Here is a 52,462-nt window from a genome sequence, read left to right as displayed (position 1 = left end):
TGCGCTGACTGCGCAGGCCCAGCGCGGCGAGCAGGATCGGACCGAAGAACTCGATCGCGCCGACGGTCGCTAGCGGCAGCCGCGCGATCGCGAGATAGAAACAGCCATTCATCGCCGCCAGCGTCGCCGCCATGGCGACGATCAGCCAGCGCTCTCGCGCGGTCGCCTTGCGCAGGTAGCGAACGGGCCGACGCCAGAACGCGAACACGATCGCCGCACTCGCAATGCGCAGCCATGCCACGCCGAGCGGCTCAATCGCCGCGAACAGCAGCACGGCGAAGGAGGGCCCGAGATAATGGAACACCGCGCTCACCACGAAATAGGCGTGCGGCGGGATGCGGTGGGTGATCGCTGCAGGCGTTGCTGGTGTCGCTGTCATGCCCAACCTGCTCTCCTTCCGTCACCCCCGGCCTTGAGCCAGTCTTGAGCCGGGTTCCATGGTTCAGCCGCGCGTGTGACGGCGGAATGGATCCCGGCTCAAGACCGGGATGACAGATGAGAGTGTGGCAAAGGGGGCGCATCGCCTCTATGATGGATGGAAAGCTTCTTGGGCTCGACACCTTCAAATTCAATGTCAGTGACGCATCACATGACCATTTCGAAGCTATTACTCGATTCCCGCAATCAAAAGCTCCTGGCGGCGTTGCTGAAGACTCCGCGCGCGTCCGTCACCGACCTCGCGCGGCGGGTGGGGCTGTCAGCGCCAGCGACACGGGAGCGGCTGGTGCGGCTGGAGGAAGCGGGCGTGATCAAAGGCTGGCGGGTGGAACTGGATCCCAAGGCGCTGGGCTACCCGATCTCCATCCTGGTGCGCGTGCGGCCGATGCCCGGGCAATTGCCGAAGATCATCAAGCTGGCGCAGTCGATCCCGCAGGTGACGGAGTGCCACCGCATCACCGGCGAGGATTGCTTCCTGATGCGCCTGCACCTGCGCTCGCTCGACGAGCTCGACGGCCTGCTCGACAAGTTTCTGGTCTATGGACAGACCACGACCTCGATCCTGCAATCCTCGCCGGTGCCGCCGCGCGCCCTGCCGCTGCCGAACCAATCCACGGGATAGCCAGCGCGCTCGACTGCGGGGCCGCGATTTCGTTGGCGCCGGCGCCGGAATTCCGCCTTTTCCAAGGCGTAGAACCGGAGGCGGCGATGCGCTACTCTTGCAGCGGAGGGAGATTTGGCATGGAGCGTCGCCTTGCCGCCATCCTCGCCGCCGACGTTGTCGGCTACACCCGGCTCATGGAGATCGACGAAGCCGGCACGCTGGATGTGCTGACCGCCCGGTGGCGAAATATCCTGTCGCCGCTTCTGGCCGAGCATCACGGGCGCATCGTCAAGCTCATGGGCGACGGGGTGCTCGTGGAATTCGCGAGTGCCGTGAATGCCGTGCGCTGCGCCGTCGATCTGCAGAAGCGGATGGAGGAGGCCAATGCGGGGTTGGCCGAAGACCGCAAAATCCTGCTGCGGGTCGGCATCAATCTGGGCGATGTGATCGTCGAAGGCGACGATCTCTACGGCGAGTGCGTCAATATCGCGGCACGACTGGAATCGATCGCCAGCGCGGGGGGTATCTGGCTCTCCGAAACGGTGGTCGATCACGTGCGCAACAAGATCGAGGTCGAATTCGAGGATCTCGGCCGGCAAAGCGTGAAGAACATTGCGCAGCCGATTCGGATTTGTCGCGTATCGGGCATAGGGGCGCACGAAGGCAACCCAGTCATGGCGATGGCGGGCAGCGACGAATTCCACGCCAAGCCATCGATCGCCGTGCTCCCCTTCGTCAATCTGAGCGGCGATTCCGAGCAGCGCTACTTCAGCGATGGCATAGCCGTGGATATCGTTGCGGGTTTGTCGCGCTTCCGGCAGCTGCTCGTCATCGCCCATCACTCCTCCTTCCAGTTTCGTGACAAGGAGGTGGACCTGCGCCGCGTGGGACACGATCTCGGCGTGCGATACGTCGTCGTCGGCAGCGTTCGAACGGCCGGCACGCGCCTGCGGGTCGCGGTGCAGCTAATCGAGGCAGCCACCGGCAATCACATCTGGGTCGAGCGGTACGACCGCGAGCTGGAGGATGTGTTCGCCGTACAGGATGAGATCACGCGGGCCGTCGTCGCCAGCATCGCGGGCAGGATCGAAGACTCCGACCGGCGCCGCGCCTTGCGCAAGAGTGTCGCAAGCCTGACGGCCTATGATCTTGTCCTGAGGGGCAAGGATCGACTCGAGCAGGGGGCGCAGGAGGACGTGCTCGAGGCGCGCGCTCTGTTCCGGCGCTGCCGGGAGATGGAGCCGGATTGCGCGGAGGCCTATATCTGCCTTGCCGAGACATACTTCTACGAAGCCATATCCAATTGGACGGCAGATTCGGCAGCGGCAGCGGCGCAATTGTTCGAGCTCACGCAGGAGGCGGCGCGGCTCGATGACCAGGACAGCCGGGTTCACCTGGGCCTTGCCTGGGCGCACTGGTGGATCAACGGCAACTACGAGATAGCGGAGGCACAGATCGACGAGGCGATCGCCCTCAATCCGAATGCGCTGGACAACTACTGCTTCAAGGGCTGGCTTTCGACTTGCGCCGGCAAGCTCGAACAGGGCATCTGGTGCTCGAGTGAAGCCGTCCGCCGCGCTCCCAACCTGCCCGACCATTGCCTCACAACCCGCGTCATAGCCGAATATCTGCTGGGGCGATACGATCAAGCGATCGCGACATTCGGGCGGATGCTGCATCCACCTGCGCCGATGTTCGCCTGGGTGGCCGCTTCCTATGCCAACCTCGATCGCGCTATCGACGCGCACGCGGCACTCGCGGCATTTCGCGCGCGCCTGCAGGCCGAGGAGGCCGGCCCGCCAGCCGACGATGCAGAAGGCTGGCGACTCTATTGGTCGAAGTGCTTCCCTGCGAAGGAGCCTGCAAGCCTGGAACGCCTGTACACCGGCTTGCGCAAAGCAGGTCTGCCGATCTGATGATGCTGGTGTTCGACGTCGGGGAGACGCATCGTCGCTGAAGCCGGCTGTCTGCCCGCGCAGATCACCTATATCGGCGACCGCATCGACAATGATGTGCTGCCGGCTTTGAAAGCCGGCATGCAAGCCATCCACATCGCGCGCGGCCCGTGGGGCGTGGTGCAGGTACGCCGGCCGGAAGCGCAAGGGTTGCGCCGCATCCGCTCGCTCGCGGAATTGCCGGCGGTGCTTGGCGAGCCGTGAAAGCCCTTGTCTATGCCTTTTGGCCGATATGGACGGGCGCCCGAAAGCGGCAAAATGATGGCACCATCCATTCACCATTTCGCCATGATCGTGCGGTAGTCTCGCTCATCATCGAGCTTCGTATTGCCATTGACATGTTCGTATCGATATTGATCGGCTCTGCCGTCTTGATTGCGGTTTTGGTCTCTTCCGCTCTCTTCCTGTTCGCGCACCTCACCGGCCGCGTCCGGCGCTCCACCGCGCTGGGTGTGGCGGTGGTCGCCCTCGCAACCGGGGCCGCGCTCGCAGGCGCCGGCGCGATGGAGGAGCCCGTTCTCGGGCCGATGGCGGTGCCGTTCGGTGTCTTCCTGATGCTGGCCGCCGGCATCAACGGGTTCGTGGCGTTCCAGGCGCCGAGGCTGAGCCGATAGCTTTATCCACCGACGATCTGCGGCGGCCGGTGATTGGCCGCGCGCACGGCATAGAAAACCGGTTCGTTGTGCAAGACGTGGATGGCGCCGCCCGCGACGATGTGGTCGTCATAGATGGTGGCGCCAAGCATGGTGTCGGTGAGGCCGCTGCGCCCCAGCATCGGCAGGGCCAGCCGCTCGCCCTGGGAGAAGCGGCCCGCCGCGGCATAGACGGCGCCGACGGCGCACACGATGCAAGGTTCGCCAAGAGCGCGGGTGTAGCGGGCAACCATCAGGTCGACTTCCGTGCGCTCGAACACATCGTTGAAATATTGCCCGCCGATATTGCGCCGATAGATGAGGTTGATGCTCTCGCCGGCGAGGCGCATGCGGAAGCGGCGCGTGTCGGGCTCGACCTCCATGATCCAGAGATTCGGGATCAGCTTGGGCAGATGCAGCGGATCGAAGGCCTGGAGAGAGGGCAATCCGCGGGCTTCTACCGCGAGCGCGTGCCAATATTCATAGAGCGACCGCAGGCGTTCATCCGCCACGATCGGCGGCGTCTCGATCCGAAAGTCCGATGACTCCATGCAGCGCCACCCCGGCGGCCCCACTGGTGTAACAATAGCGCCATTTGCTACCGCAAGTCACGGCTGATCGCACAGGACGGAGCGGTCTGGGTTTTTCAAGATGCATGGGCGTCGGGCACGCGACGTCGCGCCGGCTTGACCGGCGCGATGATCCGGGCGCTGTATGCCTGATCGCTTGCCGCAGTTGGAGGATCTTTCATGACGCAACGCATCGCGGTGATCGGGCTTGGATCGATGGGACTGGGCATGGCGCAGTCGCTGCAGCGCGCCGGCTTCGCGGTGACGGGCTGCGACGTCAGCCAGGCCGCCGTCTCGCGCTTCGTGGCCGCGGGCGGGCAGGGCGCCGCAACGCCGGCGGACGCGGCGCGCGATGCGGAGATCGTCGTCTCGGTGGTGGTCAATGCGGCGCAAACGGAGTCCATTCTGTTCGGCGAGAGTGGCGCCGCGGAGACGCTTGCGAAGGGCGGCGCCTTCATCTCCTCCGCCACCATGGATCCGGAGGCAGCCCGCGCGCTTGCAGCGCGGCTGGAAGCGACCGGGCGGCACTATCTCGACGCGCCGATCAGCGGCGGCGCCGTGCGCGCGGCGGAAGGCGCGCTCACCATTCTCGCTTCGGGCAGCGCAGCGGCGTTCACAAAGGCGCGCGGCGCGCTCGAGGCCATGGCGGCCAACATCTACGCGCTCGGCGACAAGCCGGGGACCGGCGCCGCCTTCAAGATGATCAACCAGCTGCTGGCGGGCGTGCATATCGCGGTGGCGAGCGAAGCCATGGCGTTCGCCGCCAAACAGGGCCTCGACCTTCACAAGGTATACGAGGTGATCACCAAATCGGCAGGCAACTCCTGGTGCTTCGAGAACCGCATGCAGCACGTGCTCGACAACGACTACGCGCCGCGCAGCGCCATCGACATTTTCGTCAAGGACCTCGGCATCGTGCAGGACATGGCGCGTGCCGCGAAGTTCCCGGTGCCCATCGCCTCCGCCGCCTTGCAGATGTTCCTGATGAGCGCCGCCGCCGGAATGGGCCGCGACGACGATTCTTCCGTCGCGCGCCTCTACGCGCAGATCGCGGGGATCGACTTGGCGAGCGCACGGCGCTGAGAGGCCGTGCGTGCCTTATGCGTCCACCGGCAACGGCGATTGGGCCTGCTGACGGCGGCGTTCGCGGGCGATCACGGTTTCGCGGTGCACGATGTAGATGCCGCTCGCGACCACGGTCGCGCCGCCGATGATGAGGTAGGCGTCGGGCACCTCGGCGAAGAACATGAAGCCGAGGATGAAGCCATAGACCAGCGCCATGTAGTCGAACGGCGCGATCACCGAGACCGGCGCGCAGCGGAAGGCGATGGTGATCAGGATCTGGCCGCAGCCGCCCATCAGCCCGATCGCCAGCACGATCAGCCACTCCTTGGGCGATGGCCAGACCCAGGCGAGCTCGGGGTCCATCGCGCCGAGCGGGGCGGTCGCGAGCCCGGCGAGCGTCGCGAATAGCGTGAAATAGAACACGATGGTGCCGCTGCGCTCGGTCGCGGTCAGCCTGCGGATCGAGATCATGGCCAGCGCGTAGAACACAGCGGCGAGCAGCGGCACCAAAGCTTCGGGCTGCCACACGCCGGCGCCAGGGCGGGTCATGATCAGCACGCCGATGAAGCCGACGATGCAGGCCGACCAGCGCCGGATGCCGACGCGTTCGCCGAGGAAGGGAATCGACAGGATGGTGAGGAAGATCGGTCCCGACAGGCCAAGTGCGATCGCGTCCGACAGCGGCAGCAGCTTGTAAGACAGGAAGTAGCAATACATCGCCCCCACGCCGAACAGGCCGCGCAGCAAGTGCCCGGCAGCATGGCGCGTGCGCAGGGTCACGTCGCCTTGCCACATCATGAAAGCAAGGATCGGACCAAACGCGAACAGGTTGCGGAAAAACACAAGCTCGCCGGTCGGGAAGGTTTCCGACACGCCCTTGATCACCGCGTCCATGCTCGTGAAGACGATGACCGCGAGATTGATCAGCGCGATGCCGAAGATCGGCCGGTCCTGGCGCAGAACGGGCGCGGTGGCGGACTTTATGAAAGCGGGGGCGTTCAAGGGAAAATTTCTGGAAAGACGATAGCGCGCACCAAAGACCGGCCTCAATACCGGCCGGGTCGGCATCCTAGTCGGGCCCTCGGCGCGGGGCCACCCCGCGAACCTGCATGCCAGCCATGCAGGTTGGCGCCCGGGCCTTGCAACCATTTTACGCCGGCTGCGTTATCGAGGCGCAACCAATGCGCTCCAACCATGGAGAGAGGGAAGAATGTCCAATACGGCCAAGTGGGTTGTCGGCATCGTCGTGGTAGTTGTCGTGGTCGTGGTGCTCTGGTTCGCCTTCGGCCAGCAGGCGATGACGCCGGAAGTGCCGGCTACGGGCGGCACCGGCACGGAAACGGCACCGCCGGCAGAGGGTGGAACGACCGGGGGCGGCACCACCACAACCCAGTAAGCCGCGCGGAGTCCCAAGCGCGGGTCGGCGCTGTCACTGCGCCGACTGGGCTTCCTTTCGGCACTCGCGGGAGCAGGGCAGCCGGCATGCGCCGGCCGTCGACAGTGGATTGCACCCTGGCGGTTGCCGGGATCGGTGAGCGTCATCCTCATGCAACGGCGGGACACGCGCCCGGTTGACGATGGTGGGCCACGCCGATGGAGGTCCTGCCGATGCCTGATGATGCACGCCGGAGCGCCGACCGCAACAACGAGATGCCGACGGTCAGGGCCAACAAGGCCAGCGCCATGCGCTGGGCGGTCGGCATTGCCGTTCTCTTTATCGTGGGCGTGATCGTATGGTGGGTTTCGGGCATTCCGCGCGGCGAGTCCCCTGAAATCGTCCCGCAGAATCAGCAGCAGCAGAGCCAGCCGCAGGACGGCAACCAGCCTCCGGCGGTGATCCCGCGCGACGATACCACACCAGACGAGCCGATCCCGGTTCAGCCAAGCCAGAATCCGTACTGACCCTCCGGCCTCTTCGCGTGGACCTTTGACCGATGGCATCGGGTTGGGCAAGGTGGTGTCTGTCGGGGCAAGAAGGGCGCAGCACATGCATACGGTGTACAGCGAGGAACACCGCCACCAGGACGGCAATGTCGAGCTGTTCGAAGGCAAGGTGGTGAAGCCGCATGAATGTCCGCGACGCGCGGAGATCGTGCTCGATCGCGTGAAGGCCGAGAAGCTGGGCGAGGTGATCGGGCTGCGGGATTTCGGCCTCGATCCGATTCTCGCCGTGCACGACCGCGGGCTGGTGGAATTCCTGCGCGATGGCTGGGACGAGTGGGTGAAGTCAGGCCGCACCTTCGACGCGCTGCCCCATGTGTGGCCGGTGCCCGGCCTGCTGCCGCCGGGCAAGCAGCGGCAGGCGCCGCATTCCATCGACGGCAAGCTCGGCTACTACGCCATCGATGCCGGCACGCCAATCGTCGCGGGCACTTGGCGCGCGGTCTATGCCTCGGCGCAAGTCGCGGTGACCGGGCAGCGTCTGGTGGCGACGGGCGAGCGCGCGGCGTTCGCCCTGTGCCGGCCGCCGGGCCACCATGCGGGCAGCGATTTCTATGGCGGCTATTGCTTCCTCAACAATGCGGCGATCGCGGCCCAGGCTTTTCGCGATGCCGGCGCCAAGCGCGTCGCCATCCTCGATGTCGATTATCACCACGGCAACGGCACGCAACAGATCTTCTATGAGCGCAGCGACGTGCTGACCATCTCGCTGCACGCCGATCCGAAGCAGGAGTTTCCGTATTTCCTCGGCCACGCGGGTGAGCGTGGGTTTGGCGCCGGCGAAGGCTACCATCTCAACCTGCCGCTGCCCTGGGGCACCGAATGGCCGGAATACGAGGTCGCGATGGATGAAGCCGTGAAGGGCATCATCGCCCACGGCGCGGAAGTGCTGGTGGTCTCGCTCGGCCTCGACACGTTCGAGCAGGACCCGATCTCGCGCTTCAAGCTGCAGCACGAGGACTACCTGCGCATGGGCGAAAAGATCGCAAGCTGCGACCTCCCGACTCTGTTCGTGATGGAAGGCGGCTACGCCGTGGACGCGCTGGGGGTTAACACGGTGAATGTGCTGAAGGGGTTCGAGGCGGGGTGATAGATTTCAGATGACAGATGTCAGAACGGACGCACGCTGACGCCTACCCCCCGCTGTCACCCCGGCCTTGAGCCGGGGTCGTTTCATCCGCCGCACGATCGTTGGCATTACGCCCAGCGCGCGAGTCCTTCATACAGGTCGTCCCAGTTCGGATTTGCGCGCTCGATCAAAGCAATGTTCCACGCGCGCGGCCAGCGCTTGAGCGTCTTCTCGCGCGCGATCGCTTCCCCGGGCGTCGCATACTCCTCGAAGTATACCAGCCGCGTGATGCCATAGCGCTTGGTGAAGCCTTCAATGAGTCCTTCGCGATGCTGATGCACACGCGCAATGATGTGATTGGTCATCCCGACGTATAGCGTGCCATGAGGCTTGTTGCAGAGGATGTACCTCCAATAGCTCACGACGGCCCGAGCGGCGGATGGATGGACCCCGGCTCAAGGCCGGGGTGACAGTTTGAGCAGTGGCGACATTGTGCCTTCTGCCCGACGTTCTACCTCTTGCTTCCCGTGGGCACGTTCTTCTTCGGGTCGATGGGGGTGCGAGTGGGGGTTTCGGCGATGGAGCCGAGGGAGTTCAGATCGGCGCGCGCGATGTCGAACTCGAGATACTCCCGCATGCGGCTGTCATAGACCGACTTGAGGCGCTGCATCGCTGCGGCCTGGTCACCGGCGAGCAGCGCCCATTGCCCGATATAGAAGTCGGCATCGAAGCGCTGGCCCGCCACATCCTTGCTGTGCGCGGCAACCTTCGCAGCCCGCTCCACCGCTTCCGTCGAGCCGCGGCCAAGAAAGAGATCGACAATCGGGCGCGGCCAATCCTGATCCGGATGCTGGGCCGCGAATTTCTCGAGGCTGGTCTTGGCTCTCTCCATCTCGCCGGCGCGCGCCTGGGCGATGTAATAGAGCAGGTTCACGAACGGCTCGTCCGGATCGAGCTGAACGGCGCGGCGGAAATCCTCGATCGCGCGCTTCTCCTCGCCGTCGATCATGCGCGCCGTTGCGCGGTTGGCATAATAGGCGGCGGATTGCGGCATCAGCTCGAGCGCGCGGTTGAAGTCGCTGACCGCCTCGGAGATGCGCCCTTCGGACAGAGAGACCAGGGCGCGGCCGTTCCAAGCCTCGGCATCGCGCGCATTCAGCTTGATGGCGCGGTTGAAGTCACCGCGCGCCTCCTCGGAACGCGCCAGCAGGTGATAGAGATAGCCGCGGTCGCGGTAGGCTTCCGGCCAGTCCGAAGCGAAGGTGATGGCCTTGCTGTAGTCGGCCAGCGCGCGCTCATAGTTGCGCAGGCCGCGCCAGGCATCGCCGCGTTCGTTGACGGCGACAGCGCTCTTCGGCTGGCGCTTCAGGACCCGGTCGAGGTCCGCGATCGCGGCATCGTAAGACGAGGCGCGATTCTGTGCGATGGCGCGATAGAGCAGCACATCGGGTGAGTCTGCATGCTTGTTGGCGAGCACGGTGAAATCGCCGCTGGCGAGCTTCAGGCTGTCGGCGTCGCCGTCTTCCAGCTCCATCCGGGCGCGCAGGTAGCGCGCCGGCGCGAAATTCTCATCGAGCGCCAGAACCGCGTCCAGGTCGCGCCGCGCATCCTCATCGCGTCCGGCATAGCGGTTCCAGATCGCGCGCAGCAGGTGGAGCTCCGGATTCTTCGCGTTCGCCGTGATGGCTGCGCCGAGATCCTCGATCGCATCGCTCGACCGCTCGGAGCTATAGTGATCGTCGATCCTGTGCTTGGCGAGGAAGCGCTCGACCCGCGCGTCATCGGTCAGATAGGGCTGGATGCGCTCGATCAGGCCGGCGATCGGCACGGCGATCGCGAGGTAATCGTAGTAGTTCGGATCATCGCGCCCCAGCACCAGCGCGTCCGAAGCGGCAACAGAAAGCCCCTCGACCGCGATGTGTGAGACTGTGATCGCCGCGACGCGCTGCTCGCCCGTGACCGGGTCCTTGATGAGGAGCGGCCCGCCCGAATTGCCCGGGATGGTGATGCAATCATGCTGCCAGCCGGACGCGTAGATCTGGCCGATCAGCCGGCAGGTCGGATCTTCCCACAGGCTCTTCACGCTCTTGTCGCCCGGCAGCCCGACCGAGCGCGCGGCGATCGAAGCACCGCCCCGCATGATCTCGCGCGTGGTGACTGGAGACAGCTTCAGATAGCCGTAGGAATAAGGCTTAGCGCCGAAGCACTTGTCGAGCTCCAGCAGCGCCCAGTCCTCCCAGCCGTTGCGCTCGACCGACTGGGCGCGCACCAGGAGGTTGTTGTTCTCACCCAAGCGCACATAGCGGCCCCACACCACCGGACGGGCGATCGACGATTCGGCGAAGCGGTTGAGATCGGGGAAATCCGGGCCGATCTTGCCGTCGCCGACATAGAAGGTGCTGGTGGTAGTCTCGTCCACTTTGTAGCCGCCGGCTGCCACGTGATAGGCGGTGAGGACGTGGCAGGGCGAGACCAGGAAGCCGGTGCCGGCCGCGAACTGGCCATTGGCCGCCTGGTAGAAGACCAGGCCGATCGCAGCGCCCTCGGTGCCCTTGGTGCGCTGGACGGGATGCCGGTCATCCTTGCCGAACGCCACGGCCGCGGCGGGCTTGACGTGCAATTGAGTCGCCAGGATTGAGAGCGTTCCCAGCGCCATCAGGGCCGCTAGAAACCACCGGATAGTCCGCCGCATCCGCCGCGTCCCCCCAAAACTTGAAGGTCACCGGCACCCGGCCGTCTGCGTGCGCCACCAGCCCATAGTCGGCCGAATACCTAAAATGCAGGATAACGGCGCGAAAAATCCTGTCCAGCGCGCAAGCGGCATAGGCCGCTACACGTCAGTATGTGTAACGAACGATTAACCATAATCTATATCGAAAGGACTAGGTCGCCGTTGCCACGACGATACTCATGGACGAGCGCGTCGACGCAACGCGCTGCAGCTTCAAGCCGGATCGCGCAGAAGCTCGCGCGCATGCTGGCCGGTGTGCGGTTGTGAGGCACGGACGTGGTTCATGGGCCCTTTCACCGTTTGAGACCGAGGCAGAATGCTTCGATGGCGAGGCGCTCGCCGTTGGGATCATGATCGGGCAGGTCGCCGACATTGAGGTCGTATTGCGGGCAGCGCCGGAATCCCATCTGCAGATAGAGCTTGCGTGCCACGCTCTGGAATTCGGCATTGTGCACGGAGAGGACCTGGCGGCCGATGCGCCAGGCGCGCAGCATGCAAGCCTCCGCCAGCTGCCGCCCAATGCCGCGGCCGCGCACCTCGGGATTGACGGCGAGCGCGCGCAGGCTCGCCCATTCCGACGGCAGCGTCCACCCCAGGTTCCAATTCTGGCGCGATGCATCGCGATAGAAGGCGACGGCGCCGAGCATCCGGCCGTCCGATTCCGCGATCAGGAAATCCTTGTCCGCCCAGCTTGCGGTGAGCGCGCCGAGGTCGCGCATATGGGCGTCATAGACCCGCAGCGGCAGGACCTTGCGATACTCATGGTTGGCACGGAACAGCAGGTCCGTGATGGTGGCCATCTCATGGAACCCGGCCAGGCGCACGACCGCCGCCGGCTGGGACAGCGGGTGCCGGCTCACGATGGCAAAGTGCGGCATGGGACTTAATCCTTCTACATGAAACGCCGATCACGACGCACATCGCGCCGCATCGCGATTGTTGCAGAGGGCGAGGAGAGACACGTGTGAAGGGCATCACAGGCGATCTGAGATCCCCCCAGTTGGGGGAGGGGATGAGCAACGTCGTCTGATGGAATGCACAGTGAAGGACGAGTCTACTCCCGCGCCTCGTCCTGCTCCGGACCGGCGAGGCCGGCGAATTTCTCGCGGGCTTGCAGCTTGCGCCAGACTTCCTCAGGCTTGACGCCGCAATCGGCCCACAGCGCCAGCAGCAGGTAGAGCAGCTTCGCGCTTTCATCCACCACGCTGTCGGCGTCCTTGGCCATCGCGGCGATGGCGGTCTCGAACACGTTCTCGCCCAGCTTGCGCGCGATCTTCGGCCGGCCGCGCTGCAGCAGGCTCGCCGCCTTGTTGTGTTTCGGATCCTCGGTGCGCCGCGCCATCATGGCGGCGTACATCCGGTCCAGAATCCGGCCGCTTTCCTCGTCCAGCATGGAGCCCCCTTCCCGTCCCGGAGTCCTTATGAATCGCGGGAAGGGAGAGCGCAAGCCTCGTAACGGGCTACTCCGCTTCGGCGGGCGCGGGCGCTCCAGCCGCTTCGGGCTGTGGCCGCGCCGGACGCAGCAGTAGCGCCAGCGCGCCGGCGATCGCGGCACACACCGCGCCGACCAGGAAGGCGATCTGGTATCCGGCATTGAGCGCGACGGGCATGCTGGCGCCAAGCGCCGTCAGGTTGGCGGTGCGCGCCGCCGCCAGGCTGGCCAGGATCGCGAGACCGAGCGCGCCGCCCATCATGAAGGAGGTGTTGACGATGCCGGATGCCAGTCCCGATTCATGCGGGCCGACATCGTTCATGGCGGCGAGCAGGATGGGATTGAACGCTATGCCGGCGCCGAGTCCGAGCAAGGTCATGCCCGGCATCACGTCGATCCAGAACGTGCCATCGACCGGCGCGCGCGCGAACAAGGCAAGGCCGGCTGCAGCCAGCAGCAACCCGACCGCCAGCGGCGCACGGATGCCGAAGCGGTTCACCAGCTTCGCCGACAGGCCGAGCGAGAACGCGCCCATGATGAGATTGCCCGGCAGGAAGGCGAGGCCGACCTCCATCGGGCTGTAGCCCAGCACGATCTGCATGTAGAGCGCGGACAGGAAGAACCAGGCGAACATCGCCGCCGCCCACAGCACGCTCGCGACATTCGCGACGGAGAGGTTGCGCAGGCGAAACAGGCCGAGCGGCATCAACGGCGCCGACACCTTGAGCTCGATGACGAGGAATGCCGCCATGAGGATGGCAGCGAGCGCGAGCAATCCGATGGTCTGCAGCGAGCCCCAGCCAGCCTCGTTGCCGTCGACGATGGCATAGACCGCGAGCAGCAGCGACAGGGTGACCGTGATGGCGCCGCCGAAATCCAGGCGCTCGTTCTTCTCGCCCGCATGATCGTCCGGCACCAGCGCGAGTGTTAGCGCATAGACGATGGCGCCGAGCGGGATATTGACCAGGAACACCCAGTGCCAATTGAGCAGATCGGTCAGCAATCCGCCGAGCAGCACGCCGACCGAGCCGCCGCCGGCGATCACGAAGCCGAACACGCCCATCGCCTTTGCGCGCTCCTCCGCCTCGGTGAAGATGATCATGATGAGCGAGAGCGCCACGGCGGAGACGATGGCGCCGCCGAGGCCCTGGATGGCGCGCGCCGCGATCAGCAGTCCTTGCGAGTTGGCGAGGCCGCAGGCGAGCGAGGCAAGGGTGAAGAATACGATGCCGATCAGGAACAGCTTGCGATGCCCATAGAGATCGCCCAGCCGCCCGCCCAGCAGCAGGAAGCCGCCGTAGGTCAGCAGATACGCATTCACCACCCAGACCAAGGTGGTTTCCAAGAAGCCGAGATCGGTGCGGATCGACGGCAGCGCGACGTTCACGACCGTCGAATCGAGCACGATCATCAGATCGCCCAGACAGAGAATGATGAGCGCGAGCCAGCGGCTCTTGCCTTGAATATGCGCGGTCACTATGACTGCTCCTAGATCTCTTTACCCACTCAAACAAATCCCCTTCCCCCCGCGAGGGGGGAAGGGGAGCTTAATTAGGCGGACAGTACTAGCTGGCCTTCCTCTTCTTGTCTTCCTCGTACTCGTCATGCCGCTTGATCCAGTTCATCGGGCTTGATTCGTTGCGGCCTTTGGGCATGAGGTCGAGGATCATGTAGGTGCCGAGCACTTCGCCGCTGCCGTCGCCGTAATCGGCATAGGTCAGGTAGATCGCGCCGTCGGCGTCCTTGTAGAAGATGCTGCCGCCGGGCAGATCCTCCATCGTGGAATTGTCGATCAGCTCGAAATTGTGGAAGACCTTGCCCTTTGCCAGCTGTTCCTTGGTGAAGGAGACGTGGAAGTCGTAGTTGAAATCGCTTCCCAGCGACGACACCCAGTTGACATCCCAGCCCATCCGCTTCCTGTAGGCCTGCAGCTTTGCGAGCGGCGCGCGCGACACGATCACGAAGGTGACGTCATGGTGCCGCAGGTGCCTGTACGCTGCATCGATGTGATCGGTCGCGAAGGAGCAGCCCGGGCAACCTGCCTCCCACTCCGGCGCGAACATGAAGTGCTGGACGAACAGCCGGCTGCGTCCGTCGAACAGGTCGGACAAAGTCTTCCTGCCGTCGACCGTGTCGAACGCGTAGTCCTTCTCGATCTTGAGCCAGGGCAGGTCGCGGCGCGCGGCGGCGACTCGTTCGCGCGCCGTAGCTAGCTTCTTCTCCTCGGCGAGCATGGTCTTGCGGGCTTCGATCCACTCCGCTTCAGAGGCGATCTTTTGGTCTTGCATGGTGGTCTCCTATTTCTTCTCCAGCGCCGAGTTCAGCATCCATTCATGGCCAAACGGGTCGAGCATCGCGGCGTAGCGGGCGCCCCAGAACATGTCGGCCGGCTCCTGCGTGCTCTTGGCGCCGGCGGCGACGGCCTGGGCATAGACGGCATCCACGTCCTTCGGCGTGGAGAGCTGGATGACAATCCCGACGGGGCTCTTGCGCTCGGCATTCGGATGCTTGGCGCTGCCATATTCCGGAAACTCGTCCATCACGAAGATGGTGCCGCCATGGATGGTGAGATCGGCATGCATGATGCGCTTGCCGTTCTCCTCCGGCATGCGGGAATTCTCCTTGGCGTCGAACGCCTTCTTGTAGAAATCGATCGCTTCGGACGCGTTGCTGACTGTGAGATAGGGGACAATCGCTTGCATGGCTGAAATCTCCTCCGGCTGAATTGTCTCGTTACATATCGACGATCACTTTGAACCCGCCATAGGACATGCGCTTCATGTCGAACGGCATGGACTTGGGGTCCATCGCCAGGCGCTTATCTTGCATGATCTTGGGCAAGATCTTGTCACGATGGGCGCGCGACTTGTAGACGATCCACGAGAACACGATGACTTCGCCCTTCTTCGGCTTCACGCGCTTCGGAAACGGCAGGCCCCACTTCACGTTCACATCGTCGCCCACGCATTCGCGGTATTCGAGCGCGCCGTAATGCTTCCAGACCTTGCCGGCCTTGGCGGACATCCGGCGATAGGCAGCCAGCTTCTTGGCTGGGACCGTCAACAGAAATCCATCAACATAGGCCATCGTCGTTTCCTCCACGTGTCTCTTTGATTGCACCGCGGTTGTCCGGACGTTGAAGCTTATGCGTCAAAAGACCGCGGAACAGGTGCGGTTATGTGGCTTGACTGAATACGTTGATATCAACATAATCAGCTGATGTCAAACCGCAAGCTGGTGCCGCTCGAAACCACGCTGCATGTGCGCGATACCTGCCTGTGCCTGCACTTGCAGCGCGCCGCGCGGGTGGTGGCGCGCCGGTTCGACGACGTGTTCCGACCGCTGGACATCACGCAGGGGCAGTTCTCGTTGTTGATGTCGCTGAACCGGCCGGACCCGCCCACCATGGGCAGCGTGGCGGAGCTGCTCGCCATGGACCGCACCACGCTGACCGCCAATCTGAAGCCGCTGGAACGGCGCGGCCTCCTCTCGATCAAGGTGGATGAGAGCGATCGCCGCAGCCGCCGCCTGGCGCTGACCGCCGAGGGGCGGGCACTGCTGGCGGCGGCGGTGCCGATCTGGAAGCGGACGCATGCCGCGCTGGAGCGGCGGCTGAAGCGCTCGGCCGATGCGCTGCGCGCGGATCTGATGGCGCTCTCTTAAGGCGAAGTCTGTGCTACCGTCGGATCCCTGATCGGGGGTCGGCACCATGGACACACTATTCGTCATTCTCATCTTCTTGTGCGCGCTCGGCAGCGGCTTGATGGCCGGCGTGTTCTTCGCCTTTTCCAGTTTCGTGATGACGGCCCTGGCGCGGCTGGCGCCGACCGAGGGCATGCGCGCCATGCAGACGATCAACGTCACGGTGCTCAACCGGCTGTTCCTGTCGATCTTCATGGGAACGGGCGCGATCTCCATCGTGGCGATCGTCATGGCGTTCCTGCGCTGGGAAGACGGCAGCATGTATACACTGCTGGGCGGAGGCATCTATCTGCTTGGATCGATCCTGGTGACGATGCGCGGCAACGTGCCCCTCAACAACGCGCTGGCCGCGCTCGATGCCGAGGCGCCCGACAGCGCCCGACGCTGGTCCGACTATGTGCGCGACTGGACGCGATGGAATCACGTGCGCACTGTCGCGTGCGCAGCGGCGCTAGTGCTGTTCATCCTGGCGATCAACAACGCGGTCTGGATCCAGGCCTGGCGGCTGCTCATGTAGCCTTACGGCAAGTTCACCATCTTGCCCATCGGCTGGCCGCCGAGGATGTGGACATGGTAGTGCGCCACTTCCTGGTGGCCGTGGGCTCCGCTGTTGGCAATCAGGCGGTAGCCGGTCTCGGCGACGCCCAGTTCGCGCGCGAGCTTCGAGATGGTGCGCTGCATCGCGGCGATCTCCTCGACGCTGGCGTTCTCGCCGAAATCCTGGGCGGAGAGATAGGCGCCTTTCGGAATCACCAGCGCATGCACCTTGGCCTGTGGGCGGATGTCCTTGAAGGCCAGCACATGCTCGTCCTCATAGATCTTGTTGCACGGGATCTCGCCGCGCAGGATCTTGGCAAACACGTTGTTGGAATCATAGGTCATCGTTGCCTCCTGGCTTAGATCTGCGGCCGTGACGCCTTCTCGGCGAGGCCCGAGGTGCCCTCGCGCGCGGCCAGCTTGTTCCAGACCTCGTCCGGCTCCACGCCGCAATCGACCCATAGCACGAGCAGATGATAGAGCAGGTCCGCGCTCTCCGAGACCACGGCGTCGCTGTCATTGGCGACCGCCGCGATGGCCGTCTCGACCGCTTCCTCGCCCATTTTCTTCGCGATCTTGGCGCGGCCTTCGTGCAGCAGCTTCGCGGTATAGGAACTGCCCGGGTCGGCCGTGCGCCTGGCGGCAATGGTCGTGTATAGGCGTTCCAGCACGCCCTCCAATTCGGACATACGTTCTCCTCCTTGCCGCAAGAAGTCAGGTATCAGGAATCAGTAATCAGAATATACGCTTTTCTGATCCCCGATACCTGATCCCAGATTACTGGCGCATCGGCAGGCCCGCCTTTGCCATATGAGCCTTCGCTTGCCCGATCGTGAACTCGCCGAAGTGAAAGATCGAGGCGGCGAGGACGGCGGTGGCGTGGCCGTCGCGGATTCCCTCCACCAGATGATCAAGAGTGCCGACCCCGCCGGAGGCGATCACCGGCACGCGCACCGCATCGGCGATCGCGCGGGTCAGCGGGATATTGTAGCCCTGCTTGGTGCCGTCGCGATCCATTGAGGTGACCAGCAGCTCGCCGGCGCCCAATTCTGCGACCTGACGCGCGAACGCCACGGCGTCGATGCCGGTCGGATTGCGGCCGCCATGGGTGAAGATCTCGTAGCGCTCCGGCGCCACCTGCTTGGCGTCGATCGAGACGGTGATGCATTGCGCGCCGAACTTCTCGGCGGCCTGACGCACGAACGCCGGCTCCTTCACCGCGGCGGTGTTGATCGACACCTTGTCGGCGCCGGCCAGCAGCAGCTTGCGGATGTCCTCGATCCTGCGCACGCCGCCGCCGACGGTGAGCGGCATGAAGCAGACCGAGGCGGTCTTCGCCACCACGTCATAGAGCGTGTCGCGGTTCTCGTGGCTGGCTGTGATATCAAGGAAGCAGAGCTCGTCCGCGCCTGCTTCGTCATAGAGCGTCGCCTGCTCAACGGGATCGCCGGCGTCGACGAGGTTGACGAAGTTCACGCCCTTGACGGTGCGGCCGTCCTTCACGTCGAGGCAGGGAATGACGCGCATTTTCAGCATCGCGCCGCTTCCTTCAGGCGCTTAAGTGCCTGGGCCAAGTCCAGCCGGCCGTCATAGAGGGCGCGGCCGGAGATCACGCCGATGATGCCGCCGCCGTAGGTGCGCGTCGACGGCGCGACTTTCAGCAAAGCATCGAGGTCGGTGACGGACGACACGCCGCCGGAGGCGATGACCGGGATGGAGACGCTGCGCGCCAGTTCTGCCGTGCTCACGACGTTGACGCCTTGCAACAAGCCGTCGCGGTCGATGTCGGTGAAGATGATGGTGGCGACGCCGGCATCCTCGAACTTGCGCGCGAGGTCGAGCGTGGTGACGTCGCTCGTTTCTGCCCAGCCTTCCACCGCGACTTTGCCGCCTTTGGCGTCGATGCCGACGGCGATCTTGCCGGGGAACTTGCGGCACGCCTCCTTGACCAGCGCCGGATTCTTGAGCGCGGCCGTGCCGAGGATGACGCGCGCGATGCCGCGGCGGAACCAGTCTTCGATGCGTGCGAGGTCACGGATGCCGCCACCGAGCTGCACGGGAATCTTCACGGACTTCAGGATCGCCTCGACCGCCGCCGCGTTCACCGGCTTGCCGGCGAAGGCGCCGTTCAAGTCCACCAGATGCAGCCACTCAGCTCCGGCATGCGCGAACCGGCGCGCCTGGTCCGCGGGATCGGCGTTGAAGACGGTCGCCTGGCTCATGTCGCCTTTGACGAGGCGCACGCATTGGCCGTCCTTCAGGTCGATGGCGGGGAACAGGATCACGACGCTTTGCTTCCTTGAGTGGCGCCGTTCCCGTTGCCGTTCAGGTCCTTCCAGAAATACAGGCCGGCGACATAGACGCCGTTGACCCGCGCGTAGTGCGGATGCCGGCCGAGCTCATGATAACCGAGCGAGCGATAGAGCGTGATGGCGGCTTCCTGGGTCTCCCGCACGTCGAGATTGAGCACGCGCAGGCCGAGGGAGCGCGCGTGATTCTCGACGCCTTCCGCGATCATGCGCGCCAGGCCGTGGCCGCGCGCCCAGGGCGCCATGAAGCTGGTGGTGAGCTGGCCGCTGTGCGCCTGCGCCTCGTTGTTCTTGGGCGGGCGCACCAGCTGCGCCGAGCCGACGATGACGTTGTCCAGGCGCCCGACGATGAGGGTGCGCTCCGGCACCATCAGCACGCCTTTCCAGTAGCTTTCCATCACGTCGCGCCGCGGCGGCTTCAGCCAGCCGAACCCGCCGCCGGCCTCGATCGCATCCTCCGCCGCGTGGCACAGGTCGGCGAGGTCGCCGCGCGTGAGCTTGGTAACGACTTCGACCTTGGTGTCTGGTTTGGGCATCTGCGTCATCAGGGATTCCACTTCAGGAAGCTCGCCAGGAGAGTCAACCCCACCTGCTGGCTCTTTTCAGGATGGAATTGTACGCCCAGCAGGTTGTCGCGCCCGATGATCGCCGTCACAGGCCCGCCATATTCGACTGTCGCCAGCACATCTTGGGATCGGTCGGCGACGAAATGAAAGGAGTGGACGAAATAAGCATGATCACCGTTCCTGGTCGCTGCGAGCGCTCGGTGTCCAACATGCGCGAGCTTGAGATCGTTCCAGCCCATCTGCGGGATGCGCAGTGATTTGTCGGCGGGATCAAGCACCACCACCTTGCCCTTGATCCAGTCGAGTCCTTTATGTGTGCCGAACTCGACACCGACACTCGCCATCAATTGCATGCCGACGCAGATGCCGAGGAACGGCTTGCCCTGCTTCAGCACCGCTTCTTCCAGTGCTTCGACCATGCCGGGGAGCGAATCCAGCCCGTGCTTGCAAGCGGCAAAGGCGCCGACGCCGGGCAGCACGATGCGGTCCGCCTTGCGCACCGCGTCCGGATCAGCGGTCACGATGACGCGCGCCGAGTCCTTGGCGGCTGCGGCCAATGCCTTCTCGGCGGAGCGGAGGTTTCCGGCCCCGTAATCGACGATCGCAACCTGCATGGCAATCCAGATGTCAGAGGGCAGATGTCAGATGTCAGTATGGCGCGTTACGCCCGAATGTCGGATCACACCTGACCTCTGACATCTGACTTCTGACATCTGAATCATAGCACGCCCTTGGTCGACGGCACGGCGTCCGACTTGCGGGGGTCGATCTCGATCGCCTGGCGGAGCGCGCGCGCCAAGCCCTTGAAGCAGCTTTCCACGATGTGGTGGTTGTTCTCGCCGTAGAGATTCTCCACGTGGAGAGTCAGGCCGGCATTCTGGGCGAAGGCCTGAAACCATTCCTTGAACAGCTCGGTGTCCATCTCGCCCAGCTTCGGCTTGGAGAAGTTCACTTTCCAGATCAGGTAAGGCCTGTTGGAGGCATCGAGCGCCACGCGCGTCAGCGTCTCATCCATCGGCACGGTCGCCTCGCCCCAGCGGCGGATGCCCGTGCGGTCGCCCAGCGCCTTCGCCACCGCCTCGCCGATGCAAATGCCGGTGTCCTCCGTGGTGTGGTGGAAGTCGATGTGGAGGTCGCCTTTGGCCTTGACCGTGAGATCCATCAAGGAATGGCGCGAGAGCTGGTCCAGCATGTGGTCCAGGAAGCCGATGCCGGTCGCGATCTCGGACGTGCCTGTGCCGTCCAGATCCACGGTGACCGAGATCTCGGTCTCCTTGGTCTTGCGCTCGACCTTGCCTTGCCGTGTCCGGGCCATTGCCACCTCTCTCTGGCCGGGCCTTGTAGCAGCGAAGGGCTTGGAATGCCAGGGTTAATGCCCCGCATGAGGCGCAGGGGAGGGGGCGGCGGCTGGTCACAGGGCTTTTGCTTGATTCGTTAATCCCGGGCGCCTATTTGAGGCCAATGAGCGATACGGATGACAGGGCCCGGCACGGGCTCGCCCCCTGGCACGGCACGACCATTCTGCTGGTGCGCAAGGGTTCCGACGTGGTGCTGGCCGGCGACGGCCAGGTCAGCGTCGGCAACACCATCATGAAATCCAACGCGAAGAAGCTGCGGCGCCTCTCCAAGGGCGAGGGGCGTGACGTGATCGCCGGCTTCGCCGGCTCGACCGCCGATGCGCTGACGCTGTTCGAGCGGCTGGAAGGCAAGCTGGAGAAGCATCCCGGGCAGCTGGCGCGCGCCTGCGTGGAGCTGGCCAAGGATTGGCGGCAGGACAAGTATCTGCGCCGGCTCGAGGCCATGATGGCGGTGGCGGACAAGCAATCGAGCTTCGTGCTCACCGGATCGGGCGACGTGCTGGAGCCGGAGGATGGCTTGATCGGCATCGGCTCCGGCGGCTCCTTCGCGCTGGCCGCGGCGCGCGCACTCATCGACGTGGACGGCATGTCGGCCGAGGCGATCGCCAAGAAGGCGATGAAGATCGCCGCCGACATCTGCATCTATACCAATCAGAACGTGATTTTCGAGAAGCTGTGACGATCATGAACGACATCAACCGCACGCCCAAGGAGAGCGAGGTCAGCACCAGTCACGCCGGTTCGCTGACGCCGCGCGAAATCGTGCACGAGCTCGACCGGCATATCGTCGGCCAAGATGAGGCCAAGCGGGCCGTGGCGATCGCGCTCAGGAATCGCTGGCGCCGGCAGCAGCTCTCGCCGGAGCTGCGCGAAGAGGTGATGCCGAAGAACATCCTGATGATCGGCCCGACCGGCGTCGGCAAGACCGAGATCGCGCGCCGCCTCGCCAAGCTGGCGCAGGCGCCCTTCATCAAGGTCGAGGCGACCAAATTCACTGAAGTGGGCTATGTCGGCCGTGACGTCGAGCAGATCGTGCGCGACCTGCTGGAGCTCGCGATCCTGATGACCAAGGACAAGATGAAGCGGCAGGTCCAGGCCAAGGCCGAGGAGGCGGCGGAATCGCGCGTGCTCGACGCGCTGGTGGGCGAGGGCGCCAGCGCCGACACACGGCTCAAGTTCCGCAAGATGCTGCGCGCCGGCGAACTGGACGACAAGGAGATCGAGCTGAAGCTGAAGGATACCGGCGCGGGTTCGCTGCCGACCTTCGAGATTCCCGGCATGCCCGGCGCTTCCATGGGCATGATCAACCTCAACGAGATGCTGGGCAACGCGCTGGGCGGCCGCACGAAGGCGCGCCGCACGACGGTGCGCGAGGCCTACGCGCCGCTGATCGCGGAGGAAAGCGAGAAGCTGCTGGACCAGGAAAAAGTGCTGGGCGAGGCCATCCAGATGACCGAGCAGCACGGCATTGTCTTTCTGGACGAGATCGACAAGATCTGCGCGCGCTCGGAGCGCGTGGGCGCGGACGTGTCGCGCGAAGGCGTGCAGCGCGACCTGTTGCCGCTGATCGAAGGCACCACGGTCTCGACCAAGCATGGACCGGTGAAGACCGACCACATCCTCTTCATCGCGTCCGGCGCCTTCCACATCGCGAAGCCCGCGGACCTGCTGCCCGAACTGCAGGGCCGCCTGCCGATCCGCGTGGAGCTCGCCGCGCTGACGCGCGATGACTTGAAGCGCATCCTGACCGAGCCCGAAGCCAGCCTTATCACCCAGTACGAGGCCCTGCTCGGCACCGAGGAGCTGACCCTCATTTTCACCGACGATGCGATCGACGCGATCGCGGACCTGGCGAGCGAGATCAACACCAGCGTCGAGAACATCGGCGCCCGCCGCCTGCAGACCGTGATGGAAAAGCTGCTCGAGGAAGTGAGCTTCACCGCGAGCGAGAAGTCGGGGACGGAGTTCACGGTGGACGCCAAGTACGTGACGGAGCGTGTCGCCCCGCTCGCGAAGAACGCGGACCTGAGCAAGTTTATCCTCTAAGGACGTACTTCCCGCAGATCAGGTTCGTTGCCGCCCTGTGCCCATGTTCCCGGTGGCACCAAGTTAGGCCGGCCAACAGCGCTTGGATGGGGCTGGACTTTAGGTTGAAACACGCATAGCCTGTGCCACCAACTGGAATACACCGGGCGGGGGCGGGTGATGGTTCATCGATCTTGCAAGGCGGGGATCCCTGCCGCCCTGCGGTGGATCCTGCGTGCATGTGCCGCGGGCGCGTTGCTGCTCGGCGGCTGCGCGGTCGACTACGTCGATAAGGATGGTGTGCGTCACGTCATCGGGTTTGCAAGCCTTGTTATCCCGCCGCCGGACTCCGCGGCGCCGACGGCCGGCCACGTAATCGACGTAACGACAGTTGGGCTTTCCATTAGCGATATGCCCGACAGCGCCAGCGTGACGCTTGGCTACAATCGTTCAGTGACAGCCGTCCTCAAAGACAACGCACTCGTTCTGGGTAATCCGTTAACGATCGGGGGATACACAGATGGCGCTAAGAACTCGTCTGCCGCGCAGAACCCGCCCTATTAGGGAAACTGCCATCGTTGCACTGACCCTCGTATCGGCGGGTTGCGCAGGAACTGACCACGTCCTGTTCGTGACAACCACGACGATCGGCATCGATGCAGACAGCAAGCCGCCGAACGCCAATATCGGCTACGATCGCTATGAGGGCTATATCGGGCCTGCATACAGTACCGGCGCAATCCCACCGGTCGTCGCCAAGATCGAATCCAACCTTTCCATCTTTAGTCCCGAAGTCCGGCAGCTCTATGCCACGGGCGATGCCTCCAAGCTGGTTACCGCGGAGAAGGTTGGCGACGTGAAGCTAGATGAAAAGCCGATGTACACGGACTCTCGCAAGCTGGCGGTGTTTGGCACCGGATCGCACATCGGCCTCAAGGTGACGTTCACCGGCGAGGTCCCCGACAGCATCTCCTTCGGGTACAAGCGTAAGGAGTATTCCTTCATTCCCCTTGGCAGTGAAGAGCCCGCGGGCGGCGGCCGTGCTGTTGACAAATACGCTTCGGTCCTTGCCGCCATCGACATGGGCGTAAAGGTTCCAACGTTCCAAAGCACAGGTCTGGGCGTGTCGCAGTTTTTTGCAACTGGCGACGCCGCCGAGAATCTGGCGCGGCGAGCGGAAATCCAAAATCGTTTCCTGCTGGAAGCAGAGGAGGCGATCAAGCGCACTAGCTGTGAGGCAGAGCCAGACGACGCGACCATGAAATTGGAAACTGCGATCGAGCAAGAACCTGGGTTTCGCGATCGACTAAAGGCCTGGATCGATGCGGCCGGTCACGGCATTTCGGTGCAGTCGTTTGTTGATTGCGACACATATGCGCAGGAGCGGGCGCAAGCCGTTCAGGAGCTATTGTAGGAATAGCTTGGAGAGAGCATGAGGCAGGAAGAAAAGAAGAATGTGACCGGGGATCGACTCGCGTCGAACGTGGCCGGCTTTGCGGCCGATGGGGCCGTCGCTATCGCGTGCACCAAACAGCAAAACGGCCGCTGGACGATCGTCGCGACATTCAGGGACTAGATTGCCCGACCTGTGGTCTTCGATCGATTCTCCAAGAAGGACGGAGTCGATCTCTAGACCCTGTCTTTATCGTTAACTTGACCCCCAGGCACGTCCACGAACGTGTAGATCGTCTTGTAGCGCGGCTTGGAGCTGGGGAGCGGAATGAGGGTCAGAGTCGACTTACGCGGCCCTCACCGTCAGCTTCACCCCCAGCGCGTCCACCAGCTTGCAGATCATCTCGTAGCGCGGCTTGGAGCCGGGCGCGAGCGTCTTGTAGAGGCTGTCGCGGCCAAGGCCGCTGCGTTCGGCGAGTGCAGCGATGCCCCGGGGCCTTCGCCACTTCGCTGAGCGCCGCCAGGAATACGTCGGAATTCCGACCTTCCATCGCAGCTGCAAGGAACTCCCGGATGGCCTCCTCGCTGTTAAGATAATCGGAGGCTCCGAACTTGCTGGTTTCACCGCGCACCTTGGTCAGCTTGCAGGCCGCCCGCCGACGGAGATAGCGTTTGGATGACCTGTTAACAGGCGGGAGCGGACGGTGCGCGTCCACGTCTTCTCGGACCTGCATCTGGAGTTCGGCGCGATCGAGTTGGCACCGGAGGTGCGGTCGGGCGCGCTGGCGGAGCTGGTGTTGCTTGCCGGCGACATCGACGTGCGGCGGCGGGCCACGAGCTGGGCGGCGGAGACCTTCGCGCAGCACGTCGCGATGATCGGCGGCAATCATGAAGGCTATGGCGACAGCCTGTTCGCCATGATCGCGGCCAGCCGCGACGCCGCCGGGCAGGCGTCGCGCACGCGGCAGCAGGAGATCCGATTTCTCGAGCGCGAGACGTGGGCGCTGACGAGCGCGGACGGCACACCGGTGCGCATCATCGCGGCGACCCTCTGGACCGATTTCGCGCTGTTCGGGCCCGAGACGCGCAGCGGTGCCATGGCGCAGGCGCACCTGCAGATGAACGACTTCTATCGGATCGAGGTCCGGGACGAAGTGCATCAAGGAACGCGCTGCCTCGAGCCGATGGATGTGCTGCGCCTTCACAGCCTCAGCCGACAATTCCTCACCGATGAGCTGAGCGCGCCGTTCGAGGGCATCACCATCGTCATGACGCATCACGCGCCGAGCGCCAAGAGCCTGGCCGGCGGATATCGCCGCGGACCGCTGGCGGCGGCCTACGCCAGCGACCTCGACGCGCTGATCGAGCACTACCAGCCGGCCCTATGGGTCCACGGGCACATCCATCAGTCGGCCGATTACCACATCGGCCAGACGCGCGTGGTCTGCAATCCACGCGGCTATACGCCTGACGCGCTCAATCCGGACTTTGACCCCATCCTCGTGGTCGAGGTCAGCTAGGGAGAAATCTCGCTCGCCCCCATTCGACTCCCTGTCCATTTCGGACTATAGATACCGGCTTCGTATCCTCATGCAGCAGCAGCCGAATAGCGGCCGAATCGAGCGCAATTGTAATGCGCCGAACCGGGAGGAGGATCGCATGGCAAAGTCAAAGCTCATCACCATTCGGACCGAGGACAGGCGGGGCAGCGTGGCGGAGGGCATCAGGTCGTTCGCGGAAGCGGGCGTCAACATCGTCTCGATCCTGGGTTGGAACCCGCAGAACCTAATGCAGATCGTCACCGATAACCCGCGCAAGGCAGTGAAGGCGCTGAAAGATGCGAACGTCGCCTTCACGGAAGAGACAGCGGAGGTGGTGGAGCTGCCCAACAAGCCCGGCACGCTCGTGGCCTATCTCGAGAAGCTCGCCAAGAAGGGCGTCAACTTGCATTCGCTCTCGGCGACCACCAGCAAGGGCGCGCCCAAGGCCGTGGTGGTCTGGACGGCCGAGCGTTGAGGCAGGGGCCGGATCGACGTGCTTCGCACCGTCGCGACATGACGCTCGCGATCCGTCCGCTGGCCCCCGATCTCTGGCCGGCGCTCGAGGATCTGTTCGGCAAGTCGGGCGCCAGCAATGGCTGCTGGTGCATGTATTGGCGGATCGGCCGCGCTTATCATGAGCGGCCGCGCGAGGAGAACAGGCAGGCGCTGCGAAAGATCGTGAGGCGCGGGCCGCCGCCGGGTTTGCTCGCCTTCGATGGCGACCTCGCGGTGGGCTGGTGCCAGCTCACACCGCGCGATGCCCTGCCGTGGCTTTACCAGACCCGGTGGTTCGAGCGCGTGGATGAGAGGCCAGTCTGGTCGATCTCCTGCTTCTACGTGCGGCGCGGCTATCGCCGACAGCAGGTCATGTCCGAGCTCATCGCGGCCGCCGTCAAGGCCGCAAAGCGAGCGAAGGTGCCCGTACTCGAAGCCTACCCCGTCGACACCGCCGTGCCGAACGCGACACGGAACGTCTTCACCGGCACCGCTTCGGCCTTCGCACGGGCGGGCTTCAAGGAGGTCGCGCGCCGCGCATCGGCCCGCCCGATCATGCGGCATGATTTGAAGGCTGCGTGATGAGTTGCCTCGCCTGCCCCGTGACTGGCAGTATTCTCGTGAGGCGCGCTGGTAGAAGCGAGGATTTGATGGGGTTGAGCCACTCCAACCATGGAATGACTTTACTGGTCTCGCGAGCGATCTTGATCGCGGCGGCGCTGTCTTTCGTGAACGCGATCGGCGCGAACGTAGCGTCCGCCGACGACTGGCGCATCACCACCGCCGGCTACGGGCCGGTGAAGATTGGCATGAGCGTGGATGAGGCGGCGCAGGCACTCGGCGTAAAGTTGGTGTCGGACGGACCGATCGATGAGCCGGAATGCCACTACCTGCGGCCCGAGCCGGAGGTCGAGGGGCTGTGGTTCATGATCTCCAACGACCGCGTGGTGCGGGTGGAAGTGAACGCGCGGGGCATCACCACCAAGAGCGGGCTCGGCGTCGGCGATAGCGAGGCGCACCTGAAGGAGGCCTGGCCCACGATCGAAGTGACACCACACAAATATGTCGCGCCTGACGGCAATTACCTCACGATCTGGGCAAGGGACCGCAAGTCGGCCGTGCGCTTCGAGACGCTGCAGGGCGAGGTCACGTCGTTCTACGCCGGCCGCGTGCCCGAAGTGGAATATGTCGAGGGCTGCTCGTAGCGCGCGCCCGCACATTTCCGCGCTTTCCAACGCCGCGATTTTTTGGTTGTATATCCCGGCTGGCGAACCGATCGGGGTTGTTCGCCTGCAGCTTGGGGGACGTGATGAGGGCGATTCTGATCGGGCTCGCGCTGGCGCTTTCGGCGGCGCTGCTGAGTCGCGGCGCGGCAGCGGAGACATACGTCATCGATAGCGGAGTCTGGGGCGCGTACCAGGAGTATCTCAAGAAAATCGGGAAGGGCGTCCGGCCGGGTGCTTTCGCCATCAGCAAGGATGGGCAGAGCGCCTTCTACACCTGGTGCCCCGACACGCGATGCCGAACGCGCACGACCTACAACAAGGAGGTTCTTGACTATTGCGGACAGACCTATGGGACGGAATGTGTCCTGTTCGCGGTACGCGACGAGATCAAGGTGCAGTATGAGATCGCCAGCGCCGCGCCGAGCGTGCCCAGCCTGTCGACCCTTGCACCGGCCCCCGTCGCGACGATCGGCATCTCTCCGCAGGTGCAGGCCGAGATAGATACCTATCTCGGGAACGCCAAATCCAGCGGCCGCGCGTGGGCGCTGGCGATCGCCAACGATGGATCGGACGTGGAGATCGCGAACTGCCCAATCAACAGCGGCTATTCCGGCGGCAAGGCGTGCGATCCCAGGGATGGCGCGCCGCAGGAACTCGCCAACCGCGAAGCCATCAAGCGATGCGGCGGCACGGCACGCTGTGTTCTGCTCTACGTCGGCGAGCAGAAGCAGGGCGGCATCGAGATCGTGGCCCGCTGAGGCGCGCCGCGGCGTGCGCCACTCCAGCGGATCGACGCCCGCGCCCCTCTATTTTCGGGATGGCTTCGAGCGGCTGCAGGCGGCAAGATCTTGTAAACCCGTGCCTTCGCCAATCGTAGTTGGCTCATGTCAATCCGGAAGAAGCTCGAGGCCGTCAAGGGCGACATCACCAAGTTGGCTGTCGATGCGATCGTCAACGCGGCGAACACCTCGCTGCTCGGCGGCGGCGGTGTCGACGGTGCGATTCATCGCGCGGCGGGGCCGAATCTCGTGCATGAATGCCGGTTGCTCGGCGGGTGCAAGACCGGCGACGCAAAGATCACCGGCGGCTATCGGCTGCCCGCGAAATACATCATTCACACCGTCGGACCGGTATGGAATGGCGGCAAGCACAACGAACCGGCGCTCCTGAGGAGCTGCTATGCACATTCGTTCGAGCTTGCACAGTCGAAGGGCCTGCGGTCGATCGCGTTTCCAGCCATCAGCTGCGGGATCTACCGCTATCCTTTGGAGGCGGCGGTCGCGATCGCGCTGGACGAGACAGTCGCGGCTCTGCGACGCGGCGGATCGCTGGAGCGCGTCTGCTTCGTCGGCTTCGAGACCCGGGTCCATGAGGCCTATGTGCGTGCCATCAACGCGCTTGCCATCGACTGATCGCCCTTTGCGGATGGTCAGTCCGGCGCCATGCCCTTTTCCGCGAGCTCCTTCAGCGCGCCGTCGGTCTTCCTGAGGTGCGAAAGGCCCATGCCGCGCAGGATGTGCGGGGCCTTGGTGAACTGGATGTTGCTGTAGCCGATGATCTCGATCCGGTTGCCCCAGGGGTCGAGGAAATCGAGGAAGGGACCAGGCAGCGGCTTGATGCCGGCGGCGAGGATCGCCTGGCGCGCGACCTCCTTATCGTCGACCACCAGGCCGAAATGATGGCCGTCGTTCGGCGCCTTGTTCTCGCCTTTCTGCAAGGCGAGGAACTGGTCGCCGAGATCGATGAAGGCGGCGCCCGGCTCGCGCTCGCGCAGGGTGAAGTCGAAAAGGCGTCCGTAGAACTCCAGCGCCTCGTCGATATCGCCGACGATCAGGGCGACGTGATTGAATCCGATGGCGCGCGCTTTCCTCGGCTCAGGCATGGTTCACTCCCACCACATGCAATGCTCTCGCGCGCCAGTCTATCGCGATCGCGAACGGCGGTCACGCCTGCCAGAACGGGCGTGACGCCATTTCGCCGGCGCGCGAGCGGTCGAGGCCGATGTCGCGCAGCATGTGGTCGTCGAGGCGCAAGAGATCGCGGCGGTCGTGGTGGCGGCGCGCCCACAGGCGTAGCGTCGTCGTCACCGCGCTCAGCAGCGCGCTGAGCTTGGTGGGAAACGAAGAGCGCGGCTCCACATAGGCCGCAGCGCCGTCATATGCAAAACGCATCGTCATCACGTACTCCAATGAAGGGCATGAAAGGGATGAAGGTGCGCCGCGTCCCTCTTGTGATCAGCGTCACACACGGCGCACCGGCCGCCCGAAGCGGCCCACGCCCCTGATATCGGGTTTCGCCGGCAAAAGTGCAGTGATCTGCCTCACAGGCCGGTCTTAACGATTTAACCTCACGCTCGGAACGCCTAAAGTGCGACGGGGGGCAAGCGGAGCGCACTCATGACGACCCGCCAGGCATCTTGTTCTTGTGGCCAGTTGCGCGTCACCTGCGAAGGCGAGCCGGTGCGACTCTCCATGTGTCACTGTCTGGAGTGCCAGAAGCGGACCGGCAGCCCGTTTGGCGTGCAAGCGCGCTTCCGTCGCGAGCAGGTGACGAAGATCGAGGGCGAGGCGACGGAGTTCGCGCGTGTCGGCGATGAAGGCAACCGCGTCACGTTTCGATTCTGTCCCGCGTGCGGCTCGACCGTCTACTGGACGCTCAGCGGCTTTCCTGAGCTGATCGCTGTCGCCGTCGGCGCCTTCGCCGACGTGTCATTTCCAGCACCGCGCTTCTCCGTCTATGAGCGTCGCCGCCATCCGTGGGTGATCGTGCCCGATCATCCGGACATGCAGCGCATCGACTAACTCTCACGCGATTCGCGCCACGCATGCTCGCGTAGAGAGTCGCACCAGGTGATGCCGACGTGTTGACTCAAATTTTCTGCATTGCATACACACGTGCTTGCACAGGTCTCGCATCGCGCTCGTACGCGCTTGCAACGACGCGGCTCAAGAGCGCGTCAGAGCAGGCATATTCACCTTTCGTAAACTATCGATTCACCATTTCGCGCTAAAAGTAGAGCATCGCGCTTTGCAAGCCATGGCATCAGCGGTATGCTCGTAAAGTGCGAGATTCATTGGATTTTCATCGTGTTTGATCGGTTTGTGGATGAAGGTTCTGAGCGGTCAGGTTGAAGAGCAGGACAAGGTCGGCGCTGCTGCGCAGCCGCGCGCGACCGCGTTCGGCGCGGCCGCTTCGCAGCCCGCGTCGTCCGGTGGTTTTGGCCGCCGCCAGACTCCGATCCCCGCGACGACCGATGGCATGCCGCTGCCCGCAGTCGCGAATGACCGGGGTGCGCGCAACGGTGCAGACGAATTCGCACCCAGTAAGTCCTTCGGTCTGCAGGCCGCGCATGATACGGCCGGCGAGCATGCAGTGCCGCTCGTGGCGGACGATCTCTCGAACGAGCTGCTGGAATGGCTGAAGGAGGAACTGCGCCGCGGCAGGTCGATCCAGCACGAAGCGGTGCTGTGCTCGCTCGGCGCGCTCGCGGGTTACGCCGCACAGCAGGCGATCCGCGAAACCTTGGTGAAGCCCGGCAAGATGACGCTCGATCAGGCCTTCGTGGTGATCGAGACGCGCTCAGGCGAAGTGTTCTTCTTCGGCGACCTGCTCAACGAAATCATCGTCGACAAGCACGGCTTGCGCGGCGAAGGCCATTCCTCGATCTGGAAGGTCGTGTCAGAGGGCGGCCACGCGGCGGGCGCCATCAATCTCCCCGACGTCAACAACATGATCAAGCATTGTGCCGCCACGGTCGGCCATGAGGAGTTCGGCATCCCGCGCGTGCCGGACGTGCACATGCCCGACATTCTGCCGCGCGAAGCGGTGAGCCGCTTCTGGGCCGCGACACGGCGCAAGCTGGCAGGCACGGAGCCGATGAGCTGGCCGCTGCATCTGGCGATGGCTGCAAGCGCGCTGATCGTGGAGCTGAAGAGCGCGATCAGGCCCGACATCGCCGTGCAGATCGTGATGGAGGCCGCAGTGCCGATGTCAAAGATCGATCCCGTGACCCTTCCGAAAGAGTAATCCATGCTTGATCGTTCGAAGGGCGCGCGTTCCGTCGAGACCGAAAGCTCCGACCAGAAGCAGGTCGAGGCGAAGTTCGGTGACGGCCTGCCGCGCTTCCAGCCGCAGCCCGGTGGCTTCGGCCGGCGCACGACTCCGGTCGGCGCCACGCCCGCGATGCAGCCCAACGAAATCGACGCCGCACCCGCCGCCAGCGGGCAGCCGCAGTTCCGCAAGCCGGAGCAGCGTTTCGTCGAAGTCTCGGAGCCCGGCGCTGCCATCAGTGGCGAACCGGCACTCGGCGACATCCCGACGCGCATCGCCGACTGGCTGATGCGCGAGCTTAAGGATGAGCGCGGCATTCATTGCGAGACCCTCCTGACCGTGATCGGCGCGCTCGCCGGCTACGCCGCGCAGCAGGCGCTGTGGGAAGGCATGGTCAAGCCCGGCAAGCTCGCCATCACGCAAGCCTTCCAGGTGGTGGAGACGAGTTCGGGTGCCACCTATTTCTTCGGCGACGCACTCGACGCGCTCCTCGCCTCGATGGAGCCGAAGCATCTCTCGATCTGGAAGATCGTCGCCGGCGGCACGCTCGCCAGCGGCGGCGACCACCTGCCGGACATTGGCAACCTGCTGCGCCACTGCGCGGCGACCGCGGGAACCTCGGCCTTCGGCCTGCCGCGCCTGCCTGACAATCACCTGCCCAGCATCCTGCCGCGCGCCGCGCTCGAGCGGTTCTGGCCCGGCGCCCGCCTGTTGCTGGCCCTGGCCGAGCCGCTGCACTGGCCGCTGCACATGGCGAATGCCGCGCAGAAGCTGATGCAGGCGATGAAAGGCTCGATCGCGCCGGATCTGGCCGTGCGAATCGTCATGGAAGCTGCGGTGCCGATGTCCCGGGTGGATCCAGCGACTGTGCCGAATAACTGATTTCCGTGAAGGGCCAACCTCAGATGGCGCAGTCTGATCGCGATGGCCCAACCTTCGGCCGACGCGCAACGCCGGTCGGCAGCCAGGACCAGGTCTTCGAACCTGCTCCGCCCAAGTCGCGCAAGAAAAAGAGCGCTGACGACGACTTCACCAGCACACCGGTCGAGGAGACGCCCGCCACCAACTGGCGCAAGGCGGCGCCGATCGCGCCTGGCGAAGAGGTGAAGCTGGTCAAGGTCTACAACCGGACGCCGGAGATCAACGCGCCGGGCAAGCCGAAGCAGCCCCCGGTCGAGGTGCCGCCGGACGAATCCAAGCTGACCTTCAAGCGCGAGAAGCGCTTCTATTTCGCCGGCGACGACGAAGAGGCGAAGGCGAAGGCCGCCAAGGCCAAGGCTGAGGCCGAGGCCGCCGAGCAGATCGCGCAGCAGACGGAAGCGTTGCTGGAAGCCGACAACGTCACGCCGCTGCCGCGCAATCAGCCGCACGCCGACGCCGACATGGCGAAGCTGGAAGCAGCCCGCGCCGAGGCCACGCGCCGCGAGGCAGCGCGTGTCGAAGCCGAACGGCTGGAGGCGGCCAACCGCGAGGCAGCGGAGCGCGAAGCGGCGCGGCTGGAAGCCGCCAAAGCGGAGGCCGCGAAGGCCGAAGCGCTGCGCCTGGAAGCCGAGCGCCTGGAAGCAGCCAATCGCGCGCTCGAGCAGCGCGAGCTGGAGCGGTTGGAGGCAGCGCGCGCAACCGCCGCCAAGCGCGAAGCGACGCGGCGTGAAGCGGAGAAGCTGGAGATCGCCGCGCGGCAGGCAGCGGCGCGCGAGGCACAGATCCTGGAATCTGCCAAGCGCGAGGCCGAACGAATCGAAGCCGCGCGACGCGAAGCGGCTGAGATCGAGCAGAAGCGACTGGAAGCCGCCCGTGCGCTGGCGACCGAGCGGGAGGCGGCGCGCCTGGAAGCCGAACGGCTGGAAACCGCCGCGCGCGAGGCCGCCCGGATCGAGACAGAAAAGCTCGAGGCCGCCAAGCGCGAGGCGTCGCGCATCGAAGCCGCACGCCTGGAAGCCGAGCAGCTGGCGGAAGCAGCCCGCGAGGCAGCGCGCATCGAAACGGAAAAGCTGGAAGCAGCGCGGCAAGAGACCGCCCGCCTGGAAGCTGCGCGGCAGGAAGCGGAGAAGGTCGAAGCCGCCGCAAGAGAGGCGGCGCGTCTCCAAACCGAAAGGCTCGAGGCCGCGCGAAAGGAAGCGGCGCGGGTCGAAGCCGCGCGCCTGGAAGCCGCGAAGCTCGAGGCCGCCAAGCTGGAAGCCGCGAAGGCGGAGGCCGCCAAGCGCGAGGCGGCGCGCCGCGAGGTCGAGAAGCTGGAGGCCGCCGCGGGCGAGGCCGCGCGGCAGGAAGCGGAGAAGCTGGAAGCGGTGAAGCGCGAGGCCGCGCGCCTCGAAGCGGTCCGCCAGGAAGCGGCGAAGGTCGAAGCCGCGAAGCTGGAAGCCGCCAAGGCCGAAGCCGCCAAGCGCGAGGCCGCGCGTCTCGAGGCCGAGCAGCTGGAGGCCGCCGCGCGCGAGGCCGCGCGGCAGGAAGCGGAGAAGCTGGAATCAGCCCGGCAGGAAGCAGTGCGCCTCGAAGCCGCGCGGCAGGAAGCGGCCGCGCTGGAGGCCGCCAAGATCGAAGCCGCCAGGGAGCAGGCCGCCAAGAGCGAGGCCGCCCGCCTGGAAGCGGAGCGGCTGGAATATGCCAATCGCGAGGCGGCGGGGCGCGAAGCTGCGCGCCTCGAGGCGGCCAAGGCGGAAGCGGCGAAGCTGAAGGCGCTGAAGGCCGAAGCCGCCAAGATGGAATCGGCCAAACGCGAGGAAGCCCAGCGCGAAGCCGCCCGTCTGGAAGCCTCGATCGCCGAGGCGCAGCGCATCGAAGCGGAGACCCGCGAGGCGGCGAAGCGCGAAGCCGAGAAGCTCGAAGTCGCGCGCCGGGAAGCGGCACGGCAGAACGAGGCGGCGCGCCTGGAAGCCGAGCGCCTGGAAGCGCTCAACCGCGAGAATGCCCAGCGCGAGGCCGAACGGATCGAAGCCGCGAAGCGCGAAGCGGAGCGGCTCGAGGCAGAACGGCTCGAGGCAGAGCGCCTGGAAGCGGAACGACTGGAAGCCGAGCGGCTCGAAGCCGCGCGCGTGGCGGCCGAGCAGGCAGAGGCCGCGCGCCTCGAAGCCGAGAAGCTGGAGGCAGCCAAGCGCGAGGCCGCCAAGCCGAGCGCAGCACCCGACGCGAAAGGCAAGTCGCCCCTGCTCCGCCGCGCGGCGGGGTTCCTGTCCGGCATCGCCAAGACTTCGGACGAGGCGCCGCCAACTGCGCCCCAGGCGCCAGGCACGCAGCCGGTCGCGCCGGCCGCCGCGGCCGCGAAGACGGCCCAGCCGATCGCAGCGAGCGCCGCGCCGCTTGCCGGCTCTCCGGCGACAGCCGAGGCGAAGCCTGCGATGGGCGCTGCAACAACGTCCGAGCAAGCTGCGCCATCAGAGCCGCGTGCTCAAGGCGGGAACGTCGAAAGCCAGCTGAAGGCCAAATTCGCCGAGGTGGTGGCGCGCAAGGAGCCGACGGCGCAGCCGACCGGACCGGTCGATACGCGCGATCGGATCGCAGCGATTTTCCGCAAGGTGCAGTCGGACTCGACCAAGCGCACCGTGACCGAGCCGCGCGCGCAATCCAGCGGCGATGCGACCGACCGCATCGCCGGCATCATGCGCAAAGGGCTGCAGCCCGGCCAGATCAATTCGTCGGCGCGGCCGAATACGGCACCCGCTGCCGCGAAAGCCGCGGAGCCGACGCTGCCGCCGGCGGCCTCTGCGCCGCAGAGTGTCGCGACGTTGTTCGAGACGGCGCCCGCCGCGCCGGCGCAGGCCTATAGCAAGGTCGCGGCACAACTCATCGAATGGCTGAAAGCGGAGCTCGCCGTCGAGCCGGACATGAACCACGTGACGGTGCTGACCATCGTCGGCGCGCTCGCAGGCTATGCCGCGCAACGCGCGATCTGGGAAGGCGTGGTGCAGACCGGCGGCTTGAGCCCCACCGACGTGTTCGAGGTGCGCACAAATGACGCCGGCGAGAAGTTCTATTTCTCGGCGGAGACCGACAAGCTGATCGGCTCGCTCGATCCGCGCTATCTCTCGATCTGGAAGATCATCACCGGCACATCCAAGAGCACGACCAGCGAGCATCCGGACGTGACAGAGATGCTGGAACATTGCGCCGCCAGCGTCGGCACGCCGGAGTTCGGCATCCCGCGCCTGCCCGATGGGCGCACGCCCAATGTCCTGCCGCGCGATGCCGTGAACCGCCTGTGGGCCAAGGCGCGCCAGCATCTCGCCAAGACAGAGCCGACGCTCTGGCCGATGAACATCGCGGTCGCCGCGCGCTCCCTCATCGTCTCCGCCCAGCGGGTCGTTCCCACCAATGTCGCGGTGAAGATCGTGATGGAAGCCGCCGTGCCGATGTCGCGCCTAGACCCAGCCACGGTGCCACGGAAGTAAGAGCGACACTTCAGGCTCTCTACTCTACCGTCATTGCCGGAGGAAGATCCGGTCATCCAAGTTTATCTCAGAGCGGCGCAGGCAGACTTGGATTACCGGGTCTCGATGCTGCGCATCGGCCCGGTGATGACGGAGCGTGGTCATTGGAGACGTTCGGTCACCCCCATTTCATGCCGAAAAGGCATTACACAAAGCCGTGATCGACGGTCAGAGTGGTGGCATGAGGACGGGGCAAGGGAACTCGCGATGAATGTCGCATTCGACACTCTGGATGCGCGCTTTGGCAGGATGCGGGACTATCTCGCCGGCCTGCAAGGCGCCCGGCGCATGGCGTGCCGTAGCGATCTCGATCCGCTGCGCTTCCCGGACCTGCTGCCCTTCGTCAATCTAATCGACGTGGTGCTGGAGAACGATGCCGTGCGCTTTCGTTTTCGCCTGGTCGGAACTGCGCAGAGCGAAGCAGCGCAGCTCGACTATGCGCGCCGCTTCGTCGATGACGTGGTCGACCCGGCTTCGCGCCCGCGCGTGCTGGAGGATCTGACGCGGGTGGTCGCGACCTGCATGCCCCATTACGGCCGCTATGGCATGCCGTTTCCAGGGCGCGGCTTCATCGATTCGGAGCGGGTGTTCTACCCGCTCTCCGCCGACGATCGCATGGTGGACTGCATCCTGGCGCTCCACCACTATCCGGACGTGGCACTGCCGCAGATCGGGGCGCAGGGCTGGCATCTCGGCGCCTGGCGGCAGGCACTGGATCGGTGATCCGATAGTCCAGGCTGGACCGGCCGGCAGAGTCCTGCCTAACATCCCGCCGCCACAGGGCCGGGACCCCATTGCATGTCAACTCTTAGAAACCGCAGCGCGCGCAATACAGTCGCCATCGGCGACCGTGCAATCACGATCGATGAGCTCGTGGCGATCGCACGGCACGGGGCGGCCGTGAAACTTGGAACTGCCGCGAAGCGGCGCATGAAGGCGGCGCGCGCGGTGGTCGACCGGCTGGCGGCGGGTGACAAGCCGATCTATGGCCTTAACACCGGACTGGGTGCCGGCGTCGACACAAAGCTATCGCCAGCGGAGATGAGCGCATTTCAGGCACGGGTACTGGTGGCGCGTTCCGTCGGGATCGGGCCGCGTCTCTCGACTGATGAGGTGCGCGCGCTCATGGCGGCGCGCCTCATCGGCCTCGCGCAGGGTGCCGCCGGCATTTCGCCCGCGCTGGCGGAGCGGATCGTGGCCATGCTGAACAGAGGCGTACATCCGGCGGTGCCGTCGATTGCCTCTGTCGGCGAAAGCGACCTCGCGCCATGCTCCCACGCCATGCTGCCGCTGATCGGTTCGGGCGAAGCAGAATTCGACGGCAAGATGATGAAAGGTGTGGATGCGATGCGGCGCGCCGGGATCGAGCTTGTGGCGCTGGGGCCGAAGGATGGTATCGCTTTGGTCAGTGCCAACGCGGCCTCGCTGGGGCTGGGGGCGCTGGCGCTGCGTGACGCAGCCATCGTTCTGCAGGCGCAGCGCGCGGCGATGGCCCTCAGTCTCGAAGGCTTTCGCGGCCATCTCGACCCGTTCGATCCGCGCCTCGCACAGCTGCGCCCTGCGCCGGGCCAGGCGGACGCCGCGGCCGCGATCATGGCGCTGCTCAAGGGCAGCGCATTGCTGAAGCCCGGCGCGGCGCGCCGGGTGCAGGATCCGTTGAGCTTCCGTTGCTTTCCCAGCGTCCATGGCGCAGCACTCGCGGCGCTGGCGAGCGCCCGCGCGGTGCTGGAGCAGGAATTGAACAGCGGCAGTGACAACCCGGCCGTGCTGGCGGATCACGGCGGCATGGTCATGACCGGTAATTTCGACATCACGGCGCTGGTGCTGGAATTCGAACGGCTCGGCCAGGCGCTGGCGCAGACGGCCATCCTCGCCGCCCAGCGCGTCGCAAAGATGCAGTCGCCCGCTTTGAGCGACTTGCCACGGTTCCTCAGTCCACGGGGGGCGATGCATGCAGGCCTCGCCGGGCTCACGAAGGTGTCGGCGGCTTTGGAATCCGATATTCGCCACCTGGCGCAGCCTTGCTGCCTGCTGGTGCTGCCGACGGCCGACGGCATCGAGGATTACGCCACCATGGCACCGCGCGTGGTGGCGAAAACGCGCACGATCGTAGACAAGCTGGCAATGATCACCGGCATGGAGCTGATCGTCGCGGCGCAAGCCGTGGATCTGCGCAAGGTGGCAAAGCTCGGCGTGGGTGCGAGGCGCGCGTATGCGTGGGTGCGCCGGCTGTCGAAGATGGTGGACGAGGACCGCTCGCTGAGCGCGGAGATCGAAGCGGTAGGTGCAGCGATCCTCAAGGGCGAACTGACAACCGCTCTCTATCCGTCATCCCGGCCAAGCCGCGCAGCGCGCCGACTCACGCAAACCTGAGTTTCTGACCGATGCCCGTCCGTGCGCTCTTTTCCAGCAGCGCGTGACCCAGTGCGATGTCGCTCAAGGAAAGCCCGCGGTGCCAGAACAGGTTGGTCTCGTCGTCACGCTCTCGGCCGGGTTTCAATCCCGCGACGATCTGGCCGAGCTCGGCGTGCAGGGTCTGCTCGCTGAGCTTGCCGGCTTCCACATGGGCGCGGAGCGATCCGAACTGGCCCGCCTTGCACTGACCCCAATCATCCACCACCAGCTTGGACATGATGTCGGTCAAGGAGAGCTCCACCGCGCTCATCGTGCCATAGGGCACGACGAACGCGCCGGGCTTGACCCACGCGGTCTTGAGCAGCGGCTCAGGCTTCATCAGGCGCGAGGCCTCGACCACGATATCGGCGCCTTTGACCGTGTCTTCCCAATTGTCGAGGGCGCGCACCTCTTTGCCCAGGTCGTGTGACAGCTGGGTGGCGAAGGCATCGCGGCTTTCCTTGCGGCGCGAATGCACACGGATCTCCTCGAAACCGAACAGCTTGTCGAGCAGGCGCACGTTCCAATAGGCGGTTCCGCGCGCACCGACATGGCCCAGCACCTTACTGCCTTTGCGCGCGAGATACTTGGCACCAAGGGCGGTGACGGCGCCGGTGCGCATCTCCGTGATGCTGGTGGCGTCGAGGATTGCCTTGGGCATGCCGGTCGTGGGATCGAACAGGGTGAGGATCGCCATCTCCGACGGCAGGCCCTGCTTGTAGTTGTCCACATAGTCGCCGACGATCTTTACGCCTGCGAGCGCGATCGGCGCGCCGATCGCGCCGCGCAGCACGTTGAAATGGCCATGCACGGTGGCATCGGGGATCAGGTGCATGCGCGGCTCGATGACCGTCGCGCCGTGCCCTTGCGCCGCCAGGCTGGATTCGACCGCGGCGAGGATCTCGTCGTCGGTGAGCTTCAGTTCCGCGACGTCGAGGCCATTCAGGTAGGTGATGTAGATAGGCATTCAGAGATCAGATGTCAGAGATCAGATGTCAGTTGGCGCGGTATCATAGACCGATCTTCTGTCATCTGACATCTGACTTCTGACCTCTGACCCACGCATCCTTCCAGTCGAACCAGCGCATGGCGATGGGCACGAACCAGGGATTGCCAGTATAGAACGGCAAGGTCGGGAACGGCGTGGCGGCAAAGACGCTCTCACCGTCTTTCTTGCCAAGCATCTGCTGTGCCAGCTTGAAGCCAAGATACGAGCCCATCGGCACGCCCGCGAAATTATAGCCCAGCGCATACCACAGGCCTTCGTGCCGGCCGATGTGCGGCATGAAGTCGAAGGTGCCAGCACATTGCCCCTTCCAAACGCGGCTGAGGCGCACCTGCGCAAGGTCGGGCAGCAGACGGCTTGCCATCGCGTGCAGACGCGCGGCCATGTCGCGCAGGTTCTGCGGCCGGCTGCCGGTCAGGCCGCCGAACAGGATCTTGCGCTGGTCAGGCGCCGGGCGGAAGAAGTTGATGTTGACATTGCTGTCGACCACGGTGCGGCCGTTGGGGATGATCTTCGCCATCAGCGCCGGCGACAGTTCCTCCGTCGCGGCCATGAAGCCCTCGAACGGGACGACCCGGCGCGCCAGCCATGATAGATGCCGCGGCGTATAGCCGTTGGTGGCGATGATGGCCTCGCGCGCTGTGATGGACCAGCGCGGCGTCGTGACCTGTGCGGATTTGCCGTCGCGCGTGATATCAGTCACCGGCGTGTGGGTGAAAACGCGGACGCCCGCTGCGCGCGCCGCCTGCAGCAGGCCGCGATGATAGAGCGCCGGATGGATGGAGCCGAGATCGGGGATGACCGCGCCGCCCACATAGGCATCGCTCGCCAGCTCGCGGCGCACATCCGCAGGCGCGACCATCTCGTACGGGAAGTCGAGGCGCCGGCGCATGGTCTCGAGCTCCCGCGCCAGATCATTGTAGTGCGCTTCGGACGTGGCGGCGATGAAGCGGCCGCATTGCGCGATGTGGCAGTCGATGCCGAGCTCCGCGGTCAGCGACCAGACCCACTGCCGCGCAGCATCCAGCTCGCGATAGACGCGGGTCGCAAATTCTGCGCCGTGGTGCGATTCCAGCCAGGTGAAAGAACGCTTCAGCGTGCGGCCCAGATAGCCGGCATTGCGGCGCGAGGCGCCGTGCCCCGCCTCCGCTGCCTCCAGCACCAGGACCGATCGACCGGCCCGCGCCAGATGAACTGCTGCAACCAGCGCGGTGTACCCCGAACCAACGATCGCCACATCTGCGGTGGCCGGCAGGTCGCCTTCTTCGCAGGCCTCCGGCGCAGCCAGTTCCCACCAATGCGGGCGCTCGGCGAAATCCTCGGCGAACAATGAATCATCAGCCATGAATGGTCGCACCGCCCTTCAATAGGTCCCGAGGCGGCGCGCATTCTTGCCCAGACGGCGCATCAGCGCCAGTAGGTGGTTCCCTGTGAGCGCGATCACAGTGCTGGCCGAATTACGGCACAAATCCCGCGTCCCTCCAAGACTTCTGCAAGACCCCTGCAAGCGGCCCCGCCCGAGCGTGGCTAGCTTCTCCTCACCCGCGCCGGCGGTGCAGTGATGGCGCAGACCGAGGGCCGCGAACAACGGCACGAAACGGGAGGATGAGGCAAGGATGTCATCGATCTCTTATCGAACGAGCCTTGGCCGGGAAGTCCTGAATCGCGCCAAGTCGGGCCTTGCCGCGCTGCCGGCCGGGATTGCGCGCGGTGTCATGCGCTCGTGCCGCGGATGGATAGAGGTCGGCCGAGACCTGCACCAGTACGGGAAGTCTGTGGTGCACGACGTCGGCTTCCAGGTGCGGACCGGCATGCGGTCAGGGTCGCCCGACCCGGAGCGCTCCGCCGCCAACGTTCCACCGCAGCGCGGACGCGCGTCCATCCTTGCGCCGCGCAATCAGCCTCAAGCCCAGAAGGAAGACTGACATGGCCGACTATCTCTTGATCGAATCCCGCGACCCGTTCGAATCGGCGGAGGTCGGCGGTTTCCTCGACCTGGCCGAAGGCCTGGCCAAGGAAGGCAGCGGCGTCACGCTGTTCCTGGTGCAGAACGCCGTGATGACGGCGCGCCACGGCGCGCGTCCGACCGTTCCGCACAATGGGCGCGTGCTGTCGCTGGCGGCACTCGCCACGAACGGCGTCCGGGTGCTGGCCGATTCCTTCTCGCTGCAGGAACGCGGCATCTCTCCCAACCGCCTGATCGCGGGTGTCACGGTGGCGCCGCTGTCGGCGGTGGTCGACCAGATGGCCGCCGGGTGCAAGGCGCTGTGGCACTGACCCGCAATGAAGGAGGATCCCATGGCGGACAAGAAGACACTCACGTTCCTGCTGATGGACGCGCCGTTCGAGAACGCACGTACCACCACGGCCTTGCGGCTCATCGATATCGCGGCTCGGCGGGGCTACGACATCAACGTCTTCGCCTATGAGGGCGCGGTCTACCTGCCACTGGCGGCGCAGGCGAAGCACGCCAACGCCGTGCACGGGACCGACGCCGCGGAGGAGGACCATCCGCTGCCGCGCGAATGGGTCGAGGCGGTGATGCAGGAGGCCGCGCGCAACGGCGGCAAGCTCGATTGGGTGAATTGCGGCCTGTGCGTCGACGAACGCGGCGCAACCGAGTCCGTTGCGGGCGTCCGCCGCGGCTCGCCGGCCGATTTCTGGAAGATGGCGAGCACGTCGGACAACGTGCTGGTCATCCCCACGCGATAAGGAGCTGCAGCGATGAAGGTGCTCAACATCATCGAGATCGCCTACCGCGCCACGTTGGAAGAGCAGGACGATCCGGTCGTGTGGATCATCCATGCCATGAAAGGCGCCGGCGCCGACCACAGCGTCCTCTTGAGCGGCAACGCCGTCAACTACGCCGTCACGGCACAAGGCGTTCCGCCGCTGATGTTCGGCGACCGGGCGCAGAAGCATGCGCCGCGCCTGGCCGAGCAGGTGGCCGGCCTGGTCGCCAAGGGCGTCGACGTGATGGTCGTGCGCGAATGCCTCACCGAGCGCGGCATCCGCGAAGAGGAGCTGATCGGCGGATTGACCATGGTGAAGCAGGCGGCCGTGCCCAAGATGATGGGCGGCTTCGACCAGGTTTGGCATTGGTGACGGCCGTGACACGGACGCGCGCAATGCTGTGGATAGGCGCGCTCGCCGCCGGCGCCGCGCTGCTGATCGGCTACCTCGCTCTGGGATCCGAGGCCGATCAGGCGGTTACCCACCATCCTCACGACAAAGCCAACCACCATCCTAGACACGTGGAGTAGAACCATGCATTCGATGCACTATCGCGGGCGACCAGCCCGCCGCTGGTTCCGTGCGGCCATCCTGATCCCCATGGTTGGCCTTACCGGATGCTACCCAAACCAGAATGTGGCCGACCTTTACGGAGACGCTGCTGGGTTCTGCGGGTTTCTGCAGGATTGCGGCGACCACAAGGAACGCGAGGGCGGGTCAGGCGGGCCACCCAGCCCACCTGCCAACACCGGCGGGGGCACGGGCGAGCCGACAGGCGAACCCACAGGCGAGCCAACGGGCGGAGAGTAATGGAGGCTGCTACCGCCCGGCCTGCTTTTCCCCTAGCTTAGCTAGGAAGCGGGCCTGGTCGATGACGAAGCGTTCGTGGAACCCGGCGCCGATCTCCTCGCGCTCGTCGCGGCAGCTCACCTTGAAGCGCAGCTTGCGGCCGCTCATCTCGATCAGCTCGATGGCGGCCGTCGCCTTCATGCCGGTCGGCGTTGCCGCCGTGTGGCTGAGGTCCACATGGGTGCCGACGCTGTGCTCGCCCTCCAGCAGGTGATCGGCCAGGGCCCGCACGCAGGTCCATTCCACGAAGGCGACCAGATAGGCGGTCGCGAGCACCGGCGGCATCGCGGCGAAGTTGGAGAAATAGTCCGCCATCTCCGGCACGATCAGCCGGTCGGTGACGAGGATGGTCTCGGTGTGCGTGAGGCCTGGGCGGAGCGTTGGCTTGGGCATGCGACAACCAGATGTCAGTGGCCAGAGGGCCAGAAGTCTACACGATCAAGGCCCGGTCATAGGATTATCAATTCCACACATGCCGGTGCGCCATGTCTTGCGGGTACTTGACTCCGGGCTACGGCGCTCCTACGGGCATTTGCGAACCAAGAAGGGGCACGCGACATGTTTCTAGAGACTGTGGCGGAAGAGGACGCGGTCGGCGCGATCGCGGAGGTCTATCGGAAAGAGAAGGCGCACGCCGGCTTCGTGCCGGGATCGGCGCGCTGCTTCACGACGCGGCCCGATCTGCTGCCCTTGTTTGACGCCTTCTTCGATGGCGTGCGCGGCGGCTTCTCCCTTGGCGCGCGGGAATGGTGCCTGGTCACCCTGATCGCCGCCAAGCACATTCGCTCGACCTATTGCTCGCATGTCTACAGCCAGCGCCTGGCCAAGGAGCTCGGCTCGAAAGAGCTGGTGCTGGCGGTCCAGCGCGACTATCGGACGGCCGGGCTGCCGGAGAAGGATGTGGCGATGCTGGCCTATGCGGAGAAGGTCGCGACCGACGCCCACACGATTGCGCAGGCGGACATCGCGCGGCTGCGCGCGGTCGGCTTCACCGACCGGCAGATCTGCGACATCGCCTTGTGCGCCGCGTTCCGCTGCTTCATCAGCAAGTTCGTCGACGCCATGGGCGCGGTGCCGGAGCCTGCCTTCGTCGACGACGATGAAGCGTTCCGCGCCGCGATGACGGTGGGGCGGAAACTCAGGGATCATTAATCAGGGATCAGGGATCAGAGGTCGGCAACGCTTCACTTCTGATACCTGATACCTGATCCCTGCCTCTGAATCAAAGCCCAGCCAGCGCCTTTTTCACCGCCTTCAGGCGCGGTTCGTCGCGGCGGTAGAAAGTCCATTGCTTGATGCGCTTGGGGCGCAGGAGGCCGGCCTGCACCAGGACGCGCAGATGCTCGCTGGCGGTCGGCTGGCTCACCTTCAGCTTGCGCGCGATGAGCAGGCCGCAGACGCCGTCCTCCACCAGGTCGCCGTCGACCTGCCTGGGGAAGTGGGCGCGCGGATCCTTCAGCCAGTCGAGAATGCGGACCCGGCGCTCGTTGGCGAGCGCGCGCAAGGCGGCCTTCATGTTCTGTTCCATAGGCATATTGCCAATTTGCTAATTACCGATCTAAAGTCAAGCTGGATCACCGGGGCTCGCCCACCACGTGGCGGCCCAGTGAGGACGAGGGGTGAGCATGGCTGAAGCAGTGGCGATCACGACAGCGGCGATCGATGCGGTGCATCCGGTGATCGCTCCTCATGTGCGCGAGACGCCGGTGGTGATGGCGGCGGCGGAGGATTTCGGCTTAAGCGGCGCGGCCATCGCGTTCAAGCTGGAGCTGCTGCAGCATGCCGGCAGCTTCAAGCCGCGCGGCGCCTTCACCAACCTGCTGACGCGCGGCGTGCCGAAGGCGGGCGTGGTGGCGGCGTCCGGCGGCAATCACGGCGCCGCGGTCGCCTTCGCGGCCAGGCGGCTCGGCATCCCCGCCAAGATCTTCGTGCCCAGCGTCGCCTCGCCCGCCAAGATCGCGCAGATCAAGTCCTATGGCGCGGAGCTGGTGGTGGAGGGCGCACGCTATGCCGACGCGCTCGCCTTGAGCGAGCGATGGGTGGCGGAGTCCGGCGCGATGCCGATCCACGCCTTCGATCAGCCGGAGACCTTGCTGGGCCAGGGAACGGTGGCGCGCGAGTTCGCGGCCCAGGCGCCAGCCGCGACCACCTGGCTGGTGGCGGTGGGCGGCGGCGGCCTCATCGGCGGCATGGCGGCGTGGAGCGCCGGCCGGCACAAGATCGTGGCGGTGGAGCCGGAGGCGGCGCCGACGCTCCACATGGCGCGCCAGGCGGGCTGCCCGGTGGAGGCGCCGGCCGGCGGCATCGCCGCGGACTCGCTGGCGCCGAAGCAGGTCGGCACGCTCATGTTCCCGATCGCGCAGCGCTATGTGGCGGAATCGGTGCTGGTGCCGGACGAGGCGATCCGCGCGGCCGAGCGTGCGCTGTGGCAGGCACTGCGCGTGGTGGCGGAACCGGGCGGCGCCGCGGCCTTCGCCGCCCTGCTCAGCGGCGCCTACAAGCCCGCCCCGGACGAGCGCGTCGGCGTTCTGGTGTGCGGCGGCAACACGATGGCAGTGGATTTCGAGCGGAGTTAGAGGGCGGCACGACTCGCGGCGACCCCTCCCCAAAAATGGGGGAGGGGACTATCCGAAATCCAAAATCACCGCCACATGGTCCGAGGGCTGTTTCCAGCTGCGCATGTCGCGGCGAATGCGGGCGGCCTTCAAATCCTTCTGCAAATCGGGCGTGACCCAGATGTGGTCGAGGCGCCGGCCGCGGTCGTTCCTGGTCCAGTCGGGCGACCGGTAGCTCCACCAGGAAAAGAGCTTCTCGCTCTCCGGCACGAAGTGGCGGACGGCGTCGACCCATGTGCCGGCCGCCTTGATGCCGGTCAGCTTCTCCACCTCGATCGGCGTGTGGCTGACCACGTCGAGCAGCTGCTTGTGCGACCACACGTCATGCTCCAGGGGCGCGATGTTGAGGTCGCCGACCATGATGCTCTTCTTCCGGCGGCGTGCGTTCTGGAAATGAGCGTGCATCTCGTCCAGGAACTGGAGCTTGTGGGCGAACTTCACGTTCTTCTTCGCGTCCGGAATGTCGCCGCCCGCCGGCACGTAGAAATTCTGCAGATCGAGATCGCCGCCCAGCACCACGCGGCCGTGCCTGGAATCGCCCTTGTCGCACCAGTTCTGCGGATCCTTGGCCAGGAACGGCAGGCGCGACAGGATGGCGACGCCGTTATAGCTCTTCATCCCGTGGCGCAGGATGTGGGGATAGCCCAGGCTCTTGAGCTCCTCTTCCGGAAACTCGCTGTCCTGCACCTTGATCTCCTGCAGGCAGATGACATCGGGCTGCTCCTCCTGCACCAGCCGGCGCAGCAGGTCGAGGCGGAGGCGGAGGGAGTTGATGTTCCAGGTGACGAGGCGCATGGGGGTGGATATCGAGACAGTCCTACGAAACCCGCTCATCTAGTCGGGAAAATGTCCGATGACAAGAGCAACGATACTTGCCGGGTTCGTCAGAGAGCACGGCGGATTGCTCGCTATTCTTTCTGGAGCACGACGGCGGCTTGCCAGAAGCCTTCCTCGTGATAGGACCGCACGGCGAATCTCGAGGACCAAACCCGTTCGATGTAGGACGGCGGAATCACAGCATCTCCGTACACGGTCTTGTCTCTAAAGTCCCCGCCCCCGGTCGGGATGTAGACAAATTGGCCCGCATCGAACTGCCTCTTCTTATCTTCGATATTGCCGGCGGCGCGTCTCAGCGCGGCGTGCCAGCGAGAGGGCGAATCCGGGAGAATACCCGCAACGAAGTCGAGAAAGCGTCGCGGTTCGGTGGTGCAGACAAACACGCAACCGGGCTTGGCAACGCGCGCCAGTTCGTCCAGCCAGTGCTGGTGGACATTCTCAGGCAGATGGGTGAAGACGCTGTATGCAATGATGTGCGAGACGCTTCGATCGGCCAGAGCCAACTTGCCAACCGGCTCGATGTGCTGGAGATGCGCTTGGATGCCGGCTTTGCGGCATTCGGATAGAATTACCGGATCGACATCCACGCCGATGATCTGATCTGCGGGCAGGTCACGCCAGAAGAAGCGCAGGAAGCGTCCCCAGCCGCACCCGAAATCCAGTAGCACGCTGTCATCCGAAATTGGCGACTCCAACGACCGAGCATTGTCCTTGACGAAGGAGTAGAATTTCGAGGCCTCGCGAAGGGCGGTCTCGTTTGACGATCCGACAAAGTTCGACTGCACTACGTCGGCGGGAAAACGAGGAAACTCGAAACCATCGATGACGGGCTCATGAACACTTCTCACAAGAAGGTTGGTCCATTGCTCGTCGGAGAGGGTTCGAAATCTTGCCGGAACACTGCGCAAGCGACACCTCCTTCAAATTTCTTACCAAACTACAAGGCGTCGTCACCTCATGCAAATGCATAGGTCTAGGCGGTGGCCGGGACTATCAGGGCTTCGTGCAGATCACAACTTCCGTGTAATCGCCGATAATTCCGTGCGTCTGGTCCCAGAAGCGCGTCACGCGCACGTCGAATGGCGCCCAAGCAGCGATCTGGCGGTCCACCTCATATCCATAGTCGTAGGTTACAAGTGATCCCTGTGCGTCCACTGGATTGCCATGGTACTGCGGTGGCTCGACCAGATGGCACACCGTCCCATCCTCCTCCAGGCGGGCGCGCTGGCGAAACGCCGGCACCATGGTTTTGGCGATGGGAAAGGTGTGGAGATAGACGCCACCAGGCTTGAGCGTCCGGTATATCTCGGAATAGACCAAATCAGGGTGAAAGACGTGCTCCATGACGTCCAGAGATATGACAATGTCCAGGCTGTCATCTGGAAATGTCTGGCGTTCGAGGTTCTCGTTGCGGAACCCTCGAAATTCTATGCCAAGGGGTTGATCGGGGAAGTAATGGGAAGGAATGTAGTTTCCACCCTCAGCCTTAAGCTTTGCCGATATGCCGCGGTTCAAAGGCGAGGATTCGTGAATGGTAAGCGTTCGCCAGTTTGGGCGCTCCTCAAACAGGATGAGGGCGAGCGCACGCTCTCTCACCACAGACTGGCATAGCGGGCACAGGAGGTGCTGACGGTACCAGGAGCCAGCTGCAGCAAAGCGTACCGGCTTCTGGCAGACTGGACAATAGCCGTCGTGCGCATAAACAGGTTCCGTTTGTTCATCAGGCATAGCGCAAGACCCCTCTAGGGCGCCAAGTTCCCGGATGGCTCACGAGCCATATGCGACGGTAATTGGGCCCCAATGTGCCTCTGCCCCAAGTCTTGGCCTCTCCTGCGATGCAGCGCGGCCGATCTCGGTGGATTCGCAGCGAACGGCTGCTGCAGCTGACGAGGCAACAATGGGCGACTGCATCCACCCTCTTTGGCATTTAGCAGCGACACGTTGTCGTATCAAGGCTGCTGATGAGCAACAGCGCTAAGGAATGGACGTCGGAGTTCTGGAATCTCTGGGACAATACTAGCCATGTTGTATCCGCAGAGAAAACGGCGACCCTCATCGTGAAGGACAGCGCCGGCAACGTGCGGAAACTGCAATGCGCCTAGAAATCGAGTTTGATGCCCATCTTGTCGATCCATCTGCCGAGAGGGTTTAGGCGATCAGCGTCGCCACCTTGGGCACAATGGAAAGCGCCGCGGCTCGCTCTGGATTGAGCCGGGCTCGATGATATCGGAGGCCAAAACGGACCGCCATGTCTCTACTGCGGAGACCGACAGTGATCTCTATCACGCCGTCCGACCCTGGTTTCCGCAGCCCGCTGGTGTGGATGCGAAACTTGGCCATCCGCTCTGCGCCTCCTCAACGGCGAGGGAGCCGTATAGCTTGCGTTCAAGCGCAGCCCATGTGGGGCAAATTTCATAGAGCCGAACGATGTCATCCCTACTCAGGTGGAACCGAACATCCGATACTTCTGGTGACGTCTCGTTCACACGCTCAATCGGTGCTGAGACGCCGAATGCCTTCTCGAAATCTTCAGCAAGATGCTCGGCCCTAATCCATTTGTTGGCGGCCATGTAGTGCTTCACATACCCCTCTGCGGTATTGATGCTTCCATCGTTCTCAAAGAATCGGCCGGAAAGGAACATCTCGCGCGGAGCGGCATGGTGGGGTGGCTGGGACTGCTCGTAGCGCACCCGGCTGATGATCCAGGATGGCAGGCGCCGGAAGTTGCAGATGATCGTGCGATCGCCGGGCGCAAATCCAGGAACGCGCTTCATTCGCTGTGCGACATTTTCGTGCCAAGCCGGAGCCGGCTGATCGAACGTGTAGCCAGGCTTTCCGAGGTATAGCCTTCGCAATGCTGCCTCAGTCGCCGAGCCAGCGCACTTCGGAAAGTGCATCCAAATGAACCATGGTCCTTCGATCATGGGCCGCAATCATGCACGCCGCCTGCGGAGTGTCAACCCGGCCATCCCTAGCGCCAGCCGCCCGGTGGGCGGCTTCTTCTTTATCCTGACCGAATGTATCGGAGCCAACGTGTCGGCCATCAGACGACGCCATTCGAAGAGCCCGGGGCTGAGGGCGTCGTGAATCTCATTGAGATTGAGTGACTCGAAGGGCAGCAAGATCTTCTTGTGCGCGCTGTCGCGAGTCTTGCTCGGCGCGTTCGCAAATTCGAGCAAACGCTTGCGGCATTCGCGGAGCGAGACGCATCAAAATCCTAGGCCAGCACTTTGACTAGCGTCTAATCCCCTGCCGCGAGCAGCTTCCGATGGACGGTTCCCGGCTGCTGGCCTAAGCGGACCAAGACGACATCATCCACGACTCTTACCGATCCGTTGGCCGGCCAGATCGGCATCTGCTGGATGACCGGCAGCAGGGCGCGCCGTCTCTTCTCGTCGAGCGCAACGATGTTCGAGTATCCCAGGATCTTCAGGATGGACGCGATCCGATGGGGATTGCCGCCGTCCCACTCGAAGAAGGACGCAGAAATGGTTGAATGGAGCGCATCGCGGTAGATGGAGTCGAAGCCCAGCGCGCCGTAGAAGTCGGCGCGATAGACCTTCGTCCGGTCGAAGTTCGGGATTTCGGTCGCGATCCGCTCGTAGATCCGCGAAGCGAGCTGCACGTCATGCTCGAACGCCAAGCGCCTGCTGGCCTGGAACGCGGAGAAGGTGTAGAGGCACTGGGCCGCCACGATGACGACAAGGATGACGGCGATGCGACGGACAGCGGCGCTATCGCTGAGGACGGCGCCGGCGGCCAGGAACCAGAAGACGTACGGGACCGCAACGAGGGTGCGGTAGGGCACCGTCCCGCCGGCAACGATGTTCAGGCCGAATGGAATCGCGGTCATTCCCATCAGGTACAGGAACGTGAAGACAAGACGCGCTGCAGTGCGGTCCGGGACGCGCGCCGTCAAGGCGAAAACGCCCAGCAGAATCAAGGCCGGGAAAGTCCAATACCGGAAACCATAGACGCTGCGCTTGCCGCCATAGACCTGCCAGTACTGCTTGACGAGTTTGCCGAACACGGCGCCCGGCCCGTGCAGTAGGGCATCAGGGCGCAGGAAGTTCTCGATGTAGATCGGCGCTACGCCCAGTGCCATCTGAAATCCGCGGGCCAGGAGCAGCCCGAGGAGCACGCTCGCCAAGATGACGAACGCCAAGTAGGCATGGATGACGGCCACCTGTCGCCACGAGATGCCCGGACTGCGGAGGTAGCGCAGGATGAAGACCCCGCAGCAGCCGACGGCAACCAGCAGGATCAGCGACTGGTAGGCGCCGATCGCGGCGGTGCCCAAGCCCGCCTGCAGGAGAAAGCGCCCTGCGGCCTCTGAGCGCAGGCGCTCTCCCGCAAGCAGCGCGGCCACGGCCCGGTCGAACAGAAGTACGCACATGCAGGCGAGCAGGATTCCGATGCCCAGTCCGACAGTGTTGGCGGCGAAATTCAGGATGAAATACAAGGTCGGAAACGCGGCGAAGAGCGCGAACAGCAGGAACAGCGGCGCGCTGTCGGTCCGGTACGAGTGGGCCTTTCCGAGGACGATGTAACTCGCGCTCACGAGGACGCCGAACGTGAAGAGGGTGAAAAACGGAAGCACCGGCTGCGAGAGGATGAACCGCTCCAGCACGTAGATCAGCCATCGGCCCTGGCCCACCCACGGCGCCGGGTCCTCGCGCAGCGCTGCAACCTCGTCGTCGATGGAAAGAGAAAAGCCGACCAGCTGGAGGAAGTAGAAGGTCGAGAAGATCGCCAGCAGGATAATGAACGGCCGCTGGAAATTCCTGAAATCGCTGAGATGGGCCAGGAACACGTTTACTCTTGATCCGTGCAGCGTCACGCCTTTCCCTCTCCTTTGACAAGCTGCCGGAAGCGGCCATAGTCGCGAACGTAGTCCGCCGCCTCGTAGGGGTGCGAAGCCATGACCATCAAGACAGTGTCAGCCTCGAACTTGTACTGGATGCACCACACCATGGGCGGCACATAAAGGCCGATCGAAGGGTCAGACAATGACACCTCCAGGCGGCTCCTTCCGTCATCTACTACGACCGACAGGCGGCCGTGAGCGGCGACCAGGAACTGATGGCAGGAAAGATGGGCATGCTCGCCCCTTACCTTGTTCGTCGGCACGTCCCGAACCAGAAAGGTCCGTCGTGGCGCGAAAGGCAAGTCCCGTTCCATCTCCAGTGGATAGAGATCGCCGCGGAGATCGGTAAAATGCGGCAATCGCCATAGCTGCGTGTCGCCAACATCGAGCCTGATAAACGAGCCCGGTGCCGCATCCAGCGATTGGGTCGCCGGTGCCGCCCCTTCGGCATGTTTCGCGCCTTCATATCCAACGATCACCGCGGGATTGCCGACGACCAGGGCGTTCGGCGGAACGCTCTTCGTTACGACTGCGCCTGCACCCACCATTGCTCCGCTGCCGATCTGTATGCCAGGCAGGATGGTCGCGTTGGCCCCGATGGAGGCTCCGTCTTCGACTACGGTATTGAGCAACCGAGTGGGATAGCGCTTGGAACGGGGGAACTTGTCATTTGCGAAGGTGGCGTTCGGGCCCACAAAGACACTGTTTCCCAGCCGCACGCCATCCCAAAGCTGGACGCCCGACTTGATGGTGACGTCGTCTCCAATGATAACGTCGTTCTCGATGAAGACGTGATCGCAGACGTTGCAGTTCTTGCCGATCCGAGCGCCAGGAAGCACATGAGCGAAAGCCCAGATGCGTGTGCCCTCCCCGACCGAGTCACTCTCGCAGATCCCACGCTCGTGGATAAAGATCCCTGTCTTGTTGCTCTTCATGTCGTCCGCTCGTTAAGGTCTCCCTGCAAATGCACCACGCGGCTGATGATGCGCAGCGGGCGGCGTTTCGAGTTCTCCGTCGCGCGCCAGAGATAGCATCCCAATATGCCCTGCACCGCAAGGATCAGGGAACCCAAGAACGCGATCAGCAGTATGATGCTGGTATAT

The 52,462-nt window shown here is 64.6% G+C and carries 66 protein-coding genes and 1 pseudogene (2 of these 67 running past the window's edge); 34 read left to right on the top strand and 33 right to left on the bottom strand.

All coding sequences use genetic code 11. The annotated features are described in order from the left end of the window. Positions 1–379, bottom strand: the 5' portion of a protein-coding gene (locus tag DTX69_RS15555; RefSeq protein WP_119302470.1) for an EamA family transporter. 497 nt of this gene lie to the left of the window's left edge; only the first 379 of its 876 coding nucleotides appear in the window; its start codon is at positions 377–379; the stop codon falls past the left edge of the window. Between the two features lie 210 nt (positions 380–589). On the opposite strand from DTX69_RS15555, the gene DTX69_RS15550 reads away from it, so the two are divergent. From DTX69_RS15550 to DTX69_RS30175, 4 genes are all read left to right on the top strand, one after another. Beyond that, a complete protein-coding gene (locus tag DTX69_RS15550) occupies positions 590–1,060 on the top strand; it encodes an Lrp/AsnC family transcriptional regulator (protein ID WP_119302469.1) in 471 nt (156 codons plus the stop codon). A gap of 119 nt (positions 1,061–1,179) precedes the next feature. Further along, entirely contained in the window at positions 1,180–2,958 is a 1,779-nt protein-coding gene (locus tag DTX69_RS15545; protein ID WP_162917215.1) for an adenylate/guanylate cyclase domain-containing protein, read from the top strand. Between the two features lie 30 nt (positions 2,959–2,988). Next, positions 2,989–3,201 (top strand): HAD family hydrolase, encoded by a 213-nt coding sequence (locus tag DTX69_RS15540; protein WP_119302467.1) that lies wholly within the window; start codon positions 2,989–2,991, stop codon positions 3,199–3,201. Between the two features lie 167 nt (positions 3,202–3,368). Further along, complete coding sequence (locus DTX69_RS30175) at positions 3,369–3,611, top strand: hypothetical protein (RefSeq protein ID WP_162917214.1); 243 nt, start codon at positions 3,369–3,371, stop codon at positions 3,609–3,611. A gap of 2 nt (positions 3,612–3,613) precedes the next feature. Here the strand turns inward: DTX69_RS30175 and DTX69_RS15530 are convergent, their stop codons facing one another. Next, the gene (locus tag DTX69_RS15530; RefSeq protein ID WP_119302465.1) at positions 3,614–4,180 is read right to left on the bottom strand and encodes a PAS domain-containing protein; all 567 of its coding nucleotides are present in this window, start codon (positions 4,178–4,180) and stop codon (positions 3,614–3,616) included. 198 nt (positions 4,181–4,378) lie between these two features. Between DTX69_RS15530 and ltnD the strand changes: the two genes are divergently transcribed. Further along, positions 4,379–5,281, top strand: a complete 903-nt coding sequence (ltnD, locus tag DTX69_RS15525) for an L-threonate dehydrogenase (protein WP_119302464.1) — start codon at positions 4,379–4,381, stop codon at positions 5,279–5,281. 15 nt (positions 5,282–5,296) lie between these two features. Here ltnD and DTX69_RS15520 read toward each other — a convergent pair whose 3' ends face one another. Then, positions 5,297–6,265 (bottom strand): DMT family transporter, encoded by a 969-nt coding sequence (locus tag DTX69_RS15520; RefSeq protein WP_162917213.1) that lies wholly within the window; start codon positions 6,263–6,265, stop codon positions 5,297–5,299. A 208-nt stretch (positions 6,266–6,473) separates the two neighbouring features. Between DTX69_RS15520 and DTX69_RS15515 the strand changes: the two genes are divergently transcribed. The 3 genes from DTX69_RS15515 to DTX69_RS15505 all read left to right on the top strand — a co-directional run bounded on the left by DTX69_RS15515 (position 6,474) and on the right by DTX69_RS15505 (position 8,294). Further along, the gene (locus DTX69_RS15515) at positions 6,474–6,659 is read left to right on the top strand and encodes a hypothetical protein (protein ID WP_119302462.1); all 186 of its coding nucleotides are present in this window, start codon (positions 6,474–6,476) and stop codon (positions 6,657–6,659) included. Positions 6,660–6,856: 197 nt separating this feature from the next. Then, complete coding sequence (locus tag DTX69_RS15510; RefSeq protein ID WP_119302461.1) at positions 6,857–7,165, top strand: hypothetical protein; 309 nt, start codon at positions 6,857–6,859, stop codon at positions 7,163–7,165. An 85-nt stretch (positions 7,166–7,250) separates the two neighbouring features. Beyond that, entirely contained in the window at positions 7,251–8,294 is a 1,044-nt protein-coding gene (locus DTX69_RS15505) for a histone deacetylase family protein (RefSeq protein ID WP_119302636.1), read from the top strand. A gap of 107 nt (positions 8,295–8,401) precedes the next feature. Here DTX69_RS15505 and DTX69_RS15500 read toward each other — a convergent pair whose 3' ends face one another. The 8 genes from DTX69_RS15500 to DTX69_RS15465 form a co-directional block, all read right to left on the bottom strand. Then, complete coding sequence (locus DTX69_RS15500; protein ID WP_119302460.1) at positions 8,402–8,695, bottom strand: GIY-YIG nuclease family protein; 294 nt, start codon at positions 8,693–8,695, stop codon at positions 8,402–8,404. 89 nt (positions 8,696–8,784) lie between these two features. Further along, the gene (locus DTX69_RS15495; protein WP_119302459.1) at positions 8,785–10,965 is read right to left on the bottom strand and encodes a tetratricopeptide repeat protein; all 2,181 of its coding nucleotides are present in this window, start codon (positions 10,963–10,965) and stop codon (positions 8,785–8,787) included. Between the two features lie 332 nt (positions 10,966–11,297). Continuing rightward, positions 11,298–11,882, bottom strand: a complete 585-nt coding sequence (locus DTX69_RS15490; protein WP_119302458.1) for a GNAT family N-acetyltransferase — start codon at positions 11,880–11,882, stop codon at positions 11,298–11,300. A 176-nt stretch (positions 11,883–12,058) separates the two neighbouring features. Beyond that, complete coding sequence (gene hisE, locus DTX69_RS15485) at positions 12,059–12,397, bottom strand: phosphoribosyl-ATP diphosphatase (RefSeq protein WP_119302457.1); 339 nt, start codon at positions 12,395–12,397, stop codon at positions 12,059–12,061. Between the two features lie 67 nt (positions 12,398–12,464). Beyond that, positions 12,465–13,913 (bottom strand): DHA2 family efflux MFS transporter permease subunit, encoded by a 1,449-nt coding sequence (locus DTX69_RS15480; protein WP_119302456.1) that lies wholly within the window; start codon positions 13,911–13,913, stop codon positions 12,465–12,467. An 88-nt stretch (positions 13,914–14,001) separates the two neighbouring features. Continuing rightward, positions 14,002–14,724, bottom strand: a complete 723-nt coding sequence (locus tag DTX69_RS15475; RefSeq protein ID WP_119302455.1) for a DUF899 domain-containing protein — start codon at positions 14,722–14,724, stop codon at positions 14,002–14,004. 9 nt (positions 14,725–14,733) lie between these two features. Beyond that, the gene (locus DTX69_RS15470) at positions 14,734–15,138 is read right to left on the bottom strand and encodes a VOC family protein (protein WP_284735807.1); all 405 of its coding nucleotides are present in this window, start codon (positions 15,136–15,138) and stop codon (positions 14,734–14,736) included. Positions 15,139–15,169: 31 nt separating this feature from the next. Then, positions 15,170–15,523: a DUF1428 domain-containing protein gene (locus tag DTX69_RS15465; RefSeq protein ID WP_119302453.1), complete on the bottom strand. Its 354-nt coding sequence runs from the start codon at positions 15,521–15,523 to the stop codon at positions 15,170–15,172. A gap of 132 nt (positions 15,524–15,655) precedes the next feature. Here DTX69_RS15465 and DTX69_RS15460 point away from each other — a divergent pair, with 132 nt between their 5' ends. Next, entirely contained in the window at positions 15,656–16,099 is a 444-nt protein-coding gene (locus DTX69_RS15460; RefSeq protein WP_119302452.1) for a MarR family winged helix-turn-helix transcriptional regulator, read from the top strand. A 46-nt stretch (positions 16,100–16,145) separates the two neighbouring features. Continuing rightward, complete coding sequence (locus tag DTX69_RS15455; RefSeq protein ID WP_119302451.1) at positions 16,146–16,655, top strand: anthrone oxygenase family protein; 510 nt, start codon at positions 16,146–16,148, stop codon at positions 16,653–16,655. A 2-nt stretch (positions 16,656–16,657) separates the two neighbouring features. Here DTX69_RS15455 and DTX69_RS15450 read toward each other — a convergent pair whose 3' ends face one another. From DTX69_RS15450 to hisB, 7 genes are all read right to left on the bottom strand, one after another. Next, the gene (locus DTX69_RS15450) at positions 16,658–17,020 is read right to left on the bottom strand and encodes a histidine triad nucleotide-binding protein (protein WP_119302450.1); all 363 of its coding nucleotides are present in this window, start codon (positions 17,018–17,020) and stop codon (positions 16,658–16,660) included. 14 nt (positions 17,021–17,034) lie between these two features. Then, entirely contained in the window at positions 17,035–17,364 is a 330-nt protein-coding gene (locus tag DTX69_RS15445) for a phosphoribosyl-ATP diphosphatase (RefSeq protein WP_119302449.1), read from the bottom strand. 88 nt (positions 17,365–17,452) lie between these two features. Then, complete coding sequence (gene hisF / locus DTX69_RS15440; RefSeq protein ID WP_119302448.1) at positions 17,453–18,211, bottom strand: imidazole glycerol phosphate synthase subunit HisF; 759 nt, start codon at positions 18,209–18,211, stop codon at positions 17,453–17,455. Then, positions 18,205–18,960, bottom strand: a complete 756-nt coding sequence (gene hisA, locus DTX69_RS15435; protein WP_119302447.1) for a 1-(5-phosphoribosyl)-5-[(5-phosphoribosylamino)methylideneamino]imidazole-4-carboxamide isomerase — start codon at positions 18,958–18,960, stop codon at positions 18,205–18,207. The genes hisF and hisA overlap by 7 nt, the downstream gene beginning before the upstream one ends. Next, positions 18,957–19,529, bottom strand: a complete 573-nt coding sequence (locus DTX69_RS15430; RefSeq protein WP_119302446.1) for a GNAT family N-acetyltransferase — start codon at positions 19,527–19,529, stop codon at positions 18,957–18,959. The genes hisA and DTX69_RS15430 overlap by 4 nt, the downstream gene beginning before the upstream one ends. Further along, the gene (gene hisH, locus DTX69_RS15425) at positions 19,529–20,164 is read right to left on the bottom strand and encodes an imidazole glycerol phosphate synthase subunit HisH (protein WP_119302445.1); all 636 of its coding nucleotides are present in this window, start codon (positions 20,162–20,164) and stop codon (positions 19,529–19,531) included. Before hisH ends, DTX69_RS15430 begins: the two co-directional genes overlap by 1 nt. Positions 20,165–20,268: 104 nt before the next feature. Continuing rightward, positions 20,269–20,865 (bottom strand): imidazoleglycerol-phosphate dehydratase HisB, encoded by a 597-nt coding sequence (gene hisB, locus DTX69_RS15420; RefSeq protein ID WP_119302444.1) that lies wholly within the window; start codon positions 20,863–20,865, stop codon positions 20,269–20,271. A 146-nt stretch (positions 20,866–21,011) separates the two neighbouring features. On the opposite strand from hisB, the gene hslV reads away from it, so the two are divergent. The 5 genes from hslV to DTX69_RS30170 all read left to right on the top strand — a co-directional run bounded on the left by hslV (position 21,012) and on the right by DTX69_RS30170 (position 24,509). Continuing rightward, a complete protein-coding gene (hslV, locus tag DTX69_RS15415; protein WP_119302443.1) occupies positions 21,012–21,587 on the top strand; it encodes an ATP-dependent protease subunit HslV in 576 nt (191 codons plus the stop codon). Between the two features lie 5 nt (positions 21,588–21,592). Next, the gene (gene hslU, locus DTX69_RS15410; RefSeq protein WP_119302635.1) at positions 21,593–22,954 is read left to right on the top strand and encodes an ATP-dependent protease ATPase subunit HslU; all 1,362 of its coding nucleotides are present in this window, start codon (positions 21,593–21,595) and stop codon (positions 22,952–22,954) included. A 159-nt stretch (positions 22,955–23,113) separates the two neighbouring features. After that, positions 23,114–23,497 (top strand): hypothetical protein, encoded by a 384-nt coding sequence (locus tag DTX69_RS15405; protein WP_162917212.1) that lies wholly within the window; start codon positions 23,114–23,116, stop codon positions 23,495–23,497. Beyond that, entirely contained in the window at positions 23,454–24,347 is an 894-nt protein-coding gene (locus DTX69_RS15400) for a hypothetical protein (protein WP_162917211.1), read from the top strand. Before DTX69_RS15405 ends, DTX69_RS15400 begins: the two co-directional genes overlap by 44 nt. A gap of 18 nt (positions 24,348–24,365) precedes the next feature. Beyond that, positions 24,366–24,509, top strand: coding sequence for a hypothetical protein (locus DTX69_RS30170; protein WP_162917210.1), 144 nt, complete (start codon positions 24,366–24,368; stop codon positions 24,507–24,509). A 162-nt stretch (positions 24,510–24,671) separates the two neighbouring features. Here the strand turns inward: DTX69_RS30170 and DTX69_RS15395 are convergent, their stop codons facing one another. Beyond that, positions 24,672–24,881: a helix-turn-helix domain-containing transcriptional regulator gene (locus DTX69_RS15395; RefSeq protein ID WP_407643988.1), complete on the bottom strand. Its 210-nt coding sequence runs from the start codon at positions 24,879–24,881 to the stop codon at positions 24,672–24,674. Between the two features lies 1 nt (position 24,882). After that, positions 24,883–25,059: pseudogene (locus DTX69_RS31000) on the bottom strand (hypothetical protein); the annotation flags it as partial. On the opposite strand from DTX69_RS31000, the gene DTX69_RS15390 reads away from it, so the two are divergent. From DTX69_RS15390 to DTX69_RS15365, 6 genes are all read left to right on the top strand, one after another. After that, positions 25,030–25,845 (top strand): metallophosphoesterase family protein, encoded by an 816-nt coding sequence (locus DTX69_RS15390; protein ID WP_119302440.1) that lies wholly within the window; start codon positions 25,030–25,032, stop codon positions 25,843–25,845. The pseudogene DTX69_RS31000 and the gene DTX69_RS15390 overlap by 30 nt on opposite strands. 139 nt (positions 25,846–25,984) lie before the next feature. Further along, positions 25,985–26,341 (top strand): hypothetical protein, encoded by a 357-nt coding sequence (locus DTX69_RS15385; protein ID WP_162917209.1) that lies wholly within the window; start codon positions 25,985–25,987, stop codon positions 26,339–26,341. A 38-nt stretch (positions 26,342–26,379) separates the two neighbouring features. Then, positions 26,380–26,943: a GNAT family N-acetyltransferase gene (locus DTX69_RS15380; RefSeq protein ID WP_284735805.1), complete on the top strand. Its 564-nt coding sequence runs from the start codon at positions 26,380–26,382 to the stop codon at positions 26,941–26,943. Positions 26,944–27,038: 95 nt separating this feature from the next. Continuing rightward, positions 27,039–27,566, top strand: a complete 528-nt coding sequence (locus DTX69_RS15375; protein ID WP_119302438.1) for a hypothetical protein — start codon at positions 27,039–27,041, stop codon at positions 27,564–27,566. A gap of 104 nt (positions 27,567–27,670) precedes the next feature. Then, positions 27,671–28,345: a hypothetical protein gene (locus DTX69_RS15370; RefSeq protein ID WP_119302437.1), complete on the top strand. Its 675-nt coding sequence runs from the start codon at positions 27,671–27,673 to the stop codon at positions 28,343–28,345. Positions 28,346–28,471: 126 nt separating this feature from the next. Beyond that, on the top strand, positions 28,472–28,999 hold the full coding sequence (locus DTX69_RS15365; protein ID WP_284735804.1) for an O-acetyl-ADP-ribose deacetylase: 528 nt from the start codon (positions 28,472–28,474) through the stop codon (positions 28,997–28,999). A 17-nt stretch (positions 29,000–29,016) separates the two neighbouring features. Here DTX69_RS15365 and DTX69_RS15360 read toward each other — a convergent pair whose 3' ends face one another. Continuing rightward, complete coding sequence (locus tag DTX69_RS15360; protein WP_119302436.1) at positions 29,017–29,469, bottom strand: VOC family protein; 453 nt, start codon at positions 29,467–29,469, stop codon at positions 29,017–29,019. A gap of 61 nt (positions 29,470–29,530) precedes the next feature. Beyond that, on the bottom strand, positions 29,531–29,764 hold the full coding sequence (locus tag DTX69_RS15355; protein WP_119302435.1) for a DUF1127 domain-containing protein: 234 nt from the start codon (positions 29,762–29,764) through the stop codon (positions 29,531–29,533). Between the two features lie 219 nt (positions 29,765–29,983). Here DTX69_RS15355 and DTX69_RS15350 point away from each other — a divergent pair, with 219 nt between their 5' ends. The 6 genes from DTX69_RS15350 (at position 29,984) to DTX69_RS15325 (ending at position 38,431) form a co-directional block, all read left to right on the top strand. Further along, positions 29,984–30,388: a GFA family protein gene (locus DTX69_RS15350; RefSeq protein ID WP_119302434.1), complete on the top strand. Its 405-nt coding sequence runs from the start codon at positions 29,984–29,986 to the stop codon at positions 30,386–30,388. Between the two features lie 304 nt (positions 30,389–30,692). Beyond that, positions 30,693–31,613, top strand: coding sequence for a hypothetical protein (locus DTX69_RS15345; protein WP_119302433.1), 921 nt, complete (start codon positions 30,693–30,695; stop codon positions 31,611–31,613). 3 nt (positions 31,614–31,616) lie between these two features. Beyond that, the gene (locus tag DTX69_RS15340) at positions 31,617–32,519 is read left to right on the top strand and encodes a hypothetical protein (protein WP_119302432.1); all 903 of its coding nucleotides are present in this window, start codon (positions 31,617–31,619) and stop codon (positions 32,517–32,519) included. Positions 32,520–32,542: 23 nt separating this feature from the next. Then, on the top strand, positions 32,543–36,019 hold the full coding sequence (locus DTX69_RS15335) for a hypothetical protein (protein ID WP_119302431.1): 3,477 nt from the start codon (positions 32,543–32,545) through the stop codon (positions 36,017–36,019). A 246-nt stretch (positions 36,020–36,265) separates the two neighbouring features. Beyond that, positions 36,266–36,781, top strand: coding sequence for a PAS domain-containing protein (locus tag DTX69_RS15330; protein WP_119302430.1), 516 nt, complete (start codon positions 36,266–36,268; stop codon positions 36,779–36,781). Positions 36,782–36,856: 75 nt separating this feature from the next. Further along, positions 36,857–38,431, top strand: a complete 1,575-nt coding sequence (locus DTX69_RS15325) for an HAL/PAL/TAL family ammonia-lyase (protein ID WP_119302429.1) — start codon at positions 36,857–36,859, stop codon at positions 38,429–38,431. On the opposite strand, the gene DTX69_RS15320 is transcribed toward DTX69_RS15325, so the two are convergent. Then, on the bottom strand, positions 38,418–39,419 hold the full coding sequence (locus tag DTX69_RS15320; RefSeq protein WP_119302428.1) for an ornithine cyclodeaminase family protein: 1,002 nt from the start codon (positions 39,417–39,419) through the stop codon (positions 38,418–38,420). The genes DTX69_RS15325 and DTX69_RS15320 overlap by 14 nt on opposite strands. 61 nt (positions 39,420–39,480) lie before the next feature. Then, on the bottom strand, positions 39,481–40,803 hold the full coding sequence (locus tag DTX69_RS15315) for an NAD(P)/FAD-dependent oxidoreductase (RefSeq protein WP_119302427.1): 1,323 nt from the start codon (positions 40,801–40,803) through the stop codon (positions 39,481–39,483). Positions 40,804–41,074: 271 nt separating this feature from the next. On the opposite strand from DTX69_RS15315, the gene DTX69_RS15310 reads away from it, so the two are divergent. From DTX69_RS15310 to DTX69_RS15295, 4 genes are read left to right on the top strand one after another with little or no spacing between them, the layout of a single operon-like run. Beyond that, on the top strand, positions 41,075–41,383 hold the full coding sequence (locus DTX69_RS15310) for a hypothetical protein (protein WP_119302426.1): 309 nt from the start codon (positions 41,075–41,077) through the stop codon (positions 41,381–41,383). Between the two features lies 1 nt (position 41,384). Continuing rightward, complete coding sequence (locus DTX69_RS15305) at positions 41,385–41,735, top strand: DsrE family protein (protein ID WP_119302425.1); 351 nt, start codon at positions 41,385–41,387, stop codon at positions 41,733–41,735. A 21-nt stretch (positions 41,736–41,756) separates the two neighbouring features. Beyond that, positions 41,757–42,170 (top strand): DsrE/DsrF/TusD sulfur relay family protein, encoded by a 414-nt coding sequence (locus DTX69_RS15300; RefSeq protein WP_119302424.1) that lies wholly within the window; start codon positions 41,757–41,759, stop codon positions 42,168–42,170. 12 nt (positions 42,171–42,182) lie between these two features. Continuing rightward, a complete protein-coding gene (locus DTX69_RS15295; RefSeq protein WP_119302423.1) occupies positions 42,183–42,563 on the top strand; it encodes a DsrE family protein in 381 nt (126 codons plus the stop codon). 447 nt (positions 42,564–43,010) lie between these two features. Here DTX69_RS15295 and DTX69_RS15290 read toward each other — a convergent pair whose 3' ends face one another. Beyond that, positions 43,011–43,433, bottom strand: a complete 423-nt coding sequence (locus DTX69_RS15290; RefSeq protein WP_119302422.1) for a thioesterase family protein — start codon at positions 43,431–43,433, stop codon at positions 43,011–43,013. A gap of 165 nt (positions 43,434–43,598) precedes the next feature. Here DTX69_RS15290 and DTX69_RS15285 point away from each other — a divergent pair, with 165 nt between their 5' ends. Beyond that, on the top strand, positions 43,599–44,192 hold the full coding sequence (locus tag DTX69_RS15285; protein WP_119302421.1) for a peroxidase-related enzyme: 594 nt from the start codon (positions 43,599–43,601) through the stop codon (positions 44,190–44,192). A gap of 70 nt (positions 44,193–44,262) precedes the next feature. Here DTX69_RS15285 and DTX69_RS15280 read toward each other — a convergent pair whose 3' ends face one another. Continuing rightward, complete coding sequence (locus DTX69_RS15280) at positions 44,263–44,556, bottom strand: ArsR/SmtB family transcription factor (RefSeq protein WP_119302632.1); 294 nt, start codon at positions 44,554–44,556, stop codon at positions 44,263–44,265. A gap of 109 nt (positions 44,557–44,665) precedes the next feature. Here DTX69_RS15280 and DTX69_RS15275 point away from each other — a divergent pair, with 109 nt between their 5' ends. Continuing rightward, positions 44,666–45,616, top strand: a complete 951-nt coding sequence (locus DTX69_RS15275) for a threonine/serine dehydratase (RefSeq protein WP_119302420.1) — start codon at positions 44,666–44,668, stop codon at positions 45,614–45,616. 48 nt (positions 45,617–45,664) lie between these two features. Here the strand turns inward: DTX69_RS15275 and xth are convergent, their stop codons facing one another. The 3 genes from xth to DTX69_RS15260 all read right to left on the bottom strand — a co-directional run bounded on the left by xth (position 45,665) and on the right by DTX69_RS15260 (position 48,220). Next, complete coding sequence (gene xth, locus DTX69_RS15270) at positions 45,665–46,450, bottom strand: exodeoxyribonuclease III (protein WP_119302419.1); 786 nt, start codon at positions 46,448–46,450, stop codon at positions 45,665–45,667. Between the two features lie 113 nt (positions 46,451–46,563). Beyond that, positions 46,564–47,400 carry a class I SAM-dependent methyltransferase gene (locus DTX69_RS15265; protein ID WP_119302418.1) on the bottom strand — a complete coding sequence of 279 codons (837 nt, stop codon included), beginning with the start codon at positions 47,398–47,400 and terminating at the stop codon, positions 46,564–46,566. Positions 47,401–47,485: 85 nt separating this feature from the next. Next, complete coding sequence (locus tag DTX69_RS15260; RefSeq protein ID WP_119302417.1) at positions 47,486–48,220, bottom strand: class I SAM-dependent methyltransferase; 735 nt, start codon at positions 48,218–48,220, stop codon at positions 47,486–47,488. Positions 48,221–48,453: 233 nt separating this feature from the next. Here DTX69_RS15260 and DTX69_RS30165 point away from each other — a divergent pair, with 233 nt between their 5' ends. Beyond that, positions 48,454–48,594, top strand: coding sequence for a hypothetical protein (locus DTX69_RS30165; protein ID WP_162917208.1), 141 nt, complete (start codon positions 48,454–48,456; stop codon positions 48,592–48,594). Between the two features lie 180 nt (positions 48,595–48,774). Here DTX69_RS30165 and DTX69_RS15255 read toward each other — a convergent pair whose 3' ends face one another. The 4 genes from DTX69_RS15255 to DTX69_RS15235 all read right to left on the bottom strand — a co-directional run. After that, positions 48,775–49,416 (bottom strand): hypothetical protein, encoded by a 642-nt coding sequence (locus DTX69_RS15255; RefSeq protein ID WP_162917207.1) that lies wholly within the window; start codon positions 49,414–49,416, stop codon positions 48,775–48,777. A 317-nt stretch (positions 49,417–49,733) separates the two neighbouring features. After that, positions 49,734–51,332, bottom strand: coding sequence for a glucosyltransferase domain-containing protein (locus tag DTX69_RS15245; RefSeq protein ID WP_119302414.1), 1,599 nt, complete (start codon positions 51,330–51,332; stop codon positions 49,734–49,736). Beyond that, positions 51,329–52,294, bottom strand: coding sequence for a WxcM-like domain-containing protein (locus DTX69_RS15240; RefSeq protein WP_119302413.1), 966 nt, complete (start codon positions 52,292–52,294; stop codon positions 51,329–51,331). The genes DTX69_RS15245 and DTX69_RS15240 overlap by 4 nt, the downstream gene beginning before the upstream one ends. Continuing rightward, positions 52,291–52,462 carry the final stretch of a glycosyltransferase family 2 protein gene (locus DTX69_RS15235; RefSeq protein WP_119302412.1) on the bottom strand. 785 nt of this gene lie beyond the right edge of the window, so only the last 172 of its 957 coding nucleotides appear in the window; the start codon falls outside the window, past its right edge; the stop codon is at positions 52,291–52,293. The genes DTX69_RS15240 and DTX69_RS15235 overlap by 4 nt, the downstream gene beginning before the upstream one ends.

It is taken from the genome of Dongia deserti, assembly GCF_003574735.1.
Taxonomy (GTDB): Bacteria; Pseudomonadota; Alphaproteobacteria; order Dongiales; family Dongiaceae; genus Dongia_A; species Dongia_A deserti.
Note: the sequence above shows the minus strand (reverse complement) of the source record. Positions and strands in the feature narration are given on the sequence as shown.

Bases quoted from the DNA above. Each gene is read 5' to 3' on its own strand.
- DTX69_RS15255 (WP_162917207.1), bottom strand. From the start codon at position 49,416: ATGATCGAAGGACCATGGTTCATTTGGATGCACTTTCCGAAGTGCGCT.
- DTX69_RS15460 (WP_119302452.1), top strand. From the start codon at position 15,656: ATGTCAAACCGCAAGCTGGTGCCGCTCGAAACCACGCTGCATGTGCGC.
- DTX69_RS15475 (WP_119302455.1), bottom strand. From the start codon at position 14,724: ATGCAAGACCAAAAGATCGCCTCTGAAGCGGAGTGGATCGAAGCCCGC.
- DTX69_RS15470 (WP_284735807.1), bottom strand. From the start codon at position 15,138: ATGCAAGCGATTGTCCCCTATCTCACAGTCAGCAACGCGTCCGAAGCG.
- DTX69_RS15370 (WP_119302437.1), top strand. From the start codon at position 27,671: ATGAGGGCGATTCTGATCGGGCTCGCGCTGGCGCTTTCGGCGGCGCTG.
- DTX69_RS15360 (WP_119302436.1), bottom strand. From the start codon at position 29,469: ATGCCTGAGCCGAGGAAAGCGCGCGCCATCGGATTCAATCACGTCGCC.
- DTX69_RS15455 (WP_119302451.1), top strand. From the start codon at position 16,146: ATGGACACACTATTCGTCATTCTCATCTTCTTGTGCGCGCTCGGCAGC.
- DTX69_RS15405 (WP_162917212.1), top strand. From the start codon at position 23,114: ATGGTTCATCGATCTTGCAAGGCGGGGATCCCTGCCGCCCTGCGGTGG.
- DTX69_RS15285 (WP_119302421.1), top strand. From the start codon at position 43,599: ATGTTTCTAGAGACTGTGGCGGAAGAGGACGCGGTCGGCGCGATCGCG.
- DTX69_RS15290 (WP_119302422.1), bottom strand. From the start codon at position 43,433: ATGCCCAAGCCAACGCTCCGCCCAGGCCTCACGCACACCGAGACCATC.
- DTX69_RS15260 (WP_119302417.1), bottom strand. From the start codon at position 48,220: ATGCCTGATGAACAAACGGAACCTGTTTATGCGCACGACGGCTATTGT.
- DTX69_RS15530 (WP_119302465.1), bottom strand. From the start codon at position 4,180: ATGGAGTCATCGGACTTTCGGATCGAGACGCCGCCGATCGTGGCGGAT.
- DTX69_RS30170 (WP_162917210.1), top strand. From the start codon at position 24,366: ATGAGGCAGGAAGAAAAGAAGAATGTGACCGGGGATCGACTCGCGTCG.
- xth (WP_119302419.1), bottom strand. From the start codon at position 46,450: ATGCGCCTCGTCACCTGGAACATCAACTCCCTCCGCCTCCGCCTCGAC.
- DTX69_RS15340 (WP_119302432.1), top strand. From the start codon at position 31,617: ATGCTTGATCGTTCGAAGGGCGCGCGTTCCGTCGAGACCGAAAGCTCC.
- hisH (WP_119302445.1), bottom strand. From the start codon at position 20,164: ATGCAGGTTGCGATCGTCGATTACGGGGCCGGAAACCTCCGCTCCGCC.
- DTX69_RS15365 (WP_284735804.1), top strand. From the start codon at position 28,472: ATGTCAATCCGGAAGAAGCTCGAGGCCGTCAAGGGCGACATCACCAAG.
- DTX69_RS15450 (WP_119302450.1), bottom strand. From the start codon at position 17,020: ATGACCTATGATTCCAACAACGTGTTTGCCAAGATCCTGCGCGGCGAG.
- hslU (WP_119302635.1), top strand. From the start codon at position 21,593: ATGAACGACATCAACCGCACGCCCAAGGAGAGCGAGGTCAGCACCAGT.
- DTX69_RS15320 (WP_119302428.1), bottom strand. From the start codon at position 39,419: ATGCCTATCTACATCACCTACCTGAATGGCCTCGACGTCGCGGAACTG.
- DTX69_RS15305 (WP_119302425.1), top strand. From the start codon at position 41,385: ATGGCCGACTATCTCTTGATCGAATCCCGCGACCCGTTCGAATCGGCG.
- hslV (WP_119302443.1), top strand. From the start codon at position 21,012: ATGAGCGATACGGATGACAGGGCCCGGCACGGGCTCGCCCCCTGGCAC.
- DTX69_RS30165 (WP_162917208.1), top strand. From the start codon at position 48,454: ATGAGCAACAGCGCTAAGGAATGGACGTCGGAGTTCTGGAATCTCTGG.
- DTX69_RS15315 (WP_119302427.1), bottom strand. From the start codon at position 40,803: ATGGCTGATGATTCATTGTTCGCCGAGGATTTCGCCGAGCGCCCGCAT.
- DTX69_RS15345 (WP_119302433.1), top strand. From the start codon at position 30,693: ATGAAGGTTCTGAGCGGTCAGGTTGAAGAGCAGGACAAGGTCGGCGCT.
- DTX69_RS15275 (WP_119302420.1), top strand. From the start codon at position 44,666: ATGGCTGAAGCAGTGGCGATCACGACAGCGGCGATCGATGCGGTGCAT.
- DTX69_RS15330 (WP_119302430.1), top strand. From the start codon at position 36,266: ATGAATGTCGCATTCGACACTCTGGATGCGCGCTTTGGCAGGATGCGG.
- DTX69_RS15375 (WP_119302438.1), top strand. From the start codon at position 27,039: ATGACTTTACTGGTCTCGCGAGCGATCTTGATCGCGGCGGCGCTGTCT.
- DTX69_RS15295 (WP_119302423.1), top strand. From the start codon at position 42,183: ATGAAGGTGCTCAACATCATCGAGATCGCCTACCGCGCCACGTTGGAA.
- DTX69_RS15515 (WP_119302462.1), top strand. From the start codon at position 6,474: ATGTCCAATACGGCCAAGTGGGTTGTCGGCATCGTCGTGGTAGTTGTC.
- DTX69_RS15335 (WP_119302431.1), top strand. From the start codon at position 32,543: ATGGCGCAGTCTGATCGCGATGGCCCAACCTTCGGCCGACGCGCAACG.
- DTX69_RS15550 (WP_119302469.1), top strand. From the start codon at position 590: ATGACCATTTCGAAGCTATTACTCGATTCCCGCAATCAAAAGCTCCTG.
- DTX69_RS15430 (WP_119302446.1), bottom strand. From the start codon at position 19,529: ATGACGCAGATGCCCAAACCAGACACCAAGGTCGAAGTCGTTACCAAG.
- DTX69_RS15505 (WP_119302636.1), top strand. From the start codon at position 7,251: ATGCATACGGTGTACAGCGAGGAACACCGCCACCAGGACGGCAATGTC.
- DTX69_RS15310 (WP_119302426.1), top strand. From the start codon at position 41,075: ATGTCATCGATCTCTTATCGAACGAGCCTTGGCCGGGAAGTCCTGAAT.
- hisB (WP_119302444.1), bottom strand. From the start codon at position 20,865: ATGGCCCGGACACGGCAAGGCAAGGTCGAGCGCAAGACCAAGGAGACC.
- ltnD (WP_119302464.1), top strand. From the start codon at position 4,379: ATGACGCAACGCATCGCGGTGATCGGGCTTGGATCGATGGGACTGGGC.
- DTX69_RS15445 (WP_119302449.1), bottom strand. From the start codon at position 17,364: ATGTCCGAATTGGAGGGCGTGCTGGAACGCCTATACACGACCATTGCC.
- DTX69_RS15280 (WP_119302632.1), bottom strand. From the start codon at position 44,556: ATGAAGGCCGCCTTGCGCGCGCTCGCCAACGAGCGCCGGGTCCGCATT.
- DTX69_RS15240 (WP_119302413.1), bottom strand. From the start codon at position 52,294: ATGAAGAGCAACAAGACAGGGATCTTTATCCACGAGCGTGGGATCTGC.
- DTX69_RS15400 (WP_162917211.1), top strand. From the start codon at position 23,454: ATGGCGCTAAGAACTCGTCTGCCGCGCAGAACCCGCCCTATTAGGGAA.
- DTX69_RS15545 (WP_162917215.1), top strand. From the start codon at position 1,180: ATGGAGCGTCGCCTTGCCGCCATCCTCGCCGCCGACGTTGTCGGCTAC.
- hisE (WP_119302457.1), bottom strand. From the start codon at position 12,397: ATGCTGGACGAGGAAAGCGGCCGGATTCTGGACCGGATGTACGCCGCC.
- hisF (WP_119302448.1), bottom strand. From the start codon at position 18,211: ATGCTGAAAATGCGCGTCATTCCCTGCCTCGACGTGAAGGACGGCCGC.
- DTX69_RS15380 (WP_284735805.1), top strand. From the start codon at position 26,380: ATGACGCTCGCGATCCGTCCGCTGGCCCCCGATCTCTGGCCGGCGCTC.
- DTX69_RS15355 (WP_119302435.1), bottom strand. From the start codon at position 29,764: ATGACGATGCGTTTTGCATATGACGGCGCTGCGGCCTATGTGGAGCCG.
- DTX69_RS15510 (WP_119302461.1), top strand. From the start codon at position 6,857: ATGGAGGTCCTGCCGATGCCTGATGATGCACGCCGGAGCGCCGACCGC.
- DTX69_RS15465 (WP_119302453.1), bottom strand. From the start codon at position 15,523: ATGGCCTATGTTGATGGATTTCTGTTGACGGTCCCAGCCAAGAAGCTG.
- DTX69_RS15490 (WP_119302458.1), bottom strand. From the start codon at position 11,882: ATGCCGCACTTTGCCATCGTGAGCCGGCACCCGCTGTCCCAGCCGGCG.
- DTX69_RS15385 (WP_162917209.1), top strand. From the start codon at position 25,985: ATGGCAAAGTCAAAGCTCATCACCATTCGGACCGAGGACAGGCGGGGC.
- DTX69_RS15495 (WP_119302459.1), bottom strand. From the start codon at position 10,965: ATGCGGCGGACTATCCGGTGGTTTCTAGCGGCCCTGATGGCGCTGGGA.
- DTX69_RS15325 (WP_119302429.1), top strand. From the start codon at position 36,857: ATGTCAACTCTTAGAAACCGCAGCGCGCGCAATACAGTCGCCATCGGC.
- DTX69_RS15350 (WP_119302434.1), top strand. From the start codon at position 29,984: ATGACGACCCGCCAGGCATCTTGTTCTTGTGGCCAGTTGCGCGTCACC.
- DTX69_RS15300 (WP_119302424.1), top strand. From the start codon at position 41,757: ATGGCGGACAAGAAGACACTCACGTTCCTGCTGATGGACGCGCCGTTC.